The following is a 57,129-nucleotide window of genomic DNA, read 5'->3' as shown; positions in this document are numbered from 1 at the left end:
GGCTCGGTTCTGGGCGGCGCACCGGGCGGGCGCGATACGGCCCTTCTCGATCCGTCGATGACCGTTCAGGCCGTCGATGCCTTCGTGCTGTCAGGCGGCTCGGCTTTCGGCCTGGATGCGGCAGGCGGCGTGCAGGCGGGATTGCGCCAGATCGGCCGTGGTTTCGAGGTCGGCACGATTAGAGTACCGATCGTGCCTCAGGCGATCCTGATGGACCTGCTGAATGGCGGCAACAAGGACTGGGGCCTGCATTCACCCTATCGCGACATGGGCCATGATGCCTTTCAGGCGGCACAAAAGGGCGCCTTTGCGCTTGGCACCGCGGGTGCCGGAACGGGCGCCACGACCGCAACGTTTAAGGGCGGTATCGGCTCGGCAAGCGGTGTTACGCCATCGGGACACAGGGTAGCGGCGTTGCTTGCCGTCAATGCCCTGGGCTCGACCACGATCGGCACCGGGCCGCATTTCTGGGCTTCTGCCTTCGAGAAGAATGGCGAATTCGGCGGCCTCGGCTTTCCGCAGCAGTTTACCGATGACGATACGGCTATGCGTATTAAGGGCGTAAAACTGAAGGCGACGACGATCGGGGTGGTCGTCACCGATGCGATGCTGACAAAAGCGCAGGCGCACCGACTGTCGATCATGGCTCATGACGGGCTGGCGCGCGCCGTTCTGCCGGCACATCTGCCCGGCGATGGCGACACGATCTTTTCCGCCGCAACCGGCAGAAAACCTTTGGGTGATATGTCTGACTTCGCAGAACTCTGCCATCTGGCGACGGTGGTGACGGCACGCGCGGTGGCACGCGGTGTCTACGAGGCGACTTCTTTACCAGTACCAAATGCGCAGGCCGCATGGCGGGATACATACAAATAACCAAAGGTTGCAATTTATTTTAATTGCAACCAGGTGAAAATTACTTCACTCTCCTCTCACTGGAGATATCGCCGGGAGACGCTGTCACGATGCGCCCGGTCTGCCAGATGGGGGACTTATGGATATCGCGGAAATCGGGAGCATCGACCTCGGTCAATTCGGCACCGCCCTCTCGGCGGTTGCCGCTCTGGGAACGGCAGCATTCGGACTTGTGGATGTAACCAAGCCGTTTAACGGCGGCATTTCCAATGTCGGTTATCATTTTATCGAATCGGCATTTCAGCCGTTTGAAGCCGCTCTCAAGACGACTAATGCGGAAGAGCCTTATGCGGTCGTAAAGGCAAACTGGTTAAACGGAATGGACAAGGCCGAGCAGAAGGCCGCCGCCAGAAATCTGATAAGGCTGGGCTTCAATTCACAGACCGCCGCACCGATTGCCGGCTATGTGTTGCCGGGTGACGGCGATCTTCTTGCCGCGATCGCCCGGAAGATAGAGATCGGCGAAACGCCGAACGAAGCGGAACTGGCCATTCTGGCCCGCTTCGACGCGATCATAGACGCAAGACTGGACGCCGCATTCGAGCGCGCCGAACAGCAGTTCCGCAATACGTCACGCTTCGTCGCCGCGGCAATCGCGATCGTGCTGGCCGAGGTAGGCACGGCCGTAGTCACTGAGGATTTCGGGTCTTCGCATTTCATTCTGGCCTTCCTGATCGGGCTCGTCGCCGTTCCCGTCGCTCCTATAGCCAAGGATCTATCCTCGGCCATTTCCAAAGCCGCATGGGCTTTCAAGGCGGTAAGACGATAGGGGGCATTGTGACACTATTCCTCAATTTCAGGGTTTCACCAATTGGCGGCGCCATAGCAATGACGCCGGCAATGCAAAAGATTGATACGGACTTTGCCTTGTCTCCGGTAAGACCGGATATATTCAGGCAGCAGACAGCCGACCGTGATGTCCTTTTCGCCGTTCACGGCTACAATAACAGACAGAGCGATGGCGTGCATGCGCTCTCCCGGCTCGAGACACTTCTCAACCTGCCGCCCTCTGCTGTTTTCATCGGCATCTTATGGCCGGGTGATTCCCATGCGAGCTTCATCAGCTACCCGGTGGAGAAGCCGACGGCGAACCTTACCGGCCAGAAACTGGCGGCCTTCTGCAACCTTGAACTGCGGCAGGCGGCAAGCTTTTCCTTCGCTAGCCACAGCCTTGGTGCTCGGGTCGTTCTGGAGACGATCAGGCGGCTGAACCGCAAAACGCGATCCGCCTGCCTGATGGCAGCAGCCATAGAGCGGACCTGCCTGGAAAAGGAGTATGTCGATGCCTTCGAGAAGACCGGACATATCTATGTTCTGGCGTCGGAGAAGGATCTTGTGCTTCGCTTGGCTTTTCCATTCGGCAACTTCTTTGGGCATGTTCTCGACCCGACCAGCAATCCGCTTTCCGCTGCGCTCGGTTTCAGCGGGCCGCCTAGGGCGATCGGCAATACCGTAAAACCCTGGCAGATCGACAATAGGCTGGACTACGAGCACGGCGAGTACCTACCGCCTTCAGGCGCCGAACCACCATTTCCGGATCAGAAGGGCACATGGATGGAACCCGCTAACTTCGTCCGTCGTGCCTTCAACCTCGAGCGACAGACATGGCCGGCATAGGATCCGCCTAAACGAAGGATGCCAGCGCCTCTTCCAGTCGATGCCAGCCTTCTTCGCCCGGCAGGCCGATCCTGAGATCGTCCGGACGCTCATCGAAGCGACGGGTGATGATGCCGTGGGTGGCAAGATGCCGGTAAAGTGCCTGGGCGCGTGGATCCCGGATCAACCGGAACAGCGATGTGCCTCCATGCATGGAAATGCCGGCAGTCGTGAGCAGCGTCTCTAGGCGAGCCGTTTCGTCTTCCAGCCGTCGGCGCATCATCACCTGCCACCAGCCATCGGCCAGTGCCTCGCTTGCCACATGGAGTGCCGGACCGGATATCGCCCAGGGACCGAGCCTGTATTCAATCCGTCGCACCACATCGGGATGCGAGATCGCAAAACCGAGCCTGAGGCCGGCCATGCCGTAGAATTTTCCGAATGAACGCAAGACCAGAAGGCCACCGCTTTCGACCATTTCCGCAACGCTTTTGGCCTCCGACACGTCCGAAAAGGCTTCATCGACGACAAGCATTCCGCCTTTGGCCCTCATGGTGTCGGCAAGCGACAGGAGATCCGCCCTCGGCACGACGCGACCGGTCGGATTGTTGGGGTTGACGATGACCGCAAGATCGGCCGCTGCGAGCTGATTGATGTCATCGGTTTCGGTGACCTCGAATCCGGCCAGTTTTGCTGCGCGGGCATGTTCGGCATAGGTGGGAGACAGAATTGCTGCCTTGCGCCCATCGATCAGCGAGGCGACGATCGGCAGCAGGATCTGCGTGCCTGGCCCTGCCGCGACATGGGCCGCGGACAGCGCGCCATAGGTTTTAGCTGCGATCGCTTTCAACTCAACGAGCAATGCCGGTTCCGGCAGCCGTGCAAAAACATTGCTAGGAATTGCTGAATGCGGATAGGAATGCGGATTGATACCAGTCGAAAGATCGATCCATGGTTCCGGCGCCTGAGGAAACAGCGCACGTGCCCTGGCCAGATTGCCGCCGTGCTGGATCGGATCGCCAACGACATCTTTATCCTTTGGGTTTGCCACAGCAATGTTCCTTCTCGCATTCCTCGCGCTGATCGTGGAGCGCTTTACCGGCTACCCGGATTGGCTGTTCAGGCTGATCGGCCATCCCGTCACGTGGATCGGCCGGCTGATATCGCAACTCGACACCCGATGGAACCGCGAGGCGGATGACTTCGCCACGCGAAAACGCATGGGGATCCGGGCACTCGCCGTTCTGATGGCGATTGTCATTCTTGTCTCTGCGGTCCTGCAGGATGTGCTGCTTGTTATCCCGTTGGGTCCGATCCTGCTCATTCTTGTCGCTGCGAGCCTCCCGGCCCAGAAGAGCCTCGAGCGGCATGTGCGCGATGTCGCTTCCTCGCTTAAGCACCATGGCTTGCCGGCGGGACGGGCGGCCGTCTCCAGAATTGTCGGCCGCGATGTCGAACAATTGGACGAAGCGGCAGTTTGCCGGGCGGCGATCGAAAGCCTCGCCGAGAATTTTTCCGACGGCGTGGTCGCGCCGGCCTTCTGGATGGGGATCGGCGGCCTGCCTGCCGGTGCGGCATACAAGGCAGCCAATACCGCCGACAGCATGATCGGCCACCGCTCGCCGCGCCACGAAGCTTTCGGCTGGGCGGCCGCCCGTTTCGACGACCTCGTCAACCTGCCTGCCTCGCGCCTCACGGCAGCGCTTTTCGTGGTTGCCGCGCTTTTTGTTCGCGATGCCTCGCCAAGCAATGCCATCAGGGCGATCCGCCGGGATGCCAAAAATCATCGTTCGCCGAATGCCGGTTGGCCTGAAGCCGCGATGGCGGGAGCGCTCGGCATAGCACTTGCTGGACCCCGCAGTTATGGCGGCGAGATGATCGAGGCGAGTTATATGGGCGAAGGCGGCCGCAGCGAACTGGTCTATGAGGATATCTACGACGCGCTGAAGATCGCCCGCATCGCCGACATGCTGCTGATCGGCCTTTTCGGCGTCCTGGCGGTCCTCATGTGGCAAGTCTGAGCAACCCGCTGAGATCGAGATGCCGTTCCATATGAGCGGCGAGACGATCGAGAATGGCATCGACATTCGCCTCGTAATCGAGGCCTGAAGACGAACCGCCAAGACGGGTGAGCCAGGCTGACCGCTGCCTGTCGTCGGAAAACAACCCGTGGACGTAAGTGCCGACGACCCGGCCATCCGCGGAGGATGCCCCTTCCGCTTGACCACCGATCGTCGAGAACGGGCGGGCACAATCCGCGCCGGCTGTGCGGCCGATATGCATTTCGTAGCCGGCAAAGGAAATACCATCGAAACTAGAACCCGAAACTGCTTCAAGCCGCTTGGCGCCGGAAAGAACGGTTTCGACATTGAGCAGACCGAGTCCATCGACGGAGCCGGGCGGACCTTCTGTGCCTTCCGGGTCTGACACGCTGCGTCCAAGCATCTGGTAGCCACCGCAGAGACCGAGTACCCGCCCGCCGCGGCGATGATGGGCAGCGATATCCACATCGAATCCGGCTTGGCGCAACGCCGCAAGATCCGAAATCGTAGCCTTGGAGCCGACCAGCAGCACGAGATCGCAATCACCGGGAATGGCTTCGCCGCGACGGACGCGGATCAGTTCCACATCCGGCTCGGCTTCCAGCGGATCGAGATCGTCGAAATTGGAAATATGCGGCAGGATCGGCACCGCGATGCGGATTTTCGCGCCCGGCTTGCGGGCAAAGGACTGGGAAAGACCCAGCGCATCTTCTGCCGGCAAAAGCGCCGCATCGGCAAAATGCGGCAGAAGCCCGATCGACTGCCAGCCGGTGAACCGGGTAATCAGATTCATGCCTTCGGCAAACAGCGCCGGATCACCGCGAAACCGGTTGACGATGAAACCGCGGATCATCGCCGCATCATCGGCATCGATGACCAGCTTGGTGCCGGCAATACTGGCGATGACGCCGCCGCGATCGATATCGCCGATCAGCACGACCGGCACATCGGCCGCGCGGGCAAAACCCATATTGGCGATATCGTTCTGGCGCAGGTTGATTTCCGAAGCGCTGCCCGCACCCTCGACCAGAACCAGATCAGCCTTGGCGCGCAGGATCTCGAAGCTTTCGAGCACGCGCGAAAGCAGTCGGGGCTTCAGATGCTGATATTCGGATGCCTTGGCATTGCCTTCGACGCACCCCTGCACCACGACCTGGGAGCCGATCTCGCTCTGCGGTTTCAGAAGCACCGGGTTCATATGCACGCTGAGCGGCATGCCGGCCGCGCGCGCCTGCAGCGCCTGCGCCCGGCCGATCTCGCCGCCATCGGCGGTGACGGCCGCATTGTTCGACATGTTCTGCGGCTTGAACGGCGCGACGCTCAGGCCACGCAGCGTAAAGGCGCGGGCAAGGCCGGCCACGACCAGCGATTTGCCCACGTCGGAGCCCGTTCCCTGGAACATCAGCGAGCGAGCGACCATGATCTAGAACTCGATGCCGGCCTGGGCTTTGACACCCGCCTTGAAGTGATGCTTGACCAGAGACATCTCTGTCACCAGATCGGCCGCCTCTATCAAGGCCGGTTTCGCGTTGCGGCCGGTGACGACAACATGCAGGTCAGGGCGTCTGGCCTGGAAGGCGGCGACGACCTTTTCCAGATCAAGATAGTCGTAGCGAAGTGCGATATTGAGTTCATCGAGGATGACCAGCCCGATCGTCTCGTCCGCCATCAGCTCGAGTGCCTTCTCCCAGGCCTTGTTCGCGGCCGCGATATCGCGTTTGAGGTCCTGGGTTTCCCAGGTGAACCCCTCGCCCATCGTATGCCAGACGACGCGATCGCCGAACACGGCAAGCGCCGGCTGTTCGCCGGTCGACCATGCGCCCTTGATGAACTGCACGATACCGACACGACGGTTGTTGCCGAGCATGCGTAGCGCAAGCCCGAAGGCCGCCGTCGACTTGCCCTTGCCGGGACCGGTATGGACGATGAGAAGACCCTTTTCCAGGGTCTTCTCGGCGACTTCGGCATCCTGAACCGCCTTGCGGTTCGCCATCTTGGCGCGATGACGCTCCTCGGCGGTTTCATCGATATTTTTCAACGCGCTGCAAGCTCCCTTTCGGTTTTGAGAGACACATGTTCTCCGCTACGAAACGTCTGCCTTAGCACAGCAGCGGCAACACCGAGAACCGCCCAGAAAATCAGATTGGTGGCATAAACGGCATTGACGAAACGGGCGTGCAGTTCGATCGGCACAGCAGTTTCATGGCTTGGCGGGAGCGGCGCACCTGCCAGATGCGGAGCAACCAGAAGTACGATCGCCAGAGCCGACAGCAAGGCGGAACGGGTATAGGCAAGAAGACCGAGGCCGGCAGCGGTGCAGATAGCGGTCGAGACCCACCAGAGCTGACGCGGACCGAGTTCGGCGGCAGGCATGCCCGGAAGTTCCGGTGGCAGGCCGAGACCCGGCGCAAGGCTGACGGTGAGGAAGCCGGCAATGCCGAACATCAAACCACCTCGCCAGCCGCCAAAGCCGCCGAGCGCTTCGGCAAGTGCGATCGCGACGAGCGCAAAACCGATGGCGGCGAGCACATCGGCCGAAGCGGTATAGATGAAACGCTCGAAACCATCGGCAGGCGCCCAGGCTTCTTCGTCATGATGGTGATCTGCGGCAGCTGGTTGGGCCGCACCGATGGCAGGCGCTGCGTCATGCGAATGGCTGTGTCCGGCCTCTTCGCCGCCGGCATTTTCAAAAGTTTCCGCCTGCAGGATCAGCGGCACGGTGGAAAAACTCTGCATCACGGTCATCAGCAGGCCGGACAATAACCCGGCGACCACCGCCGCGAGGACGATGTTACGAAACAACGACATTTTGAAATTCCTCTTAGTGGCAGGGGAAGGCCAGCGAATGGCGCGTATCGTGAGCGGCGTTATGTACGACTTCCAGATGCGAGAAGCCGACGAAACCGACCATGAACAGGCCAAGAAGGGCCGACATGCTAAGAGGAATGATTTTTGATGCGGAAACGCTGGCTGCGGCTGCAGCAGAATTCGTAACCATGGACTTCGTCTTTCTGCCCTCCACCCGAGGGCTGTTACCATTGCCGAATGTCTCTGGCAGGTCTCCTGGCTCGCGGATCGGGCGCCTTCACCCGCCTTCCCAGTTCAATCCGTAAAGGGATTGCTCCAGTGGCTTGACGACCGGATGGCCGTTTTGGGCAAAGGCTTTCCGCTTACAGTTGCGGGGGCAGCCGCGGGTTTGACGAAAGATCGTCGCACCGCATTCCCTTGAGTAACCCTTCCGGGCACCAAAGACAGATCCACTATAGTCAATTCGGTTCTATCGGCAATCGCCTTTGCGACATTGACAGTTTGACCGCGGAACGCTTACTTGAGCGCCACGACGGTCCCTTGCCGGCAACGGCAGGGGCTAAGAGAGAATGCGGTGCGGACCGATAAAACGGTCCAATGCCGCGGCTGCCCCCGCAACTGTGTGCGGCGAGCCATCACGCCAGAGACGCCACTGGAGAGGTCCGGCCATGGACCCTTCTGGGAAGGCAGGCGGATGGTGACGACCCGCGAGCCAGGAGACCTGCCGTTTGAAAATCGTGCTTTTCCGGGCGGGGTGCTCCGGCAAAGGCTTCAATCATCGCTGCAGGATGGCTTGGCTTTCCTGTTCCGCACCCCGACTTGAGTAACCCGGCGGTAGTGCGGCCTGATGACAGATGATGCGCGAAAAGACGAAACCGGAACGACCGTCGGCGGCAATGCCGGCAACGTCGACGTGACGATCTTCGTCTGCACCAATTGCCGCGAGGCGACGGACAGCGAGGCCCGCCCCGGTATCGACCTGATCGAAGCGCTGAAACTGGCAGCTAAGGGCAAGCCGCTTACCGTCAAGCCGGTCACCTGCCTTGCCAATTGCGATAAGAGCCCGAGTGCGGCCTTCAACCACCGTTCCGGCTGGTCCTATGTCTTTGGCCACCTCTCCACCGAAGATGCCGACGACATCGTCACCGGCGCGATGATGCTGGCCGAAGACGAGCGCGGTTTCCTGCCCCTTCGCGGCCGCCCGATGTGCCTTCGTGGAAAAGGCATGACGGCCCGTATCCCACCCTTTCATCACCACGAGGACATGCCTTCATGAGCGAAAACTTCGCCCCTAAGTTCGATAAGGTTCCCTGCACCGTCGTTACCGGCTTTCTCGGCGCCGGCAAGACCACGCTGATCCGCAACCTGATCGAAAAGCTGGACGGCAAGCGGCTGGCGATCATCGTCAACGAATTCGGCGATGTCGGCATCGATGGCGAGGTGCTGAAAGGCTGCGGCATCGAGAGCTGCCCGGACGACAACATCATCGAACTGGCCAATGGCTGCATCTGCTGCACGGTGGCAGACGATTTCGTGCCGGCGATCGACCAGATTCTCGCCCGCGAGCCGCGCGTTGACCATATCCTGATCGAGACTTCCGGTCTTGCCCTGCCGAAGCCGCTCGTACAGGCGTTTCAGTGGCCGGCCGTGAAGGCGCGTGTGACAGTAGATGCCGTGATTGCGGTCGTTGATGGTGTAGCACTGGCCGAAGGCCGTGTTGCCGATGACCACGATGCGCTCGAAGCCCAGCGCCAGACCGATAGCTCGATCGATCATGACGATCCGGTCGAAGAAGTGTTCGAGGACCAGGTCGCCTGTGCCGACATGATCGTGCTGACCAAGACCGACCTTCTCGATCAGGCTTCGCTTGCAGCCGCCAAAGGCCGAGTTCAGGCGCATCTGCCGCGTGCCGTGAGAATCGTACCGGCTGCAAATGGTGCGGTTGATCCCAGCGTTCTGATCGGCCTTGGCCTTGCCGTCGAGGACGATATCGAGAACCGCAAGACCCATCATGACGACGAACTCGACCACGACCACGACGATTTCGACAGTTTCGTTATCGATCTGGCCTCGGTAACCGACCCCGAAGCGCTGGCTGCCCGTATTTCGGCGACCGCGGAAGCGGAAAACGTGCTGCGCATAAAGGGCTTTGTCGACGTCGCGAACAAGCCGATGCGCCTGCAGGTTCAGGCGGTAGGATCGCGCGTGAACCACTATTTCGACCGCGCCTGGGCACCTGGCGAAAACCGCCAGAGCCGCCTCGTCGTGATCGGCGAAAAAGGCATCGACCGCGCCGCGATCGAAAAAATGCTGGCGGCATAAGAGCCACCGGCCGAGGAAAAGGATGCACATACTCGCCACCACATCGTCGTCGCTCGACGACCTTATCGAACCGGTAGACCTCAACCAGTCACCGGCCGATGTGGTGGTGCTGTCCTTTTCCGGCAGCGATCTGAACGGCATTGCGGCGGCTTGGGAGGCAGTTGACCGTGGCGCGTGGAATACGGCCGAGGCTCGTGGCCTTGATACCCTCCTCTGGCCTGCCAGCCATCTCCCCCAGAAGGGGGGAGATCAGCAAGATGTAGCAACACCGCTAAATCCTCAACAATTGAATAGGGCGGAACCTCGCCGCGAGTCGATCTCCCCCCCTGTGGGGGAGATGCCCGGCAGGGCAGAGGGGGGTAAAGCCTCGGGCAACACCAACAGCCCGTCGCTCGCCCTCACCAACCTCTCCGACCTGCGCCACCCGATGTCCGCCGATCTGTGGCTGGAAAAGACGGCGGCCCATGCAAAGGTCATCCTCGTGCGCATTCTCGGCGGTTACGACCGCTGGCCATATGGCGTCGAGGAATTGTCGCGGCTGGCGAAACGCCGAAAGATCGCGCTCGCCATGCTGCCCGGCGAATGCAGCATGCGCGACGAGCGGCTAGCCGCCGCCTCGACGGTTTCCGAGGCAAACCTTGCAGAAATCCTGGCCTGTTTTCGTGAGGGCGGACCGGACAATATGCGGCTTCTGGTCCAGCGACTGGGAGCATTGGCAAGCGGCGGGGCGAATGAGATTCCGCCTGCAATTGCGATGCCGAAGGCCGGTTTTTATCGCCCTGGGAAAGGGATCGTTGACCGACGAGACCTTATGGCCGGATTTTCACCGGATGCGCCGCGCCTGCCGATCCTGTTCTACCGGTCCATGCTGCTCGCCAATGACGCTGCACCGATCGATGCACTCTTTGAAGCGCTCGCCGCGCGCGGCTTCGCCCCCGTGCCGCTCTTTGTCAGCGGCCTGAAGGATGCCGAGGCGATAACCTTTATCGAACAGGCGATAACCGAGCTTCAGCCCGCGGCGATCCTGACGACCACCGCCTTTGCCAGCGGCACGGACGACAGGAACGAGACGATTTTCGATAGGTCGGGCATTCCGGTCTTCCAGATCGTTGTCGCGACCACCCGCCGCGAAGGCTGGATCGAGGGCAGGCGCGGCTTGAATCCCGCCGACCTTGCTATGCATGTCGTCCTGCCGGAACTCGATGGCCGCATTCTGGCCGGTGTGATCTCCTTCAAGCAGGGCAGTGGATCAGCGGAACTCGTCAACGGCCCCGAGCCGGATCGCGTCGACCAGGTGACCGAGCGGATCGCAGCCTTCCTGCGGATGAAGATGACGATTCGCTCTGAGCGAAAAGTCGTCATCCTGATGCCGGATTATCCGAGCGCGCCGGGCCGCACCGGTTACGCCGTCGGGCTGGATGTGCCGCAAAGCGTGCTTGCCATGCTGCGCGAACTCTCGCTAGCCGGCTATTCGGTTGCCGATATTCCCGACACGCCCCGCGACCTCCTTGATCGTCTTAATCGGAAAACTGGCTCCTTGCCGCTTCGCGACTACGTCGCAGCACCAAGTGCCAGCGAAGCATGGGGCGATGCGAAAGACGACGCGGATCTGGAAAATGGCGCATACCGCTTCCGCGCCACACAGTTTGGCAATGTCACCGTGGCGCTGGCGCCGGATCGCGGCCGCAACGCCGATCGCCGGGCCGATTATCACAGCCCTGACCTCCCACCCCGCAATGCGCTGATCGCCTTCGGCCAATGGATGCGCCACGCCCTTGGCGCTCATGCGATCGTGCATGTCGGCGCACATGGCACGCTCGAATGGCTCCCTGGCAAGACGGTGGCGCTATCGAAAGATTGTTTTCCGGAACTGGTGACTGGCGGCCTGCCGGTGATCTATCCCTTTATCGTCTCCAATCCCGGCGAGGCAGCCGTTGCCAAAAGGCGGATTTCCGCTGTCACCATCGGCCACCTGCCCCCGGTTCTGACCGGCGCCGGTCTTTCGGACGATGAGAAGAAGCTTGAACTGCTGGTCGACGAATATGCCCAGGCCGATGGCCTCGACCGCCGCCGCCGTGACCGGCTGGCAAAACTGATCGTCGATGCGGCTCGCGACACGACGATTGCCACCGATGCCGGAGTTTCCCGCGACGACGACCCGGATACCGCGCTTGGCCGGATCGATGCCTTTCTTTGCGATCTCAAGGACTTTGCGATCAAGGACGGCCAGCATATTTTCGGCGAAGTGGCCAAGGGCGACGATGATCCGCTGCGGATTGCCAGTGCCGGGACGGAAAAGCAGGCTCTGCTGGATGCGCTGGATGGCAGGCATATCCGCCCCGGCCCTTCCGGTGCGCCGGCCCGCGGCCGCCGGGATGTGATGCCGACCGGGCGCAATCTTTTTGCCAGCGACCCGCGCACCCTGCCGACCCCGACCGCATTCGAACTGGGCAAACGCGCCGCCGACGAAATCCTGCGGCGTTATCTTCAGGACCATGGCGACTGGCCGAAAAACCTCGTTTTCGATCTCTGGGGCAGTGCTTCGCTTAGAAGCGGCGGCGAGGAAGTGGCGCAGGTTCTGGCGTTGATGGGCGCAAGGCCGGTTCAGGATATAGTGACCGGCCGCGTGACCGGCATCGAGGTATTGCCTCCGGCGCAGCTTGGCCGTCCGCGCGTGGACGTGACGCTCCGGATTTCCGGCCTGTTCCGTGACATGTTCCCGGCGCTGATCGCCCTGCTCAATGCCGCCATGCGGGCGATTGCCGCGCGCGAAGAAGCACCGGGAGACAACCCGCTGGCCGAAGAAGCCCAGAAAACAGGCGCGGTTCCGCCGCGCATTTTCGGCTCGGCGCCCGGCACCTACGGCTCCGGCATCGAGGAAAAACTTGCCGATGGATCGTGGGGCGAGCGGGAAGAGCTGGGGCGCATCTATCTCGACGCCACCAGCCATGCTTTCGGCGGTGCCGACGGTATGGCGAGTCATGTGCCCGGCGAATTTGCCGGACGGATCGGCAATGCCGACCTACTCGTCCATACCGGCGACGATCCAGGCCGCGATCTTCTGGACGGTTCGGCCGACGTTGCCTTTATCGGCGGTTTTTCCGCAGCGGTGGCAGCGCTTGGCGGCAAGGCGGACGTAATTGCGCTCGATACGACCGATCCCGCAAAACCGAAAGCACGCTCGATTTCCGAAGCCGTCACACGGGTTGTCCGTGCGCGGGCCATCAATCCGCGCTTCATCGCCGGCCAGATGCGCCACGGCCCACGCGGCGCGGCAGAACTGGTGGAAACGGTCGACCGACTGATCGGCTTTGCCGAAACGACCCACGCCATTCCGCAATCCCTGATCGAAGCCACTTATGACGCCTATCTGGGTGATGAGATCGTGCGAGAATTTCTGCTGACGCAGAACCCGGAAGGTGCGCGCTATATGGGCGAGCGTTTCCGCTCGGCGCTGAACCGCGGGCTATGGCATCCGCGCCGAAATGCGGTCGATGCCGAGCTTGAGATGCTGACGGGAGAGGTCGCATGACGACGCTCCCGCTCACTCTGCAACGCGGTGCCTGCCCTGCCCTTTCGGCCCCGATGATGACCGGCGACGGCCTGTTGGCGCGTATCTCGCTGATCGAAGCGATTTCGCCCGAACAACTGGCGGATATTTGCCTGCTGGCGCTGAGGCATGGCAACGGCATGGTCGACATTTCCGCCCGCGGCAATCTTCAGGTCCGTGGCTTGAGCGAGATGTCCGCGCCGCGTCTGGATGCCGATGCGCGCGCGATGAACCTGCCGCTTCGCGAAGGTCTTACCGTCGAAGTTCCACCGCTTGCCGGTATGGATGACAGCGAAATTGCCGATCCCCGACCGCTGGCAGAGGCCATACGTGACGCCTCGCGCGGCATTACCGGACTGGCACCCAAAATGGCCGTTGTGGTCGATGGTGGAGGACTTCTGCGGCTCTCGGACCTGCTTGCCGATATCCGTCTTATCGCGGTCGGAAAACACGACTGGAAGTTGCTTTTAGGCGGCACCGAACAATCCACTCACGTTTTCAATGTTTTACGTGAAACACTTGTTGTCGACACGGTCATCGACCTGTTGAAGCGGCTGGCAAGCCTGGGAAACAAGGCTCGCGGACGAGATCTGGCTCATCGCTTGGCCGTGAACGAGGCAGCACCCCACACTCCGCCGTCATCCTCGGGCTTGTCCCGAGGATCTGCCAGCGTCGCGACAGTTGATCCGTCGCAGATGCTCGGGACAAGCCCGAGCATGACGGCTGGAAAAGTGGCTGCATCTCCTTTTGACTTGTTCAGCCTTTCAAATCACCTCCACGCCATCGGCATCGGCCCCGCCTTTGGACAGGCAAAGGCGGAACATCTGATCGCGCTTTGTAACGAAGCCGTCCGCCTGGGAATAAAATCTCTCAAACCAGCGCTTGATCACTCCCTTCTCTTCTTTGGCACCGAGATCGCCTGCCGGGAATTGCGGGACTTCGCCGACAGCAACGGGTTCATCATCTCTGCCACCGATCCGCGTGGCCATATCGCCGCCTGCTCGGGCAGCCCCGCCTGCAATTCGGCGACGATCGCCACTCACGAGATTGCCGCAGCAGCGGCCGCCGAATGCGCCGGTCTGCTCGACGGGTCGTTCAAGCTGCATGTCACCGGTTGCCCGAAAGGCTGCGCCCATCCGCAACCGGCAGCGCTTACCCTTTGCGGCACCGCTGATCGCGTTTCTCTGATTGCGCAGGGAAAAGCTGCAGACCAACCCTTTGCTTTCTCGAGCTTTGCCGATACCAACGCCACGCTTCGCCGCCTTGCCGATCTCGTCAGATCGGAAAGACGACCAAGCGAAAACTCAGCCGCGTGCCTTGCCCGGATCGGTTCAGACCGGCTGGAAGCGGCAGCCACAGGACGACCATGACAAGTTACGACTATATCCGCGAAGGCGATGCGATCTACGAAAAGTCATTCGCGATCATTCGCGCGGAAGCCGATCTTTCCGCCTTCACCGAGGAACAGGCCGATATCGCCGTGCGCATGATCCATGCCTGCGGGCTGGTCGAGGCGGCAGAGCATTTTCGATTCTCGAGCGATTTCGTCGAGGCGGCACGCGCTGCCCTTCGAGCTGGAAAGCCGATCTATTGCGACGCCGAAATGGTGGCGCATGGCGTGACCCGCGCAAGACTGCCGGCGGAGAACCAGGTGATCTGCACCCTGCGCGACAGCCGCACCGTAGAACTGGCAAAAACTATCGGAAATACCCGCTCGGCAGCTGCTCTCGACCTGTGGGACGAGCTGGAAGGCGCAGTCGTTGCCATCGGCAATGCGCCGACGGCACTGTTCCGATTGCTGGAAATGCTGGATGCCGGTGCACCGCGCCCGGCCGCGATCATCGGCATGCCGGTCGGTTTTGTCGGCGCGATGGAAAGCAAGGAAGCGCTGATGGAATCAACCCACGACATTCCTTATGCCGTGGTGCGCGGCCGCATGGGCGGCTCGGCTATGACCGCCGCCGCAGTTAACGCGCTTGCGAGGTCAGGACTGTGAACGCCGCCATCATCAAGGGCAAACTCACCGGCGTCGGCACGGGTCCGGGCGATCCGGAACTGATGACGCTGAAAGCGGTTCGCGCCATCAACGAAGCCGATGTCGTCGCCTTCTTCTGCAAGAAGGGCTCGACCGGCAATGGCCGCACCATTGTCGAGGCGCATATCCGCCCCGGCACGATCGAATTGCCACTGGTCTATCCGGTGACGATCGAGACCCACAAGGACGAAGACGACTATAAGAACCCGATCAACGATTTCTTCGATCGCTCGGCCGAAGAGATCGCCTCCTATCTCGATGCCGGCAAGAATGTTGCCGTGCTGAGCGAGGGCGATCCGCTTTTCTACGGTTCCTACATGCACCTGCATCTGCGGCTGAAGGATCTTTATCAGGCGGACGTGATCGCAGGCGTTACCGCCATGTCCGGCTGCTGGTCGATGACCGGCCTGCCGCTGGTGCAGGGCGACGACATTTTAAGCGTGCTGCCCGGCACGCTGCCGGAAGAAAAGCTCGCGGAGCGGCTCGCAGTTACGGATGGCGCCGTGATTATGAAGGTTGGCCGTAACTTGCCGAAAATCCGCCGCGCCCTGGCATCGGTCGGAAAGCTTTCCGGCGCACTTTATGTCGAGCGCGGCACGATGGCGAACGGAGCGGCCGAGCGACTGGAAACGCGCGACGAAAGCCCGGCGCCGTATTTCTCCATCGTACTCGTTCCCGGCTGGACCACGAGACCGCAAGGGGAAAAGAAATGACCGGGTCGCTGACCGTTGTCGGCCTCGGCCCCGGCAATCCCGACCAGATCACCCCGGAGGCTCTCGCAGCAGTTACGGCATCCACCGACTTTTTTGGCTATTTCCCGTATATCGACCGGCTGAACCTTAGACCAGATCAGCGCTGCCACGCCTCGGACAACCGCGAAGAACTGACGCGCGCCAAGGCAGCGCTGGAAATGGCGGCCAAGGGCGGTAAGGTCTGCGTTGTTTCCGGCGGTGATCCGGGCGTGTTTGCCATGGCGGCCGCAGTTTGCGAAGCGATCGACGACGGCCCGGCCGAATGGCGTGATATCGAGCTGTTCGTCGTGCCGGGTGTTACTGCGATGCTTGCGGTTGCCGCCAAGGCCGGTGCACCGCTGGGCCATGATTTCTGCGCCATATCACTGTCGAATAACCTGAAACCCTGGGCAATCATCGAGAAACGTCTCGTGGCGGCTGCAACGGCGGGCTTCGTCATGGCCTTCTACAATCCGATCAGCAAGGCGCGTCCGCACCAGCTGGGCAAGGCTTTCGACATTCTGCGCGCCCATCTGCCCGGCTCGGTGCCGGTGATCTTCGGCCGTGCAGCAGGCCGCCCCGACGAGGCGATCCGCATCGTGCCACTCGAAGAAGCTGAAGGCGATATGGCCGATATGGCGACCTGCGTGATCGTCGGCACGGCCGAGACGAGGCTTATCGAGCGGACTAGTCAAAGGCCGATCGTCTATTCGCCCCGTTTTCTGCGGGAGAGCTTCCAGTGACGCACCATGCCGGCAAGCTCTTCGACGCTTCTGGCCGATGGCACATCCGCCAGACGGGGGCGTTCGATCAGCACGACCTCGATGCCGAGCCGTCGGGCAGCGCTGATCTTGCCGACGCTGGAGGCACCGCCGCTATTCTTCGAGACGATAAGATCGATTGCATGCTGTTCAAGCAGCAGGGTCTCGTCCCATTCGGAGAACGGACCGCGCGCAGTGATGTAGGACACGTGCGGCAGCTTCAGCGGCGGATCGACCGGATCGACGCTGCGCACCAGATAGGAATGCTGCGGCATCACTTCGAAAGGCAGCAGTTCCTGCCGGCCGAGCGTCAAGAAAACCCGGCGCGGAGCAATGTCGAGGGCTTGGACGGCGGCCGCAATATCGGTGACCTCCTGCCAGTGATCGCCCTTCTGTCGCGACCATGCCGGACGGCGCAAAGCGAGAATATCGACACCCGCCAGCGCCGCCGCCTCGGCAGCGTTGCGGGAAATGTTTGCCGCAAACGGATGCGTCGCGTCGATCAGCAGGTCCACGTTCTTTTCGCGAAGAAATGCGGCAAGCCCTCCGGCACCGCCGAAGCCGCCGATACGAACCGGCACGGGCTGTTCGGCCGGGGCCTTGGTGCGGCCGGCAAGCGAGAGCAAAATATCGTAATCGGGGCTCGTCGAAAGCTGGGCGGCGAGCGCCTTGGCTTCCGCCGTACCTCCCAGAATGAGGATGGAGTAGGTCAAATTGCCTCCTGAATCAGAGAAACAAGCTTTAAACCAAAGCCGCTGGCTGTCCATTGTCGGAATCGGCGAGGATGGCGTGAAAGGGCTGGGCGAAAACGCCAGGGATGCGATCGCCTGCGCTTCGGTCGTCTTCGGCGGCAAACGGCATCTGGAGCTTGCAGCGCCGCTGATAACCGCCGAGGCGCGGCCATGGCCGGTGCCGTTCGATGCAGCGATGCGCGATGTCGTGGCGCTGAGAGGGCAAAAGGTTTGCGTGCTCGCCTCCGGCGATCCGTTCTTTTACGGCGCCGGCGTCACCCTGTCGCGTCACATCGGCTCCGATGAGTTTACCACATACCCATCGCCTTCGGCATTCTCGCTGGCGGCTTCGCGGCTCGGCTGGCCGCTACAGGATATCGAAACCGTTTCCCTGCACGGCCGCCCGATCGATCTGATCCGCCCGCTATTGCATCCCGGCCGGCGGATCATTGCGCTGACCTCTGACGAAAAAGGCCCTCGGGAGCTGGCGAAACTGCTGACGGAAAGCGGGTTTGGTCGATCCGGAATGACAGTGCTTGAAGCGATGGGCGGTGAGGCCGAGACGATGCGCGCCGGCAAGGCCGCAGAATTCGCATTACAGGATATCAATGTCCTCAATGTCGTGGCCATCGAGGTGGTTGCAAGTGCTGATGCGCGCATCCTGCCGCGTGGTTTCGGACTGGACGACGCGCTGTTTGAACATGACAGTCAGATCACCAAGCGCGAAATTCGGGCGCTGACGATGTCGGCGCTCAGCCCTCGGCAAGGTGAACTGCTCTGGGACATCGGCGCCGGTTCCGGTTCGATCGGCATAGAATGGATGCTGGCTGACCCGTCGATGCGAGCGATTGCCATCGAAGCTCATCCGGAACGCGCCGCGCGGATCAGGCGCAATGCATCCCGTTTCGGCGTTCCGGGATTGGTTCTGGTCGAAGGAGAGGCGCCGTCCGCGCTGAACGATCTCCCGCAACCCGATACGATCTTCATCGGCGGCGGAGGCAGCGAACCAGGCGTCTTCGACGCAGCCTTAGAGGCACTGAAGCCCGGCGGCAGGCTGGTTGCCAATGCCGTGACGCTGGAAATGGAAACCGTACTGCTGGCGGCACAAGCGAAACTCGGCGGCAACCTGATCCGAATTGAAGTTTCACGCGCAGCACCGGTCGGCGCGATGCAGGGCTGGAAGCCGGCAATGCCGGTGACCCAATGGACATGGACAAAAGGAATGCAATCATGATCGTTGCCGGTCTCGGCTGCCGCAAGGGCAGCACGCGCGATGAGCTTCTATCGGCGCTCGATGCCGCCTGTATGGAAGCGAAAATTTCACGTGAATCCATCTCGGCGCTCGCAACCGGCGAGATCAAGCGGGAGGAAGCCGGCATTCTGCAATTGGCCGAGATGCTGGGCCTGCCGCTCCATATCGTGGCGGACAATGCCCTGATGGACGCAGAACCGCGAACGAAAACCGTGTCACGGCACAGCCTTGCGAAAACACTGTCCTCCAGCCTTTCGGAGGGTGCCGCGCTGGCAGCTGCGGGCGAAAAATCAGAGATCATCGTGCCTAGGCTGATATCGCAGGGCGCCACCTGCGCGCTTGCAGAAATGAAAGAACAAGCATGACCGTCCATTTCATCGGTGCAGGTCCGGGTGCAGCAGACCTGATCACCGTGCGCGGTCGTGATATTCTCGCCCGCGCGCCGGTCTGCCTTTATGCCGGCTCGATCATGCCCAAGGAACTGCTCGACTGGTGCCCGAAAGATGCGCGCATCGTCGATACCGGTTCCTTGTCGTTGGACGAGATCGAAGCCGAATATGTTGCCGCCCACAAGGCGGGCAAGGACGTCGCGCGGCTGCATTCCGGCGATCTCTCCGTCTGGAGCGCGGTCGCCGAACAAATCCGTCGGCTGGAAAAACACGGTATCGATTATACGCTGACGCCGGGCGTGCCCTCCTTCGCCGCAGCAGCGGCAGCACTGAAGCGTGAACTCACCATCCCGGAAGTGGCCCAGAGCCTCGTACTCACCCGCGTTTCCGGCCGCGCGTCGAAAATGCCGGAAGGCGAAACACTGAAGGCCTTTGGAGCGACAGGCGCAACGCTGGCGATCCATCTCGCCATCCATGCACTGGAAAAAATCGTCGAGGAACTGACGCCGCTTTATGGCGCAGATTGCCCGGTGGCAATTGTCGTACGCGCCTCCTGGCCGGAAGAGCGGATCATCCGCGGAACGCTCGCCGATATCGAGGCGAAACTGGCGGAAGAGCCGGCCGAACGCACGGCACTGATCTTTATCGGCAAAGGCCTGGGCGCGTCCGATTTTGTCGAGAGCCAGCTATACAATGCCGACTATGTAAGGCGTTTTCGCCCCGGCTGGGAACAGTTCAGCAAGGATCACGCCGATAAGGGTTCGGAATGATCGGAAGGAGTGAACTCCGTCTTGCCGACAAGCTGGCCTTGTCGATCGAAGACCAGGATTTCCAGAGCGATATCTGGCGTATGCAGTGCCTTTGCCGCCGTTTTCCAGGCGAGTGCAGCGATGCGGTTGCCAAGCGGAAGCCCTATGTCATCGGCGAGCTGGAAGGCGTGCGACACGGTGTTTGCCGCGGTAATTCGCGCCACGAGATCGGCCTCCGCGCCGGCTTCGGCCGCAACCTTGGCCAGAGCCTCGAGATCGGCAAGCCCGCGTTTGGAATGCACATCGAGCATGCCTTGAGAAAGCTTGGTCATCTTGGCGACGCCGCCGGCAATCGTCACCTTCGGCACCGGATGGCTGCGAAGATATTTCAGCATGCCGCCGACGAAATCACCCATGTCGATCAGCGCGATCTCCGACAGGCCATGATGGGCCTGCGCCGCCTTTTCGGACACATTGCCGGTGGCGCCGGAAATGTGATCAAGCCCTGCGGCGCGCGCCACATCGATGCCACGCCAGATGGAATGAATCCAGGAAGCGCAGGAAAAGGGGATGACGATGCCGGTTGTACCGAGGATCGATATGCCGCCAAGGATTCCAAGTCTACCGTTGAGGGTGCGCTCGGCGATCTTCTCGCCATCGGCAACGGAAATCTCGACCTCGAAATCCCGCTCGCCATGGCAGACCTCGGAAATCGCCTGAGCAATCATCTTGCGCGGAACCGGGTTGATAGATGGCTCACCGGGCGGCAGCGGCAGGCCAAGCCGTGTCACGGTGCCGACGCCCGGTCCCGCCTTGAAGGTAATGCCGGAGCCGGGCAATCCACGGCGCACGGTGCTCATGATCAGCGCGCCATGGGTGACATCGGGATCGTCGCCGGCATCCTTGACGATGCCAGCCTTGGCAAATCCGCTGCCCTTCTCTTCCATCGCAAGAGCGAAGGCCGGGCGTTGGCCGCCGGGCAGTGTCACTTCGACCAAGGCCGGAAATTCGCCAGTCATCAACGCAAGACAGGCGGCCTTACTGGCTGCCGCCGCACAGGTGCCCGTCGTCCATCCACGACGCAGGTTCTTGCTTTCTGTTTCAATGGCCGCTTCCATGGCCGTTTCTATAGCCCGGCCGCCACCGGCCGGCAAAAGGTTTGAATATGTCCGTGAATGAGTTGTTGGAAACGATCGTCGATGCCCCCGAATTTGCCCCGGGCCACGTATGGCTGGCGGGTGCCGGACCGGGTCATCCTCGTTATCTGACGCTGGAAGTGGCGGATGCGCTGAAAAAGGCGGATGTGATCGTGCATGATGCGCTGGTTTCTGACGGCGTGCTGGCGCTGGCGACGACAAAAGACCTGATCTTCGTCGGCAAGCGTGGCGGCAAGCCTTCCGTCGCGCAGGACGATATCACGGCCAAACTGATCGAACTGGCAAAGGCGGGAAAGCGCGTCTTGCGGCTGAAGGGCGGCGATCCCTTCATCTTCGGTCGTGGTGGCGAGGAAGCTGAAGCGCTGGTGAAGGAAAACATTCCCTTTCGCGTGCTGCCCGGCATGACATCCGCATTGGCGGCGCTCGCCTCCGCCAACATTCCCGCTACCATGCGCGGCATCAGCCGCTCGATCACGCTAGCAACCGGCCATGCCGCCGGAACACCCGGGGATCTCGACTGGAAGGCGCTTGCAAAAACCGGCGAGCCCATCGTCGTTTATATGGGCGTCAGCACGATCGGCACGATTGCCCGACTGCTGATGGAAGGCGGCCTTGCCGCCGACACGCCCGTTGCCGTGCTGATGGCCGCAACGACGCCGGACGAACGCTCGATGACAGCAACACTTGCCACTGTCGAGGAAGAAGTCCAGCGCCAGAATTTTGCCGCTCCAGCACTGATCGTCATCGGCAGGATCGTTTCCATGCAGGCTGTGCTATCCGGGCAGGCCGTTCTTTCGGGCAAGAATCCATGACCGCCCGCGCGCTCATCATCGGCGCACCGCGCTCCGGCTCCGGCAAGACAAGCGTCACGATCGGCCTGCTAAGGGCTTTTCAGCGGCGCGGCGTGAAGGTTCGCGGCATCAAGACCGGGCCGGATTATATCGACCCCGGTTTTCACGAGGCGGCGACCCGCCTGCCCGGCCTCAATCTCGACAGCTGGGCGATGGCGCCCGATCTTCTGCGCCATCTGGCGCGTGAACAGGCGGATGATGCCGAGCTGATACTGATCGAAAGTGCCATGGGCCTGTTCGACGGCATCGTGACCGAACCCAATCGTTCCGGCGCCGCATCCGATCTGGCCCGGCTTTTCGGCCTGCCTGTGCTTCTGGTACTCGACGTTTCCGGCCAGAGCCAGACAGCGGCGGCAATCGCCTGCGGTTTCATGCATTACGACCCAAACGTGAAGATGGCCGCCTGCGTGCTGAACAGGGCCGGCAGCGAGCGACACAAGAAGCTTTCCGGCGACGCGATCGAGGCACTTGGCCTGCCGGTTGTCGGCACGGTGCTGCGTGATCCGACGCTGACACTGCCGGAACGCCATCTCGGTCTCGTCCAGGCAAGCGAACACCCGGAAATGGATGCCCATATCGATCGTCTGGCCGATGCGATGGAGCGCTCGCTCGATCTCGATGCGATTTTTGCCGCCGCAAAACCATTCGACATACCGTCAGGTTCGACCGAAAAGGCGCTTCTACCACCGGGCCAGCGGATTGCGCTTGCCGAGGACGCGGCCTTCACCTTCCTCTACCCGCATATCAAGCGGCAATGGCGCGCCATGGGGGCGGAGATCATCACCTTTTCGCCGCTTGCCGACGAAGCGCCACTGGCCGATTGCGACATCTGCTGGTTACCCGGTGGGTATCCCGAGCTGTATCCCGCCAAGCTCGCCGCTGCCGACAATTTCAAGGCAGGCCTGAAGACCTTCGCGGAAACAAAACCCATTCACGGCGAATGTGGTGGCTACATGGTTCTCGGCGAGGCGCTGGAGGATGCCGACGGGGTGACTCACGCCATGACCGGGCTTCTCTCCCATGCCACGAGCTTTGCGAAGCGCAAGATGAATCTCGGCTACCGCCAGGCACGCCTGCTGGGCCACTCTGCGATCGGTTCGACCAACGACCTGATCCGTGGCCATGAATTCCATTACGCACGCGTGATCGATGCTGGAAACGACCAACCTCTCGCCATGATTGCAGACGGCCGCGGCGTCGAAATAGGCCCATCGGGTGGAAAACGAGGTCGTGTGACCGGCGCATTTTTCCATGCAATAGCGCGCGATTGAGACTATTGGGCACCTGCCTGACAGGTGTCGAATTTTCGCAACCCATGGGAGGTTGCCAAATGTGTCGCATCAAAGGCACTTAATGTCGTAGCGAAGGCTCACCCGCGCGACACCGCGCCCTTACCATTCATCAAGCCTCAACGGGCCTTCGATCACAGAGCAGATTTTCCCGAGGCAGATAAGCTCACGCAGATGAGCGGGAGACTGCAGAAGAAAGGAAGTTATGTCGGCGGCAACCGAACCATTTCCCACGATCGACAGCATGAAACACGCCCCTCCACGGAAGAGGAAACCGGACGAGCGGGTGTCGATGACAAGAACAGAAATCTGCATCGGATAAAGGGGAACAAGGGAAATGAACGACTTCACAAAGTATCTGGCCGGACGCGTCACGGCAGGCGGCATGAACCGCCGCGAATTCATTGGTCGCGCCATGGCCGCCGGCCTGACGCTGACCGCAGCTGGCAATCTTTTCGCCACCAGCGCCGCAGCCCAGACGCCCAAGAAGGGCGGCACATTGAAGCTCGGCCTCGAAGGCGGCGCAGCCACAGACTCGATCGACCCCGCCAAGGCAACCTCACAAGTCATGTTCGCTGCCGTACGCAGCTGGGGTGACACGCTGGTAGAGACACATCCGCAGACCCGGGCCCCGATGCCGTCGCTGGCCGAATCCTGGGCGCCTTCCGCCGACGCCAAGACCTGGACCTTCAAGATCCGCAAGGGCGTGCAGTTCCACGACGGCAAGGAAATGACCACCGACGACGTTGTGGCCACCCTGAAACGCCACAGCGACTCGAAGACCGAATCCGGTGCAGCTGGCGTGATGAAGTCGATCACCTCGATCGAAAACAAGGGCGGTGATCTGGTTGTCACACTCGACAGCGGCAATGCCGACCTGCCGGCAATCTTCACCGATTATCACCTCGTCATCCAGCCGAATGGCGGCATCGACAAGCCGACGGCAGGCGTCGGGACCGGCCCCTACAAGGTGAAGAGCTTCGAACCCGGCGTTCGCATGACCTTCGAGAAAAACCCGAATGACTGGCGCTCCGACCGTGGTTATGTAGATTCAGTCGAAATTATCACGATGAACGACGCGACGGCCCGCATTGCGGCACTTTCGTCCGGTCAGGTCCAGTTCATCAACCGCGTCGATCCGAAGACCGTACCGCTTCTGACTCGCGCCCCGACGGTGCAGCTGATGACGACATCAGGCGGCGGTCACTATGTCTTCATCATGCACTGTGACAAGGCGCCCTTCGACAACAACGACCTCAGGATGGCGCTGAAATACGCGATCGACCGCGAGGAAATGGTCAAGCGCATTCTCGGCGGTTACGGCAAGGTGGGCAACGACTTCCCGATCAACGACACCTACGCGCTCTTCCCCGAAGGCATCGAGCAGCGATCTTACGATCCCGACAAGGCGGCCTTCCATTACAAGAAGTCCGGCCATAGTGGATCCGTGCTTCTGCGCACCTCGGAAGTCGCCTTCCCGGGCGCCGTCGACGCGTCTGTGCTTTTCCAGCAGAGCGCCAAGAAGGCCGGCATCGAGATCGAGATCAAGCGCGAGCCGGGCGACGGTTACTGGTCGAACGTCTGGAACGTGCAGCCCTTCTCCGCCTCCTATTGGGGCAGCCGCGCCACGCAGGACCAGTTCTATTCCGGCGCCTATCTGTCGACCGCCGACTGGAACGACACCCGCTTCAAGAACGAGAAGTTCGACAAGCTGCTGATCTCTGCCCGTGGCGAACTGGACGAGGCCAAGCGCAAGGCGATGTACCGCGAAATGGCGATGCTGGTGCGCGACGAAGGCGGCACGATCCTGCCGATGTTCAACGACTTCGTGAACGCCGGTTCCAAGAAGCTGAAGGGTTATGTCAGCGATATCGGCAACGACATGTCCAACGGTTATGTCGCAAGCCGCGTCTGGTTCGACGCCTGATCCGAAAAAGTGGGCTTTTGCCCGCTGGTGAACAGGGATCGCGGGTCAACGCCTGCGATCCCATTCCTTCATGTCGGAAACGGGATCGCGCCAGATGTCAAATCCAGCAGAGGCCGGCCAATCGCCTGCCCGCAGCCTGAGGGAGCGGTTTCCGCTGCTTGCCCTCATCCTTGAACGTTTCGCTCTGTCGCTCGTTCTGCTTTTCGCCGTTTCCGTGCTGATCTTTGCCGGCGTCGAAGCGCTGCCCGGCGATTTCGCCACCACCTATCTCGGCCAGTCGGCCACGCCTGAGACGATCGCCAATATCCGCTCGGAACTCGGCCTCGACCGGCCGGTCATCACCCGCTACTTCGACTGGCTGGGTGGTGTCGTGCAGGGCGATTTTGGCACCTCATGGGCAAGCCGAAACTCGGTCTCCGAACAGGTCGGCAAAAGGCTCGGCAATTCGCTGTTTCTTGCCGGTTTCGCCGCCATCATTGCCGTGCCTCTGGCAATCTGTCTCGGCATGTTGTCAGTCCATTTCCGCGACCGGATGCCCGACAAGATCATCAACGTGATTTCGCTGGCGGCGATCTCGCTGCCGGAATTTTTCATCGGCTATCTGCTGATCCTCTATTTCGCCGTCGATTTCGGCATCGCCACCTTCCCGGCCACTGTTTACGAAGGCATGGGCTTTTTCGAGCGTATCCAGACGATCGCGCTGCCGACGGCAACCCTGGTTCTCGTCGTCCTCGCCCACATGATGCGCATGACCCGCGCCGCCATCCTCTCCGTCATGTCATCCGCCTATATGGAAACGGCCGAACTGAAGGGGCTTTCCAGCTGGCGGGCGATCGTCAAGCACGCAGCCCCCAACGCGCTCGCCCCGATCATCAATGTCGTGGCGCTCAATCTCGCCTATCTGGTGGTCGGTGTCGTGGTCGTCGAGGTCGTCTTCGTTTATCCCGGCATGGGCCAGTACATGGTCGATGCGGTGACGGTGCGCGACATGCCGGTGGTGCAGGCCTGCGGCCTGATCTTTGCCGCGGTCTATATCTTCCTCAACATGGTGGCCGACATACTTGCGATCGTCGCCAACCCCCGCCTGAGGCATCCGCGATGAGACTGAGAGAAATCCCCATCACCGCCTGGATAGGCCTTTTAGGCATCGCGCTTGCCGTCTTCTGCGCGCTTTTCGCCCCTTTCATCGCCCCTTACGGCGAGACGGAGGTCGTGGGCGGCGTCTGGCAGATGGCAGACGGCCAGTTCTTCTTCGGTCTCGACAATCTCGGCCGCGACATCCTCTCGCGGCTGATCTACGGCACCCGCACGACTTTGTTCGTGGCACTGGCGGCAACTGTGATCTCGTTTTCGCTCGGCATCATCCTGAGCTTCATCGCAGCAGTCTCCGGTGGTCTGATTGACACGGTTTTTTCCCGTTTCAACGATCTGATGATGTCGATCCCAACGCTGATCTTCGCGCTCGTGGTGCTGGCCGTGCTGCCACAATATCTGTTCGTCCTGATCCTCGTCATGGCGGTGCTCGATTCTACCCGCGTCTATCGCCTCGGCCGCGCCGTCGCACTCGATGTCGCGGTAATGGAATTCGTCGAGGCGGCGAAACTGCGTGGCGAAGGCAAGACCTGGATCATTTTTCGCGAGATCCTGCCCAATACGTTGTCGCCGCTTCTGGCCGAATTCGGCCTGCGCTTCGCCTTCGCCATCCTGTTTCTTTCCACCCTCTCCTTCCTTGGCCTCGGAATCCAGCCGCCGACGGCCGACTGGGGCGGCATGGTGAAGGACAACAAGGACGGCATCATCTTCGGCATTCCCGCAGCGCTGGTGCCCGGCTCGGCGATCGCGGCACTTTGCATCTGCGTCAACCTTGTGGTCGACTGGCTCTTGAAACGAACCTCCAGCCTGAAGGGAGGCCGTGGCGATGCCTGACACCCATCTTCTTTCCGTCCGCGACCTGAAGATCGAAGCAACCAGCTATCCGCCCGGCGAACAGCCGAAACGGATCACCATCGTCGACGGCGTTTCCTTCGATCTGCAAAAGGGTAAGGTTTTGGGCCTGATCGGCGAATCGGGAGCCGGCAAGTCGACGATCGGCCTCTCCGCCCTCGCCTATGGCCGCGGCGGCGCCGAAATCACAGGCGGCGAGGTGAAACTCGATGGCACGGACATCCTCAAACTCGGCAAGGGCGGCATCAGAAAACTGCGCGGCGCCCGTATCTGCTACGTGGCGCAGTCTGCAGCTGCCGCCTTCAACCCGGCCCACCGGCTCGGCGACCAGGTAATCGAGGCGACAGTCAAGCACGGCCTGATGACCAAGCAGGAGGCGCGCCAGCGGGCGCTCTATCTCTTCCAGGTACTGGGCCTCCCAAGTCCCGAGACTTTCGGCGATCGTTTCCCGCATCAGGTTTCGGGCGGGCAGTTGCAACGCGCCATGACCGCCATGGCGCTCTGCTCCAACCCTGACCTGATCGTCTTCGACGAACCGACAACGGCGCTCGACGTGACGACGCAGATCGATGTTCTGGCCGCGATCAAACATGCGATTGAGGAAACCGATACGGCTGCGCTCTACATCACCCACGATCTCGCGGTGGTCGCTCAGATTTCGGACGACATCATGGTTCTCCGCCATGGCAAGACGGTGGAATACGGCTCGGTACAGCAGATCATCGAGGCACCGACGCAGGACTATACAAGAGCGCTGGTCAACGTGCGCCAGACAGCACGCGAGGAGGCTGCGGACCAGTCCAACCCGCTGCTGAAAGTGGATAAAGTCAGCGCGGAATATTCGAACGGCTTCAAGGTTCTGCACGGCGTCTCGCTGCATCTGTGCAAGGGACAGACACTGGCGATCGTTGGCGAATCAGGGTCGGGAAAGTCGACGCTGGCACGTGTCATCACCGGCCTTCTGAGGCCGAGCGAAGGTAAGATCACTTTCGACGGCAGGCCGCTGACACTGGCGCTGAGGAACCGCCCGAAAGACGATCTTCGCCGTATCCAGCTGATCTACCAGATGGCCGATACGGCAATGAACCCACGCCAGACGGTGCGCGACATCATCGGCCGGCCGCTGACCTTCTATTACGGCCTCAGAGGTGCTGCAAAGACCGCCCGCGTCAGGGAACTGCTCGAGCAGATCGAGATGGGCAACGGTTTCATCGATCGTTATCCGGCAGAGCTTTCCGGCGGGCAGAAGCAGCGTGTGGCGATTGCCCGTGCGCTTGCGGCGAAACCGGAGCTGATCCTTTGCGACGAGCCGACATCGGCGCTCGACCCGCTGGTCGCCGAAGGCATTTTGAAGCTGCTGATGAAACTGCAGGAAGACCAGCAGCTCTCCTATGTTTTCATCACCCATGACATCGCCATCGTGAAGGCAATAGCCGATTCGGTCGCCGTCATGCATCGCGGCAGGCTGGTCCGCTTCGGCCCGAAATCCCAGGCACTTTCGCCGCCCTTCGACGACTACACAGACCTTCTCCTCAAATCCGTGCCCGAAATGGAACTCCGCTGGCTGGAAAAGGTGCTTGCCACGCGGCGCATGGAAAGCGCCGGAAACTGAGAGCTGCCCCTCATCCGCCTGCCGGCACCTTCTCCCCGTAAACGGGGCGAGGACGCAGGTACCAACGTCTAGTTTCCCTTTCCACCATCGAGAGGGGGGAAGGGGAGGGGTAAAATCCCGCAAAGAGTTTGCTTTTAGGATCTTAACAGATGAACGACCGCCCCTTCACCGTTATCGAAAACCAGTGGATCAGGCTGAAGGACGGGACCCGGCTTGCCGCCCGGATCTGGATGCCGGATGGAACAGAAGCCGATCCGGTGCCGGCGGTCTTCGAATTCCTGCCCTATCGAAAACGCGACGGAACCAGCCCGCGCGACGAATCCACTTATCCGGTCTTTGCCGCGTCAGGTATTGCCGGAGTGCGTGTCGATATCCGCGGCTCGGGCGAATCCGACGGGGTGATCGACGGCGAGTATACCGAGCTGGAACTGGCGAATGCCTGCGAGCTAATCGCCTGGATTGCCGAACAACCCTGGTCGAACGGTTCGGTCGGCATGATGGGTATCTCCTGGGGCGGCTTCAACAGCCTGCAAGTCGCAGCGCTTCGCCCGCCAGCCTTAAAGGCGGTGATCTCGATCGCCTCCACTACCGATCGCTACAATGACGATATCCACTACAAGAATGGCTGTCATCTCTCGGCCCAACTCTCCTGGGCGGCAACTATGCTTGCCTACCAATCCCGCTCGCCCGATCCGGAAATCGTCGGCGACCGCTGGCTCGACATGTGGGTGGAGCGGCTGGAAAACGAACCCTTCTTCATGGAGGAATGGCTCTCTCACCAGCGCCGCGATGCGTTCTGGAAACAAGGTTCGATCTGCGAGGACTATTCCGCTTTCGAAATCCCGGCTCTGGTAATTGCCGGTTGGGCCGATGGTTATCGCAACACCCCGTTTCTGGCGGTCGAGGGACTGGGCGAAAAGGCCAAGGCGCTTGTCGGCCCATGGGTCCACAAATACCCGCATTTTGCCTGGCCAAAACCACGCGCCGATTTCCTTGGCGAGGCCATCGCCTTCTGGAACCGCTGGCTGCGCGGCGAGAACAACGGCATCGACCAGCTGCCGCAGATGCGTGCCTATATTCTCGACGGTCCGAAGCCGGCTGTCAGACGTGATGCCGATCCGGGTTTCTGGATCTCGAAAGACCGCTGGAGCGCACCGGAAGCCGAGTGTTTCTATATCGATCAGTTCGGGACACTGCTTGAAGGCATGCCTATCCCCCATGCGCCGAAGCATAACGTCTATCTGAAATCCCCACTCGACACCGGAACAGCCGCCGGTGAATGGTTCACACTGAAACCGGATGCGGAAATGGCCGGCGACCAGCGCGGCGATGACGCCGGATCGCTGACCTTCCAGACAGCTCCGCTCACGGAAGCGAAAAACTATCTCGGTCGCCCGGTTATCACGCTGACGCTGCACGCCGATGCCGAGCTTGCCAATCTCTGCGCCCGCATCGTCGACATCCATCCCGACGGCACCGCAACACGCGTTTCGTTCGGCGTCATCAACCTTGCCCATCGTGACGGCAACGAGAACCCGAAGCCGCTCACGCCCGGCGAGCCGGTAACGATCCGGCTTGAACTCGATGCATGCGGTTATCGTTTTGGCGAAGGACACAGAATCCGGCTATCGATTTCAACCTCTTACTGGCCGATGGTTCTACCGCCGCCGGTCGATCCCGGCGTGACGATCGATATCGCTTCGCTTGGTCTCGCCATGCCGCTTCTTGGGCGCCATGAGACTTTCGAGATGAAGCAGCCGGACAATCCGGATCCGCTGCCGAAATATATCGAACATGCACCGGCTGAAACGCGTCGCAGCGTAACCCGCGACCTTGCTGCCAACGAGACGCGCTATCAGGTGACCGAGGATACCGGACTTTTCGAACATCCCGGCACCGGCCTTGCCACCCGCCAGCGCCGCGAGGAAACCTGGTCGATCAGCCCGGACGATCCACTGTCTATGACAGGAGCCTGCGTCTGGACCTGCGACATGAGCCGCTCCAACTGGTCGATACGTACTGTGTCGACCGCCAATATAGCCTGCACGGACAAGGATTGGCTGATAAGCGCCAAGGTTCTGGCCTATCACGGGGAAAAGCAGATCTTCGAAAAGACATTCGAGAAAGCGATACCGCGTGACCTCATCTAGACGGTCACGTTCGCCACATCGATGTGAGTTGACCGAAAGCTTTACGAGGAACACAGTCATGGCAACTGGAGAAGCTGCCATGACAATATTTGCGCGCAAAAACCTTGGAATGACATTCGCCTTGTTGCTACTTGCCGCTCCGGCAACATCCGCGTTTGCTGCAGAAGCGGCAGTGGTTATCCCGGCCCCCATAGTTGATGAGGCAGCCAAGGGGAGCAGCGAGACCGCAGTTTTTGCCGGCGGCTGTTTCTGGGGCGTTCAGGCCGTGTTCCAGCATGTCAAGGGCGTGAAGAACGCGGTCTCGGGATATTCCGGCGGCGCGAAGGAAACGGCCAGTTATGAGACCGTCAGTCTGGGCGAGACGGGCCATGCGGAGGCGGTGGAAGTGACCTTCGATCCGCACGAGGTGAGCTACGGCACACTGCTGCAGGTGTTTTTCTCCGTCGCCCATAACCCGACCCAGCTGAATTATCAGGGGCCAGATCAGGGCACGCAGTATCGATCAGCGATTTTCACCGCCAGCGCTGAACAGCAGAAAGTTGCCGCAGCCTACATCGCCCAGCTGGACAGAACCGGGCTGTTTCATGCGCCGATCGTGACCAAGCTTTCGAAGCTGGAAGGCTTTTATCCGGCAGAAAAATACCATCAGGATTTCCTGACGCTCAATCCGAACCACCCCTATATCGTCTATAACGACATGCCGAAGATCGATAATCTGAAGACTATCTTCCCGGCAGCCTTCAGGGCCAATCCGGTACTTGTCTCCAAGGCGAAGACCTAGGCGGCAAACGCTCGGATCGCTTCGCACAGCGTCTTGAAACCGTCTCGTGCGCCCTCGCTCATATGCCGGGCGCGAAGCCATCCATGGACCATTTGCGGCTCGTCGCGAAAGCTTGCGGAGACACCCCATTGGTTCAGCCGCTCTGCATAAAGCCGGCCATCATCACGCAGCGGATCGAAATGCGCCACCGTGATATAGGCAGGTGGAAGCCCGGAAAGATCGCTTGATAGAAGCGGATGCGCCACCGGCTCAATTTCCGGCGCTTTCAGCACTGCGCGATAATAGGCGACATCGGCGGTCGTCAACCCCGGCGCATTCGCCATTTCTCGATACGAGCCTGAAATAAGATCGCCGCCAAGCGCGGGGTAAATGAGCACCTGACCGATAATGCCGGGGAGGTTTTCGTCACGCGCCCGAATTGAGAGGCCGGCAGCAAGATTGCCGCCAGCACTGTCGCCGATCACCACGATCTTGCTACCCTGCCCGATAAGCTGCTTCAGCACGCCGTAACAATCATCCGTCTGAACAGGCCAGACGTGTTCCGGCGCGAGACGATAATCGACAGAAATGAGCTCCGCTTGGGCAAACTCGGCAATCTCGGCACAGATTGCATGATGGCTCTCCAGAGAGCCGACGACAAAGCCGCCGCCATGCAGATAGAGCAAAATGGTTTTCGTAGTGAGACGCGCAGGTCGGTAGCGCCGGATCGGCGCGAACAAAACCTCATCCTGAAAGATCATCCCCTTGGGCAGCGGCCGGTCGAAACGGGCACAGAGCGCATCATACCAGACGCGCTGCTGCGCAATCGGCGCATTCACGGCGTCGGGGGGATAAAAGCTGTTGCAGACATCGAGAAACTCAAGAATGCCCGGCTCGCTCGGCATCGGCGAATGTGTCTCGCTGGTCTCCATGGCCTCATTCATCCTGTTTCTCCGAGGACCAAAGGCTAGGCAAGATGACGGTATGCTGCAAGAGTAAGAACGGCTCTCACTCTCCGTTGAAATCCTTGAGCAGCACCGACTGATCCGTCAGGTACCGGGCGAAGATGGGCAGGCTGGCGCCACCGATCGCGCGCGCCTGCGATCCGACCTTGCCCTGGATGATATCGGGAATGACGACACCGCGAAGGTCGAGCCGGGCAACCGCCTCGATCGTCGCATCGACGATGCGTTTCCTCACCCAGCCCGGAAAGCCACCATCGATGACCGCCGCACCGAAATCGATGATCGAAGCGGCCGCGACGATGGCCTGCGCCAATGCGGCAGCTGTCGCCTGGACCCAGAGCTCTAGCGGCTGGCCGAAATCGACCCAGTCATCGGCCGAATACCAGAGCGGCTGCGGATCGATGCCGCGATCTCTCAGCATGTTCTCCAGTACGAAGATCGAGGCGATATCGAGAAGCTGGCGATTTTCGCCATTCCTGCCCCGCACCGGCAGCGGCCCGACGGCCCCGGCAGTGCCCGTACGGCCCGAAAAAATGCTCGAATTCAATACGATGCCGCCACCGATGAACGAACCGATGAACAGATAGATGAAATCCGGATAGGTGGGGCCGACGCCAAATACCAGTTCCGCTCCGCAGGCGCTTGTCGCGTCATTCTGCAGATAGACGGAGTGAGTAACGCGCGATGCGACTTCCGCTTGGAGATCGAAGCCGCGCCAAACCTCCATGGCGCCTGATGGCGCGCCGATCTCGTCAGCCCAGTTCCACAACTCGAACGGAGCCGCAATGCCGATGCCGGCGATCCGCGCCTGCTCCTCGCCGCTCATCTGCGCTTCGATATCGGCAATGCCCGAGGTGATGATCCGCAGAATCTCCTGCGGCAGCGGATAAGCATAGGTCTCGTGATAGCGCTTGCGGATATTACCGACGAAATCCATCAGCACCAGATCGGCGCTGCGGCGGCCTATCTTCACGCCGAAGGACAGGACGGCATCCGGGTTGAGACGCATGGGTATGGAAGGTTGGCCGACACGCCCCCGCACCGGCTCGCCGCGAAGCAACAGACCATCTTTCTCCAGCGCCCGCATGATGACCGACGCCGTCTGTGCCGACAGGCCGCTGAGCCGGGTAATATCTGCCTTCGACAGCGCACCGTGCAGCCGCACCAGCGACAGGACCAGCCGCTCGTTATAGGCGCGCACCCGCGTCTGGTTGGAACCGCCGGAAAAACCGGCAGAAGAAACAGGCCCGGAAAGCGGGCCATCGGTGATCGACATCCAGCACCTCCCTTGCCTTCGCTCTCTCACGTTGGACATAGCATGACAAGGCAGAATAAATAATTCAATCGGAATTAATTATTGACAGGAGATTTTCTTTCGCGATTATTGACGATTGTAAGGATGCAGGAACGCCCGGAGGAGGCACTGGGGCACGATCCGGCCTGCATCCTGAATGAACCCGTCCGCAGCGAGCGGACTTCGTCTCTGGGAGGAGATCATGAGAAAATCCGTACTTTCCCTGTCATTCGGGGCGTTGGCACTTGGCGTCGTCTTTTCCGCACCCGCTTACGCCGCGGACGTTTCGGCCTGCCTGATTACCAAGACCGATACCAATCCCTTCTTCGTCAAGATGAAGGAAGGCGCGACCGCCAAGGCCAAAGAACTCGGCGTCTCGCTGAAATCCTATGCCGGCAAGATCGACGGCGACAGCGAAAGCCAGGTAGCGGCGATCGAGACCTGCATCGCCGATGGCGCCAAGGGCATCCTGATCACCGCCTCCGACACCAAGGGCATCGTGCCGAACCTCAAGAAGGCGCGCGATGCCGGCCTGCTGGTGATCGCGCTCGACACGCCGCTGGAGCCGATCGACGCCGCCGACATGACCTTTGCCACCGACAATCTGCTCGCCGGCAAACTGATTGGCCAATGGGCCAAGGACACGCTCGGTGACGCCGCAAAGGACGCAAAGGTGGCCTTCCTCGATCTTACCCCGTCGCAGCCTTCCGTCGACATTCTGCGCGACCAGGGCTTCATGATCGGTTTCGGCATCGACCCGAAGGATCCGAACAAGATCGGTGACGAGGACGATCCGCGCATCGTCGGACACGATATCACCAACGGCAATGAAGAAGGTGGCCGCACCGCGATGGAGAACCTTCTGCAGAAGGACCCGACCATCAACGTCGTCCATACGATCAACGAACCGGCTGCCGCCGGCGCCTATGAGGCACTGAAATCAGTTGGCCGCGAGAAAGACGTGCTGATCGTCTCGGTCGACGGCGGTTGCCCGGGCGTCAAGAACGTCGCCGATGGCGCGATCGGCGCCACCTCGCAGCAATATCCGCTGCAGATGGCGGCACTCGGCATTGAGGCGATCAAGAAGTTTGCCGATAGCGGCGAAAAGCCGAAGCCGACCGAAGGCAAGAACTTCTTCGATACGGGCGTAACGCTGGTCACCGACAAGCCGGTGCCGTCGATCAAGTCGATCGACACCAAGGAAGGCCTGAACAAGTGCTGGGGCTAAGCCTTTAGCAAATCCTTGCAGGCCGGTGGACCTGTTCCACCGGCCTGCCACGGCAACCCGGCCTGAACCGGGCATCGACAAAAGCGGGAGGATTTCATGAGCGAGCCAGTGGCAAGCGCACCGCATCACGACTATGAAAAAGTGCTCAAGGACAGTTCGAAGGATGTAGCATCCTTCGAACAGGACAAACCGTCCTTCCTTCACAAGTTCCGTCACTTTCTGCATTCCAACCCGTCCGCCGTATCGCTGATCGTGCTGGTCGTGTCGTTGATCGTGTTCGGCCTGACGCTTGGCGGCAAGTTTTTCTCCGCCTTCTCGCTGACGCTGATCCTGCAGCAGGTGGCGATCACCGGCATCGTCGGGGCAGCCCAGTCGCTGGTCATCATGACCGCCGGTATCGATCTTTCGGTCGGCGCCATCATGGTTCTGTCGTCGGTCGTCATGGGGCAATTCACCTTCCGCTACGGCCTGCCGCCGGAAATCGCGATCCTCTGTGGTTTTGCAACCGGTGCGCTTTGCGGTTTCATCAACGGCGTTTTGATCGCGAGGGTGAAACTGCCCCCCTTCATCGTGACGCTTGGCATGTGGCAGATCGTGCTTGCCAGCAACTTTCTCTATTCCGCCAACGAGACCATTCGCTCGCAGGAAATCGAAAGTACCGCCCCAATTCTCCAATTCTTTGGAGAAACCTTCAAGTTCGGCGGCGCGGTGTTCACCTATGGCGTGATCGCCATGATCCTTCTCGTCGCAGTGCTCTGGTACGTGCTCAACCACACCGCTTGGGGACGGCATCTCTACGCAGTCGGCGACGATCCGGAAGCAGCCGATCTTTCCGGCGTCAACGTGCAGCGCATGCTGATTTCCGTCTATGTGCTGTCGGGCGTCATCTGCGCGCTGGCAGGCTGGGCACTGATCGGCCGTATCGGCTCCGTGTCGCCAACCGCCGGCCAGTTTGCCAATATCGAATCGATCACCGCCGTGGTGATCGGGGGCATCTCGCTCTTCGGCGGCCGCGGCTCCATTCTCGGCATGATGTTCGGCGCGCTGATCGTTGGCGTCTTTTCGCTCGGCCTGCGCCTGCTCGGCACCGATGTGCAATGGACCTATCTCCTGATCGGCGTCCTCATCATCGTCGCCGTTGCAGCCGACCAATGGATCAGAAAGGCTTCACGCTGATGACCGACACACGCAAACCCATCCTCACTGGTCGCAATCTCGTCAAGCGTTACGGCCGTGTCACCGCTATCGATAATGCCGATTTCGATCTCTATCCCGGCGAAATCCTCGCCGTGATCGGCGACAACGGCGCCGGAAAATCCTCGCTGATTAAGGCGATTTCCGGCGCGATCCGTCCCGATGAGGGCGAGATCCGCATGGACGGAGAACTCGTGCATTTCGCCTCGCCGATCGAGGCCCGAAAGGCCGGTATCGAAACCGTCTACCAGAACCTCGCGCTGTCACCGGCGCTGTCGATCGCCGACAACATGTTTCTCGGTCGCGAAATCCGCAAGCCCGGCTTCATGGGTAAGGTTCTGCGCAAACTAGACCACGGCGCCATGGAAAAGATGGCGCGTGAAAAGCTCTCCGAGCTTGGGTTGATGACCATCCAGAACATCAACCAGGCCGTGGAAACGCTGTCTGGCGGTCAGCGCCAGGGCGTGGCGGTGGCGCGGGCAGCAGCCTTCGGTTCCAAGGTCATCATCCTTGACGAGCCGACGGCAGCGCTCGGCGTCAAGGAAAGCCGGCGTGTGCTGGAGCTGATCCTCGACGTGCGCTCGCGTGGCATTCCGATCGTGCTGATTTCCCACAACATGCCGCATGTCTTCGAGATCGCCGACCGCATCCACATCCATAGGCTGGGAAAACGTCTTACCGTCATCAATCCCAAGGATTATACGATGTCGGACGCCGTCGCCTTCATGACCGGCGCAAAGGCGCCGGAGCCGCTTGCCGCATGACAATGACCACCGAAGAGATCGCCCGCACACTCATCAACCGCGCGGGCGACAAGCGACGTTTTATCGTCGCGATTGCCGGCCCGCCGGGTGCCGGAAAATCCACGCTCGCCGACGCACTTGTAGTGGCGTTGCAGGCGCTTGGCGAAAGCGCCGAAGTCCTGCCGATGGATGGCTTTCACATGGACAATGGTGTCCTGCAGGAAAAGGGCCTGCTCTCCCGTAAAGGCGCGCCTGAAACGTTCGACGTACGCGGATTTCTCGACATCATTCGCGCGGTCAGGGTGGCGGAAGGAGAAGTGCTGGTGCCGGTATTCGATCGATCCCGGGAACTCGCCATCGCCGCATCGCGCGTCATCGAAGTTTTGACGCGGTTCGTTCTTGTCGAGGGAAACTACCTGCTTCTCGATTGCGCTCCCTGGTCGGCACTGGACGGCGAATTCGACTACGAGATCCTCATCTCTCCCCCCGTCGCGACACTCGAGGAACGGCTTATGGATCGCTGGCGCGGTTACGGATTGAGCGAAGAGGCGGCCAGGGAAAAAACACAAGGAAATGACCTGAAAAACGGTGCCTTGGTCAGAGACCATTGCCGTGGAGCCGATATCATTCTGGCCGATTAAACGAAAAAGCCTGCCGCGGGAGGAGGTGCGGCAGGCTTTTCTAAAAGATTTGAACAGCGACTGGGAGGAGGAGTGTCGCTGCTCGATCAGGCGCCCTTGGGAGGAGGAGTAGGTCGCCTGAAAATCAGAGGTCTGCGGGAGGAGGAGCATCGCTCTGATGTGGTCATCATACAGGTGGATTGATTCTTTAGAAGCGATATTGCTGCAGCGGAGCTATGCGCCAAACGCTTGACTGAAGACGCCACAACGCCTCAATGCTCACAAATGTGGCAATAGCCCGAGCCGCCGCATGATCGTCTCGCTTCCGGCACGACAAGACAAGAAAATTGCGGCGGATCTGCAGGATCGATAGGCGTGACCGGCTACCCACTCACGTCTCCAACAGCAGCAGAACCAACTGCCTCGACAACCGGCATACCGATATCCAGACATGGAAAAGGGCGCGACGATGCGCGCCCTTTTTTTAAGAATGTCCCGATCGACCCGTACTATACGCTGAAAGCCGCGCCGATCAGCGCCTTGGTATAATCGGCCTTCGGGGCCTCGAAGATTGCATCCGTTTCGCCTTGTTCGACAATCTCGCCGTTTTTCATCACGATCACATAGTCCGAAATGGCTTTGACCACCGACAGGTCGTGACTGATGAAGACGTAGGAAAGATTGTGATCGGCCTGCAGCTTGCGCAGCAAATCGATCACCTGCCCCTGAACCGACCGGTCGAGAGCCGATGTCGGCTCATCGAGGATGACGACACGCGGCTTGAGGATCATCGCGCGGGCAATCGCAATACGCTGCCGCTGGCCGCCGGAGAATTCGTGCGGATAGCGGTTGCGTGCTGCCGGATCGAGGCCGACCTCCTGAAGCGCCGCGATGGCGCGCCGGTCGCGATCGGCCTTGCTCAAGCCAGGCTCGTGGACAAGCAGGCCTTCGGTGATAACCTCACCGACAGTCTGGCGCGGCGAAAGCGAACCGTAGGGATCCTGGAAGACGAGCTGCATCTCCTTGCGCAGCGAACGCATCTGGCGACGGTCGTGCCGCGAGATATCCTGTTTCCCAAAGCGGTATGCGCCATCACTCGGCAGGAGCCTAAGAAGCGCGCGCCCGAGCGTGGACTTGCCGGAACCCGACTCGCCGACGACACCGATCGTCTGACCTTCCTGCAGCCTCACGGTCACGCCATTGACGGCGCGGAATGTACGCGGACCCTTGGACAGAAAACCCTTGCCGATATCGAAATCGACGACCACGTCCCGGCCCTCGAGAATTATCGGGGCATTGTCTGCCGGCGGCGCCTTGCGGCCATGCGGCTCGGCATCGATCAGCATGCGGGTATAGGACGAGGTCGGGTTCTCGAAGATCTGCTCCGTCGTTCCCTGCTCCACCACCTCGCCGCGGCGCATGACGACGACGCGTTCGGCAAAATGGCGCACGATACCGAGATCGTGGGTGATCAGCACGATCGCCATGCCGAACCGCTCCTGCAGCGAGCGCAGGAGTTTCAGGATCTGTGCCTGGATCGTCACGTCGAGCGCCGTGGTCGGCTCGTCGGCGATCAGCACGTCCGGTTCGTTTGCAAGCGCCATGGCTATCATCACGCGCTGGCGCTGGCCGCCGGAAAGCTCATGCGGATAGCTGTCGATCCGACGCGCCGGATCGGGGATGCCGACGAGTTCCAACAGTTCCAGCACGCGGGCGCGGGCCTGTGCCCTTGAGCCGCCGCGGTGATAGAGGATCGGCTCGGCGATCTGCCGGCCGATCGTATAGAGCGGATCGAGCGAGGTCATCGGCTCCTGAAAGATCATGGTGATCTTGGCGCCGCGCACCTTGTTCAGCTCGCTCTTCGGCAGGCCGACAAGTTCCTTGCCGCGATATCGGGCAGAGCCGATGACCGTGCCGTTCTTGGCGAGCAGGCCCATGATACCCATCATGGTCTGGCTCTTGCCGGAGCCACTTTCGCCGACGACGGCGAGTGTTTCACCGGCCTTGATGTCGAAACCGATGCCCTTGACCGCATTCACCGTACCGTCAGGCGTCGAGAAATTGACCTTGAGATCGCGGATGGAGAGAATGTTTTCTGATGTCCCGGTCATATCAGCGGTCCTTCGGATCGAGTGCGTCGCGCAGGCCATCGCCGATGAAGTTCAGCGAGAAGAGCGTTGCCACGAAGAAGATGGACGGGAAGATCAACAGCCACGGGGCTGACTGAATATTGCTTGCGCCTTCGGAGATCAGCGCACCCCAGCTCGTCAGCGGCGCCTGAACGCCGAGGCCAAGGAAGGAGAGGAAGCTTTCCAGAAGAATGACCTTGGGCACCACGACGGTAACGAAGACGATGACCGGGCCGATCGTATTCGGGATGATATGCCGGCGGATGATCTGCCAGTCGCTCAAACCCAGAGCCTGCGCGGCGCCGACGAATTCCCGGCGCTTCAACGCCAGCGTCTGCCCACGCACGATACGGGCCATGTCCAGCCATTCGACCGCGCCGATGACGAGGAAGATCAGGATGAAGGAACGGCCGAAAAAGACGACGAGCACGACGACCAGAAAGACGAAAGGCAGCGAATAGAGGATTTCGACGAAACGCATCATCACATTGTCGACGCGACCGCCGAGATAACCCGATGTCGCGCCATAGAGTACGCCGATGCCGAGCGAGACGAGGCTGGCGAGAAGTCCGACAGCAATCGAGATCTGGCCGCCGAGCATGACGCGAGCGAGCATGTCACGACCGTTCGGATCGGTGCCGAAGACGAAATACTCGCGGCTGACATTGCCCTCCACCTTGAGCACACGCCCGTCGTTTTCGGTTGCCACGACCTTGGTGTTTTTGAACTCGTTGGCACGGTCGAAATAGCGGGTTGCGCGCGGATCGATCGGGCTCTCGGCGCTCAGGGTCGCGGTAAAGCTCTGCCCTTCGACATTGAACTCATCGAGGTTGACGCGGGCGCGGGTGGCGACACCGCGCATGGCATCTTCGAGCGACGCCTCATCGGGACGTGGCTCCAGGCTCGGGCCGACAGAGACATAGGAGGAATAGACCTGGTCATAGCTGTGCGGCACGAAGAACGGGCCGATATAGGAAAACAGCGCGATCAGCACCATCATCACGCAACCGGCCATAGCAGCCTTGTTGCGACGGAAGCGAAGGGCTGCCAGCTGAAACAGGCTGCGGCTTTTGTTGTCCGGGCTTTCCGGCTGCGCGGGCGCAGGATTAGTGACGATATCAGTCATGGCGAACCCTCGGATCGAGCAGGCCGTAAATGAGATCGACCACGAGATTGAAAACGATGACGAAGATGGCGATCAGCACGACCGTGCCCATGACCAGCGTATAATCGCGGTTGAGCGCGCCGAGCACGAAATAGCGGCCGATGCCGGGAATGGTGAAGATCGTCTCGACCACCGCCGAGCCGGTCATCAGCGCTGCAGCACATGGGGCAAGATAGGATACGACCGGCAGAAGTGCGCCGCGCATTGCATGGGTGATGACGACGATCCGCGGCGGCAAACCGTAGGCCCGAGCCGTGCGGATATGGTCGGCATGCAGCGCCTCGATCATCGATCCGCGGGTAAGACGAGCAAAAACGGCAAGCTGCGGCAGCGCTAAGGCGATCATCGGCAGGAGCAGATAACGGAACGAACCGTCACCCCAGCCGCCGGCCGGCAGCAGCGAGAAGACGATAGCGAAGATCAGCGTGACAACCGGGCCAACGACGAAATTCGGAATGGTGGTGCCGACGGTCGCGAGAGACATGATGGAGAAATCGAGCACGCTGTTCTGACGAAGGGCCGCAATCGTGCCGAGCGTGACGCCGCCGACCAGAGCCAGGAGAAGCGCGAAGAAGCCGAGTTCCATAGAATAGGGCAGGCCCTTGCCGATCAGTTCGGCGACCGTGTTGTCCTTGTAGATATAGCTCGGGCCAAAATCACCCTGAACGGCATTGGATATGTAGGTCACATATTGCCGCCACAGGGGCTGGTCGAGCTGATAGGTCCGCATGATGTTTTCCATCGTTGCGGGCGGAAGCGGGCGCTCCAGATTGAACGGGCCACCTGGCGCAAAGCGCATCAGGAAGAAGGAAATGGTGACGACGATAAACAGCGTCGGTACGGCGCTCGCAAGGCGGCGCAGGACAAAAGCCAGCATGCGGGTGTCTCCTGCAAAACGGCGCCCGCGGTTAGGCGGGCGCCGTCTCGGATGATGGATGTTATTCGGAAACGCTGAGGAAGCGGCTCAGGTGCTCGTTGGCAGCATTGTCCTCCCAGCCGGAAACGCGGTTGGACACGAGCCAGAGATCAGCCTGGGTAAGCAGAGGCGCGACCGGCTGGTCACGCGATAGAAGCGCTTCGGCTTCGTGCAGCAGCTTGGAGCGGGCTTCCGGGTTCTCTTCCGCATAGGACTTCTGCATCAGAGCGTCGAATTCCGGGTTGTTGTACTTGCCGTAATTGAAGGTCTTGTTGGTCGACAGGTTCAGCGCCAGGAAGTTTTCGGCATCCGCATAGTCGGCAACCCAGCCGGCGCGGGCAACGTTGAACTTGCCGCCTTCCTGCAGGTAAGCGTAGTGCGACGAGACGTCGAGATTGGTCATCGTCACCTTGGCTTTGAAAGTGTTCTTCCACATGTCGGCGACGGCGGTGGCGACACGCTCGTGGTTCGGGTTGGTATTGTAGCGGATCTCGATTTCGAGCGGCTTGCCGCCTTCACCGTAACCAGCTTCCTTCATCAGTTCGAGCGCCTTGTCCTCGCGATCAAGCTGCGAAAGTGTGGCGAAATCGGCCTTGGACGGCTCACCGTAGCTTGCCATGCCCGGGGGGACCAGCGAATAGGCCGGGATCTGCGAGCCGCTGTAGATTTCCTTGGCGAGAAAGTCACGATCGACAGCCATCGAAAGTGCCTGACGAACGCGCACGTCGTCATAGGGTGCCTGACTGCCGTCGAAGGCGTAGTAGTAGGTGGCCAGCGTCGGGGAAACGTGGACTTGATCCTTGTAGGTGCCGCGCAGGCGCTCGATCTGGTCGGCCGAGAAATTGAAGACGAGATCCATTTCCTTCGCTTCGAAGCGACGGACGGACGCAGCCTGGTCGTCGATCGGATAGAAGATCACCTTGTCGAGCTTGGTGTTGGCAGCGTCCCAATGGTTCTCGTTCTTCTCGACCACGAGGCTATCATTTGGCACATGGCTGACCAGCTTGAAGGCGCCGTTAGACACCATCACACCCGGCTTGACGAAGTCGGCACCGTTTTTCTCGACACTTGCTTTGGAAACGGGCAGCGCGGTCTGGTGGGCCAGCAGCTCAAGGAAGAACGGGGTCGGGCGCTCGAGCGTGATCTGGAAAGTCTTGTCGTCGACGGCCTTGACGCCGAGGGTAGCGACCTCAGCCTTGCCGTTGTTGATCGCTTCGGCATTCTTGATCGGGTAGAGAATATTGGCGTATTTCGCTGCCGTCTTCGGATCTTCTACACGCTTGAAGGAAAACTCAAAGTCCTGCGCAGTAACGGGTGTACCATCCGACCACTTTGCATTTTCGCGCAGCTTAAACGTGTAGGTTACACCGTCATCAGACAGTGTCCAGCTCTCGGCAGCGCCCGGGATAATCTTGCCAGCAGCATCGTAAATCGTCAGACCTTCGTAAAGATCCTTGAGGATGAAGGCTTCGATATTGATCGAGGTCTGCGCCTGATCGAGCGTCTGGGGCTCGCCGGCATTGCCGCGATGAAGCACTGCCTCGGCGAAGGCCGGAGCGCTGGCGAAGAGCACTGACCCCAGCAGCGCGGCCGCAGAAAGTTTGAGAAGACGAGAAGACATGATCGGTATCCTTTCCCAGTTTATTCCGGATCAGTTGCGGGAATGAATGACAGAAAGGCATGGACTGCAAGGCTTTTCTCATCGCGTCACAGTCGAAGGAGACAACTGTGGCACGCAAGAAAAACGTCAAGGTTGCATAAGAGAAATGTGAACTTGATGAAAGCCATCCGCCATATTCATCTCGTCCGATGAGCCGCCAGGACCATTAGAGACATCTTACGTACAGGGAAGATATGCCGAAGATAGCGTTTCTCTCGCATTGGGTGAGTTGGCGAAATTTTATTGCTCATGGGTGTATGCAGCGATCTTCGGCGGCGGCATTTGCAGTCAGCCAAAGGACACTTTTTGCGTGTGTACCGTACCTACATTGGCAACACAAAAAGAACCGTTACTCCACAATGTTATGATCTGGCGGAATGGCTTGATAGGTGTTCGCTATCGCGTAACCGATCTCGTTTATTGACGGGCAGGCTTCGTGTTGCGACATTTTCTCGCATCCCCCAATGATCTTACCATCGGGGAATGGATGCCGGAGACCGTCGAGGAGGACAGGTTTGCGGCATATGCCGGGAGGCCACGTCCATGACCATGCGAAATTCCGCTGGTGAGATCGCCCAGCGGTCACGCGACATCATCCGTGACCGGAAGCATCTGGAAGGGCCGATGCTGCCCATTCTGCACGCGCTTCAGGCGGAGTTCGGTTACATACCGGATATCGTCAAGCCAGTCATCGCCGATGAACTCAACCTCTCCCGTGCGGAAGTCCATGGCGTCGTCACCTTCTATCCCGAATTTCGTGAACATCCGGGTGGACGGCATGTTCTGAAAATCTGCCGAGCCGAAGCCTGTCAATCGGTGGGCTGTGATAATCTCGCGGATCGCGTTCGCCAGTTACTGGGAATTGATTTTCACCAGACGACGCCTGACGGAGCGGTGATGCTCGAACCGGTCTATTGCTTGGGTCTGTGCGCCTGCGGTCCTGCCGCCATGCTGGATGGCGAGGTTTATGGCCGGGTCGACGAGCACTGTCTTTCCGAAATTGTTGGGAGGCTGGGCCGATGACGGTAACGATCTTCGTCCCTCGCGATGCCGCATCCCTGGCGCTCGGAGCCGAGAAGGTTGCAGCGGCAATCACAAGCGAAATCGCTGCCCGCAGTATTGACGCCAGGATCGTGCGCAACGGCTCTCGCGGCATGTTCTGGCTCGAACCGCTGGTGGAGGTGCGCACCGATCACGGTCGCGTCGCTTACGGGCCGGTGAAAGCCTCGGATATAAAAGACCTTTTCGACGCCGGTATTCTCTCCGGCAAGGCCCATCCTCTCTGTCTTGGGCTGACGAAGGAAATCCCCTTCCTGCGTCAGCAGACCCGCCTGACCTTCTCCCGCTGCGGCGTGACCGATCCGCTGTCACTCGATGATTATCGCCATTATCAGGGGCTGAAAGGACTGGAACAGGCTATCGCGATGCCGCGGGCCGAGATTGTGGCTCAGGTCACCGAAAGCGGGCTGCGAGGGCGCGGCGGTGCCGGTTTCCCTACCGGCATCAAGTGGAAGACTGTGATGGAGGCGGTGGCGCCTCAAAAATATATCGTCTGCAATGCCGACGAGGGCGACAGCGCCACCTTTGCCGACCGGATGATCATGGAAGGCGATCCCTTTGTGCTGATCGAGGGCATGGTGATCGCCGGCATCGCGACCGGTGCGACAAGGGGATACATCTATACCCGCTCCGAATATCCGCATGCGATCGCCACAATGAGCGAGGCGATCAGCATCGCCAGAAAGTGCGGCATTCTCGGTTCCTCGGTGCTTGGGTCTGATCATTCCTTCGATATCGAGATACGCGCAGGCGCAGGCGCCTATGTCTGTGGCGAGGAAACTGCACTCCTCAACTCGCTGGAGGGAAAACGCGGCATCGTTCGCGCCAAGCCGCCTTTGCCGGCCCTGCAAGGTTTTCTCGGTCGCCCGACGGTGGTCAATAACGTTATCTCGCTTGCCTCCATCCCGGTCATCATGCATCGCGGCGCTGCCTTCTATCGGGATTTCGGCATGGGGCGCTCCCGCGGCACGATCCCGATCCAGATCGCCGGCAATGTTAAATATGGGGGCCTGTTCGAGACAGCTTTCGGCCTGTCGCTCGGCGAGATCATCGATCATATAGGCGGCGGCACTGCGACGGGGCGACCGGTGAAAGCCGTGCAGGTGGGCGGCCCGCTCGGCGCCTATTTTCCGCGCGCACTATTCGACACACCGTTCGATTACGAAGCCTTTGCCGCGAAGGACGGGCTGATCGGCCATGCCGGCATCACCGTGTTCGACGATACCGTCGACATGCTGAAACAGGCGCGCTTCGCCATGGAATTCTGCGCCATCGAAAGCTGCGGCAAGTGTACGCCCTGCCGTATCGGCTCGACCCGCGGCGCGGAAACCATCGACAAGATAGGTCGGGGCATCGAGCCAGAGAAGAACAAGGCACTGCTCGCCGATCTCTGCAACACGATGAAGTTCGGTTCGCTGTGCGCACTCGGCGGTTTCACGCCCTACCCGGTGATGAGCGCGATGACGCATTTCCCGAAGGATTTTGTTCCCACACCTATGATCGAAGCGGCGGAGTGATATCATGTCTCTCATCCATGAAATCGACTACGGCACGCCTGCATCCCTCTCTGAAAGACAGGTAACACTCACAATCGACGGCCGCGCCATAACCGTGCCGGAAGGCACGTCGATCATGCGGGCCTCGATGGAGGCGGGCATCCAGATCCCGAAACTCTGCGCTACCGACATGGTCGACGCCTTCGGTTCCTGCCGCCTCTGCCTGGTGGAGGTCGAGGGGCGCAACGGCACGCCGTCCTCCTGCACCACGCCTGTCGCACCGAACATGGTCGTCCATACCCAGTCCAACCGCCTGAAGGATATCCGCCGCGGCGTGATGGAGCTTTATATCTCCGATCATCCGCTCGACTGCCTAACCTGTGCTGCCAATGGCGACTGCGAACTGCAGGACATGGCGGGTGCGGTCGGCCTACGCGACGTTCGTTACGGCTACGAGGGCGACAATCATATACGCGCGCGCAACGACGGTTCCATCAACGCGAAATGGATGCCGAAGGACGAATCCAACCCCTATTTCACCTATGACCCGTCGAAATGCATCGTCTGTTCACGCTGCGTGCGTGCCTGCGAGGAAGTGCAGGGCACTTTCGCACTGACGATCGAGGGGCGCGGTTTCGAAAGCCGTGTCTCGCCCGGTGCACACGAGCATTTTCTCGAATCCGAATGCGTCTCCTGCGGCGCCTGCGTGCAGGCCTGTCCCACCGCGACGCTGACGGAAAAGTCGGTGATCGCAATCGGTCAGCCGGAGCATTCAGCCGTGACCACATGCGCCTATTGCGGAGTTGGCTGCTCCTTCAAGGCGGAAATGCGCGGCGAGGAACTGGTGCGCATGGTGCCATGGAAGGAGGGTCAGGCCAATCGTGGCCACTCCTGCGTCAAGGGCCGGTTTGCCTATGGTTATGCCAGCCACAAAGACCGCATCCTCAACCCGATGATCCGCGAGAGGATTTCCGATCCATGGCGGGAGGTGACCTGGGAAGAGGCGTTTTCCCATATCGCCACCGAGTTCCGGCGTATCCAGTACCAGTATGGCCGTGACGCTATCGGCGGCATTACCTCGTCGCGTTGCACCAACGAGGAAACCTTTCTTGTCCAGAAACTGGTGCGCGCCGGTTTTGGCAACAACAATGTCGATACCTGCGCCCGCGTCTGCCATTCGCCGACGGGCTACGGTCTCGGACAGGCTTTCGGCACGTCCGCCGGCACGCAGAATTTCGATTCGATCGAGCAGTCCAATGTGGTGATCGTTATCGGCGCCAACCCCACCGACGGTCATCCGGTCTTCGGCTCGCGGCTGAAAAAGCGACTGCGGCAGGGTGCAAAGCTGATCGTCATCGATCCGCGCCGCATCGATCTGGTGAGGACGCCGCATGTGGAAGCGGCCTACCACCTGCCTCTCAAACCCGGCACCAATGTCGCAGTCATGACGGCACTGGCGCATGTCATCGTCACCGAGGGCCTGGCTGCGGAGGCGTTTATTCGTGAGCGCTGTGATTGGTCGGAATTCGAAGACTGGGCGGCCTTCGTTTCCGAAGAAAACCATAGCCCGGAAGCAACCGAAAGCTTTACCGGCGTTCCGGCCGATCTTCTGCGCGGTGCCGCCCGGCTGTTTGCCACCGGCGGCAATGGCGCGATCTATTACGGCCTAGGCGTTACCGAACACAGCCAGGGTTCGACGACCGTAATGGCGATCGCCAACCTTGCCATGGCAACGGGCAATATCGGCCGGCCGGGCGTCGGCGTGAACCCGCTGCGCGGCCAGAACAATGTTCAGGGTTCCTGCGACATGGGCTCGTTTCCGCATGAACTTCCGGGCTATCGCCATATCTCGGACGATGCCACGCGCGACACATTCGAAAAACTCTGGGGTGTGACGCTAAACAACGAGCCCGGCCTGCGCATTCCCAACATGCTGGATGCAGCCGTCGAAGGCACATTCAAGGGCATCTATATCCAGGGCGAGGATATTCTGCAGTCCGACCCAGATACCAGACATGTCTCGGCCGGGCTCGAAGCCATGGAATGCGTTGTTGTGCACGACCTTTTCCTCAACGAGACGGCCAATTATGCCCATGTCTTCCTGCCGGGTTCGACATTCCTCGAGAAGGACGGAACCTTCACCAATGCCGAACGCCGCATCAACCGTGTACGCAGGGTGATGACCCCGAAGAACGGTCTTGCCGATTGGCAGGTGACGCAAAAGCTTGCGCAGGCAATGGGGCTGAATTGGAATTATGCCCATCCATCCGAAATCATGGATGAGATCGCCGCAACGACGCCGAGCTTTGCGTTGGTTTCCTACGATTACCTCGATAAAATGGGTTCGGTTCAGTGGCCGTGCAACGAGGCGCATCCTAAAGGTTCGCCGATCATGCATGTCGATGGATTTGTCCGAGGCAAAGGAAAATTCATCCGCACCGAATATGTGGCGACCGACGAGCGCACCGGACCACGCTTCCCGCTGCTGCTCACCACCGGGCGTATCCTGTCCCAATACAATGTCGGGGCTCAGACACGACGCACCAAAAACGTCATCTGGCACGCTGAAGACCGGCTGGAAATCCATCCGCATGACGCAGAGCAACGCGGCATCAAGGATAGCGACTGGATCAAACTTGCAAGCCGCTCGGGCGATACCACCCTTCGGGCACAGATTACCGACCGGGTCTCGCCGGGTGTCGTCTATACGACCTTCCACCACCCGGATACGCAGGCCAATGTCATCACGACCGATTTCTCCGATTGGGCAACCAACTGTCCGGAATATAAGGTGACGGCAGTACAGGTTTCCCCGTCCAACGGCCCGACGCAATGGCAGGAGGACTACAATGATATGTCCAACCGCTCACGTCGCATCGCAGGCAAAATACAGGCAGCGGAGTAGAGCCGGTCAGGATCGCACGAATCCCTGTTAACCTCGGAAATCCTCCGCCTTGCGGATAAAAAGGAGCTCATCGATGTCGCATGATCAGGGGCGGGAAAAGCTGATCAGAATGGCAAATCAGATCGCCACTTTCTTCATGTCACAGCCGGAAACCGACAGAGCAAAAGGCGTTGCCACCCACATTAACAAGTTCTGGGAGCCACGGATGCGCAGGCATCTGTTCGAATGCCTGGATGAAGGTGCGGACGGACTGATGCCGCTGGTGATCGAAGCGTCAACCTTGATCCACCGACCATCTTCGCAGGCAAAACCCGGGACAAGCAGCGGCATTGCAAAGCCACTATAAGGCTGGATTGCGAGGTTGAAACGCTTTGCGCCATATCCATGGTGGCGAGGCTTGGCAATTTAGCAGCTCGTGATTAAGCAGAACAGGATTTTTCTTGACATCCCCGGTCTTCTTTCTCAAAAGAAGATAGCGTTGGTCATGTTTGACAGGTCTACCGGAAATGCTCGTGTGCAGCTGCAATTACATCACGGACAAGGAAATCAAGGACGTCATCGTCCAGCTTCTTGACGAAGACTGTTGGCAGCTCATCGTACCGGCGAAAGTCTATCATGCCATGAGCAAACGCGGCCGCTGTTGTGGCTGTTTCCCCAACGTCGTGGATCTGATTATTCGCACGACGGAGGAATATCATGCCCTGCGTCACTCGACGGAAGACGAAGTCGTTATATATTTGTCTCGCTTGAAGCAATTCCATGAGGAAAACAGGAGAGCGGACATTGAAAGGCGACAAAAGGGTCATCGAGCGGCTTAACGAGGCTTTGTTCCTCGAACTTGGGGCCGTTAATCAATACTGGCTGCACTATCGTCTTCTGAGCGACTGGGGTTTCACCAAGCTCGCAAAGAAGGAACGCGCCGAATCCATCGAAGAAATGCAGCATGCCGATCGTCTGATCGATCGCATCATCTTCCTTGAGGGCCATCCCAATCTCCAGACACTCGCGCCGCTGCGGATCGGCCAGAACGTCAAGGAAGTATTGGAAGCCGATCTTGCCGGCGAATACGACGCCCGCACTGCCTACAAAGCCTCCCGTGATCTCTGTCATGAGGCAGGTGACTACGTTTCCATGAAGCTGTTCGAACAGCTGCTGATGGATGAGGAAGGCCATATCGACTTCCTCGAAACGCAGCTCGACCTGCTGACGAAGATCGGTGAGGAACGTTACGGCCAGCTCAACGCGGAATCGGCCGACGCTGCAGAGTGAATAAGCAAAGACCCGGCTTTCGGGCCGGGTCTTCTCTTCTCATTTGCTGTTCATGGAAGCGCCGGAACTCAGGCTGCTGCCAGATGCGAAAATTCCGCAACCACCTGATCGTAGACCTGCCGTTTGAACGGAACGATCAAGCCGGGAAGATCCGCCATCGGCTTCCATTCCCAGGCGTCGAATTCCGGCTCATGGCCGCCCGGCGGCGGATTGATGGCAATCTCGCTCTCGTCGCCCTCGAAGCGAAAGGCGAACCAGCGCTGGGTCTGCCCGCGATATTTTCCCTTGAGCCCAATACCGATGAGATGTGCCGGCAGATCGTAATTGATCCAGTCCTTCGATTGGGCAAGCAGGGTCACCGTCTTCATGCCGGTTTCTTCGTAAAGCTCGCGATAGGCGGCGGGAAGCGCGTCCTCTCCCTTGTCGATGCCGCCTTGCGGCATCTGCCAGAGTTGCGGCGAGCCGTCATATTCGCTGTTGCCTTCGGAGATCCTTCGGCCGGCCCAGACCAATCCGTCACGGTTGAGCACCATGATGCCCACACAAGGTCGATACGGCAGGTCTTCCGCCTTCACCGTTCCACTCTTCTTGGCCTCGTCTTTTTTGGCCATGCTTCATTCTCCGTCAGGGTTCACTTTTATCGCGCACGATCGACGAAACGCCGACGATCTCGATGCCGCGCTGCGCCGCTTCTTCGCTCCACTGCCTTACAGCATCGATGCTCTCGTCGTAAGCGGCGGCAATGCCGATTGCCGTTCCCTGCCGGTCCGCGATGCGGCCGAGTTCATCGAGCTTGCGAAGAATGGCCTGAGTCTGCACCTGTCCGTCGAGCACGACATCGGCAAAGGCATGAGGCAGCTTGACGGCATCGGATACGGAATTCGTCTTTGAAAGAGAAGACGTCCCGTCATCAAGGAAAAGGAGCCCACGCTTCGCCACGTCCTGCAGCACCGGCCGCAGCGCCTTTTCATCCGAAAGGTAACGTGCGCCCTGATAATTGACGATGCCGGTATAATTGGTGACCCGCGCCATGGCCTGGTGGAGGCGCGCGAGATTGTCCTTGGCGGAGTTCGCTGTCAGCAGAGTACCTGGCCCCGGATCGTTCGCCGGATAATCGAAAGGTTCGAACGGAACCTGCAGCAATATCTCATGACCCTTGCGCCGCGCTTCCTGCATCCAGCGCTGCAGGCTGTTGCCGCTCGCCGCGAATGCTAGCGTCACCCCCGCCGGCAGTTGCTGGACAGCCTTCTGGCTGCCAGTCTGGCTGAGGCCGAGGCCACTGATGACAATGGCGACCCGCGCCCCCCTCTCGCCTGACCACGGCCTTGCATATTGGTCCATGGGACGCAGACCGTCGGCGCCGATGATCGGCAGCTTTCCGTCTTCGGTTTCTTCGACAAGATCCGGGTTCGGCTGGCCGGCTATCCGCGGATCCTGGCCCATCCGCTGCGCATCGATGACCAGTGGCCCGGTCCGGTCACGCGGCGTATATTTGGTAACGTAGTTTCCGTCGCCGGTGGGAATGCGCTCGATATTGGCACCGGACGCCGTACGTTCGGACGATGTGCCCGATTGCGCGGAACGAGCCACGGCCTCCGCCTCTTTCGAAGGGTCGGATTTATCTCCGGAAGGCGCTTGCTCGACATTGGCGGCAACCTGCCTGAGCCCGTCATTTTCCCGAATGACATAGATGGAGAGAGCTATAACGCCGACAAGGACTACACTGCCGCACAGAGCGGCCTTGTAACCACGCCACGAACGTTTCGTCTTCGGTGGCCGCCCTTGTCCCAAGGGTGCATGGAGATCAGTACCCAAGCTAATATCCGTGCTATCCCGCGGTCATGAAAAAATCCGGGGGATCTATTTTCAGGCTCCCCCGGTACTGTTCTTACTTCTTGACCGCAGCTGCAGCCTTGTCCGGGCTGGCCGGGAAGCTTGGATCGGTCTTGGTGCCGTGAAGAAGATCCAGTGCATAGTTCAGCTGAATGTCATCCTTGGCTTCCGGCGGCACATAGGCTGCGGAACCGGAGCCTTCTTCCGTCTCGGCATTGCCCTGGATATGACCCTTGAGGCTGGATTCACCCTCTGCCTTCAGCTTGCCCTGCAGTTCCGGCGGCAGCGGCTGCTCGACCTTGATGTCCGGGTTGATACCCGTACCCTGGATCGACTTGCCGGACGGCGTGTAATAGAGCGCCGTCGTCAGGCGCAATGCACCGGCATCGCCCAGCGGAATGATCGTCTGGACGGAACCCTTGCCGAAGGAACGGGTACCGACAACGGTTGCACGCTTGAGGTCCTGAAGCGCTCCGGCAACGATTTCGGAAGCCGAAGCCGAACCGCCGTTGATCAGAACGATGACCGGCTTGCCATCGGTCAGGTCGCCCGGACCGGCGTTGAAGCGGCGGGTTTCGTCGGCATTGCGGCCGCGGGTGGAAACAACTTCGCCACGCTCCAGGAAGGCGTCCGATACATTGATCGCCTGATCCAGAAGACCGCCCGGGTTGAGACGCAGGTCGAGAACGTAACCCTTCAGCTTGTCGGCCGGAACATCGGCCTTGATCTTCAGGATTGCCTTTTCGAGATCATCATATGTCTTTTCGGTGAAGGAAATGACGCGAACATAACCGACATCCCCGCCTTCCACGCGGGACTTGACCGCACGCACGGCGATAACGTCACGAACCACGGTGATTTCGAGCGGCTTGTCGGCGCCCTGGCGGATGACAGTGAGTTTGATCGGCGTATTGACCGCGCCGCGCATCTTCTCGACGGCATCCTCAAGCTTCAAGCCACGGATGGACTGGCCATCGATTTCGGAGATGAAGTCACCGGCAAGAATGCCGGCCTTGGAAGCGGGCGTGTCGTCGATCGGCGCAATGACCTTGACCAGCTCGTTTTCCATCGTCACTTCGATGCCGAGACCGCCGAATTCGCCACGGGTCTGGGTCCGCATGTCTTCGGCATCCTTGGCATTCATGAAGCTCGAATGCGGATCGAGCGAGGTCAGCATGCCGTTGATCGCGTTTTCGACCAGCTTTTCCTCATCCGGCGCCGTCACATATTGAGCGCGAACGCGTTCGAAGACGTCACCAAAAATCGAAAGTTCCTTATAGGTCGACGCTCCGGCTGCCTGGGCCGGCACGCCGGCCGAATAGATGACACTCATCGCTGTCGCACCCATGAGTGCACCGACGATGACAAGCGAAGCCCTACGAATCATTTCGCGCCCTTCCAGTTTCCTTGGCTAACCACCATGGCTTGGAATCAACCGTGGTGTTGCCGTTTCTAAATTCAATGTAAAGCGTTGGGCGATCCGTTTCCAGCGCCAACGCAGTTGCACTCGCCACTCTTTTCTCACCCATCACGGCGATCGGCTCACCGCTGAACACAAAGCTTCCCTGACGAACGTTCACATCCTTCATGCCAGTGAAGACCACGTAATACCCGTCACCGACATTAAGAATGATCGTTTGGCCGTAACTTCTGAAGGCTCCGGCAAATACGATCGAACCATCCGCGGGCGCAGTCACGATGGCCCCGGCATTGGATGCGATGGTGATGCCGCGCGCCGTGTGACCTGTCCCGTCGGGATCGCCGAACCAGCGTACGACATCGCCTGCCACCGGAAAGGCCAGCTTCTGCCTCAGGCTTGAAAACGCATATGCTGGCGCAATGCGGTTTTTGTCGGGCACACCGTTTTCGGCAAGCTCCCTCGCCTTTTCGCGCTCGACCTGCGTGAGACGCTTCTGGCGCTCCTCTTCCGCCCTGGCGGCTTCCATCGCCTCCCGCACCGAGGATATTTCACTTTCCAGCGAAGAGATAAGCCCTTCGAGCGATGTCGCCCGGCCTGCAAGTTCCTCCGAGCGCCGCCGCTCTGCCTCGAGTTCCGCCGTATTCCGGCCGTTCAATTTTTCGTTTTCAGCCAGAAGAAGATCCATCCGCTTGTCTTCTTCAAGGCTCGCGGCAATCGTGTCCGACACGGCCTGCTTTTCACTCGCTGCGGCATTACGCGTCTCGCTCAGGGCCTTCAGATCGGCAACGAGGCGTTCGGCCTCCGCACGCATGCCCGGCACGACGGCACCGAGAAGAATGGCGCTGCGCACGGAAGCAAGCGCATCCTCCGGCTTCACCAGCAATGCCGGCGGCGGGTTGCGTCCCATGCGCTCGAGCGCGCCGAGCACTTCCGCAAGAACACCCCGGCGACTGCGAAGCGATGCGCGAATTCCGTCTTCCTGGACGCCGAGGGCAGCGATCTTCTTTTCGCTTTCCTGGATCTTACGCTCCAGATCCTGCCGCTTCTTCGCAGAATCGATCAGGGCCTGGCGGATATCGGCGCTATCCTTGTTGGTCTGCGCAATGCTTTTCTCGATATCGGCGATCTTGTCTCCCGACAGCTGCATCGTCTGGCCGAGCGCCTCGAGCTCCCTGCGCGTCTCTTCCTGCTTCTGCCTCAATTCAGCTGTCGGACCGGCAGCCTCGACCGGGGCTGCGTTTACCGCGCCATCGCCCGGCGGCGCGGCATCCTGCGCATATAGCGGCTGCGGAACGGCCAGCAGAAGACCGGCAATGGCCAGCGTGCTGGCCAAGCCTGATCCATATCTGGCAGGTCTTTTCCGACTGGCGTCCATATCCGCTCCGAGTGATAGAATGCGAAGGCTAGGCTGATTTGCTTAGGCCCGCCACAAACAACATCGTGTTTGCGCCTGAACGAAAGGTTAAACGCGGTGATAGGGATGGCCGGAAAGAATGGTCACGGCCCTGTATAGCTGTTCTGCAATGAGAATGCGGACCAGCTGATGCGGCCAGGTCATCGTTCCCAGATTGAGTACGAGATCAGCCTTGGCGCGAAGCTCCGGATCGAGACCGTCTGCACCGCCGATAGCCAGCATCATGTCGCGCTTTCCATTGTCGCGATAACGACCGATCGCATCCGAAAAAGCCTGGCTGTCGAGCGTCTTGCCGCGTTCGTCCAACAGAACGAGGATGCCGCCCTCGGGCAAGGCCTTTTCCAGGACGCCGGCTTCCTCGCGCTTGCGGGTATCGGCATTGGACGCGCGACTTTCCTGTACCTCCACCAGTTTCGCCAGTTCCAGGCCGACGGCGGGGCCGGCCTTGGCGAAACGGTCGAGATAGCGGGACGCAAGGTCCTTCTCCGGGCCGGCCTTGAGCCGTCCCACGGCAAAAAGGGTAATACGCATGTCCTGATCCGTCTAAATTCGAACAGCCGAAGAGTGCTGCACCGGCGCGTGACGCCAGTCTTGGCTTTAACGGCTTTCGACGGTTCAGGCCAAGCCCAAACCGCTCAATGCAGCAGCGGTCCCTCTTCGATCTCCGGAGCTGCCCACATCTTTTCGATGTTGTAGAACTCGCGGATTTCGGGACGGAACACGTGAACGATCACATCACCCGTGTCGATCAGCACCCAGTCACCGCTTTCCTGACCTTCCACACGCGGGGATCCAAGCCCCTCATCCTTCAGGTCGGTGACAAGATGGTCGCAGATCGCCATGACATGGCGGCTCGATCGCCCGGTGACCACAACCATGTAGTCGCCCAGCGCCGATTTTCCGGCAATATTGATGGTGACGATATCTTCTGCTTTGGAATCCTCAAGGCTATTGAGGATCAGTTCGAGAGCGCGAGCTGCGGCATCGGCGCCACGTTCGGAACTCTGCGGGAGGATGGAAACCATCTTTCCCTTGGCGTGTACTGTTGTCAGGGTTTGTCCTTTCTTACCAAGTAACAGCAACAAGCACTTCCAGCGAATCCGATCAAGGTCGGCCGCTTTGATGAAGTTGGCACCGAATGGTTAATCTTTCAAGGGAGGACCATCAGAAGTGAACGCATGACGCGAAACCGTCATGTGTAGACGCTCCTTCAGGTTCATGGTGAGTTCTTGCGGCCATTCGCCCTGAGCGCGGTCGAACTCAGCGTCGATCTGGGGCCATGAATGAAGGTCCAGGCAGGCGCCTGCCGCTTCCAGAGCGTACCGATATCATCCTCATCCACGCGCGCGTAGTCGAATGTGCGGGCCATTTTCGACGACAGGAATGACAGGGTCGCACCCGGCCGATCAACGACCGCGATCGGAAACATCGAGACGATCTCGCGCCATTTCTGCCACAGATGGAAGGACTGCAGGCTGTCGGCCCCCATGATCCATACGAAATGGGCCTGGGGGTTTTTGGCTTTCACATGGGCAAGCGTATCGGCCGTGTAGGAGCCGCCGAGTGTCTTTTCGAACGCGGTGACCTTGATGCGCGGATCACGGGCAAGATGCTCGCTGAGCGAAATTCGCTCGCTGAGAGGCGCAAGCTCGCTGCGACTTTTCAGCGGATTTCCCGGCGTCACCATCCACCAGAGCTGATCGAGACCGAGACGGCGCAGCGCAATTTCGGCGACCAGCAGATGGCCTTCATGCGGCGGATTGAACGAACCGCCGAAAAGCCCGACGGCCATGCCGCGCTCGATATGCGGCATGGTAAGATATTGGCGATCGATCTTCTCTTCTTCCACGTCGGGCCGAAGCTCTATGGACGGATCTGGCCGGTGCCATGCACACGGTATTTGAACGAGGTCAGCTGCTCGACGCCGACCGGGCCGCGCGCATGCATCTTGCCGGTCGAAATGCCGATCTCGCCACCCATGCCGAATTCGCCGCCATCGGCAAACTGCGTGGACGCATTGTGCAACAGGATGGCGGAATCGATCTCGTTGAAGAAACGCGCCACAACGGCCGGGTCTTCGGCAATCACCGCTTCCGTGTGGCTGGAAGAGTAGGTGTTTATGTGTCGGATCGCGCCATCGATACCGTCAACGACCGCGACCGAAATCACCGCATCCAGATATTCCGTGCGCCAGTCTTCTTCCGTCGCCGCTGCCGCCGTCGGGCAGGCAAGCAGGACTTCGGCCGAT

The 57,129-nt window shown here is 60.2% G+C and carries 53 protein-coding genes and 2 riboswitches (2 of these 55 running past the window's edge); of the genes, 32 read left to right on the top strand and 21 right to left on the bottom strand.

All coding sequences use genetic code 11. From position 1 onward, the window contains the following. The 3 genes from ACI3K0_RS19780 to ACI3K0_RS19770 all read left to right on the top strand — a co-directional run. A protein-coding gene (locus ACI3K0_RS19780; RefSeq protein WP_404946062.1) for a P1 family peptidase crosses the window boundary here: on the top strand, window positions 1–876 show its 3' portion. It extends 111 nt beyond the left edge of the window; only the last 876 of its 987 coding nucleotides appear in the window; its start codon lies beyond the left edge, outside the window; its stop codon occupies window positions 874–876. Between the two features lie 118 nt (window positions 877–994). Beyond that, complete coding sequence (locus ACI3K0_RS19775; RefSeq protein ID WP_404946039.1) at window positions 995–1,684, top strand: hypothetical protein; 690 nt, start codon at window positions 995–997, stop codon at window positions 1,682–1,684. A gap of 71 nt (window positions 1,685–1,755) precedes the next feature. Further along, the gene (locus ACI3K0_RS19770; RefSeq protein ID WP_404946038.1) at window positions 1,756–2,532 is read left to right on the top strand and encodes an alpha/beta hydrolase; all 777 of its coding nucleotides are present in this window, start codon (window positions 1,756–1,758) and stop codon (window positions 2,530–2,532) included. Between the two features lie 7 nt (window positions 2,533–2,539). On the opposite strand, the gene cobD is transcribed toward ACI3K0_RS19770, so the two are convergent. Next, window positions 2,540–3,562, bottom strand: coding sequence for a threonine-phosphate decarboxylase CobD (gene cobD, locus ACI3K0_RS19765; protein ID WP_343062668.1), 1,023 nt, complete (start codon window positions 3,560–3,562; stop codon window positions 2,540–2,542). 4 nt (window positions 3,563–3,566) lie between these two features. Here cobD and cbiB point away from each other — a divergent pair, with 4 nt between their 5' ends. Next, complete coding sequence (gene cbiB, locus ACI3K0_RS19760; protein ID WP_404946037.1) at window positions 3,567–4,532, top strand: adenosylcobinamide-phosphate synthase CbiB; 966 nt, start codon at window positions 3,567–3,569, stop codon at window positions 4,530–4,532. On the opposite strand, the gene ACI3K0_RS19755 is transcribed toward cbiB, so the two are convergent. From ACI3K0_RS19755 to ACI3K0_RS19740, 4 genes are read right to left on the bottom strand one after another with little or no spacing between them, the layout of a single operon-like run. Continuing rightward, window positions 4,516–5,973 carry a cobyric acid synthase gene (locus tag ACI3K0_RS19755; RefSeq protein WP_404946036.1) on the bottom strand — a complete coding sequence of 486 codons (1,458 nt, stop codon included), beginning with the start codon at window positions 5,971–5,973 and terminating at the stop codon, window positions 4,516–4,518. The genes cbiB and ACI3K0_RS19755 overlap by 17 nt on opposite strands. A gap of 3 nt (window positions 5,974–5,976) precedes the next feature. Then, window positions 5,977–6,591: a cob(I)yrinic acid a,c-diamide adenosyltransferase gene (cobO, locus tag ACI3K0_RS19750; protein WP_183829440.1), complete on the bottom strand. Its 615-nt coding sequence runs from the start codon at window positions 6,589–6,591 to the stop codon at window positions 5,977–5,979. Continuing rightward, window positions 6,588–7,361 (bottom strand): CbtA family protein, encoded by a 774-nt coding sequence (locus ACI3K0_RS19745; protein ID WP_404946035.1) that lies wholly within the window; start codon window positions 7,359–7,361, stop codon window positions 6,588–6,590. Before ACI3K0_RS19745 ends, cobO begins: the two co-directional genes overlap by 4 nt. A 13-nt stretch (window positions 7,362–7,374) precedes the next feature. Continuing rightward, window positions 7,375–7,551, bottom strand: a complete 177-nt coding sequence (locus ACI3K0_RS19740; protein ID WP_183829446.1) for a CbtB-domain containing protein — start codon at window positions 7,549–7,551, stop codon at window positions 7,375–7,377. Window positions 7,552–7,588: 37 nt separating this feature from the next. After that, a riboswitch (cobalamin riboswitch) is annotated at window positions 7,589–7,818 on the bottom strand. A gap of 59 nt (window positions 7,819–7,877) precedes the next feature. Beyond that, a riboswitch (cobalamin riboswitch) is annotated at window positions 7,878–8,105 on the top strand. A 103-nt stretch (window positions 8,106–8,208) separates the two neighbouring features. On the opposite strand from ACI3K0_RS19740, the gene ACI3K0_RS19735 reads away from it, so the two are divergent. Genes ACI3K0_RS19735 through ACI3K0_RS19705 form a run of 7 tightly spaced genes read left to right on the top strand, consistent with a single transcriptional unit; the run spans window position 8,209 to window position 16,742 of the window. Then, on the top strand, window positions 8,209–8,637 hold the full coding sequence (locus ACI3K0_RS19735) for a DUF1636 domain-containing protein (RefSeq protein ID WP_183829451.1): 429 nt from the start codon (window positions 8,209–8,211) through the stop codon (window positions 8,635–8,637). Then, complete coding sequence (gene cobW, locus ACI3K0_RS19730; protein WP_183829454.1) at window positions 8,634–9,683, top strand: cobalamin biosynthesis protein CobW; 1,050 nt, start codon at window positions 8,634–8,636, stop codon at window positions 9,681–9,683. The genes ACI3K0_RS19735 and cobW overlap by 4 nt, the downstream gene beginning before the upstream one ends. Before the next feature lie 22 nt (window positions 9,684–9,705). After that, window positions 9,706–13,215, top strand: coding sequence for a cobaltochelatase subunit CobN (cobN, locus tag ACI3K0_RS19725; RefSeq protein WP_404946034.1), 3,510 nt, complete (start codon window positions 9,706–9,708; stop codon window positions 13,213–13,215). Then, entirely contained in the window at window positions 13,212–14,603 is a 1,392-nt protein-coding gene (gene cobG / locus ACI3K0_RS19720) for a precorrin-3B synthase (RefSeq protein WP_404946033.1), read from the top strand. Before cobN ends, cobG begins: the two co-directional genes overlap by 4 nt. Continuing rightward, a complete protein-coding gene (locus ACI3K0_RS19715; protein WP_404946032.1) occupies window positions 14,600–15,229 on the top strand; it encodes a precorrin-8X methylmutase in 630 nt (209 codons plus the stop codon). Before cobG ends, ACI3K0_RS19715 begins: the two co-directional genes overlap by 4 nt. Continuing rightward, window positions 15,226–15,981 (top strand): precorrin-2 C(20)-methyltransferase, encoded by a 756-nt coding sequence (locus ACI3K0_RS19710; RefSeq protein ID WP_404946031.1) that lies wholly within the window; start codon window positions 15,226–15,228, stop codon window positions 15,979–15,981. The genes ACI3K0_RS19715 and ACI3K0_RS19710 overlap by 4 nt, the downstream gene beginning before the upstream one ends. After that, window positions 15,978–16,742, top strand: a complete 765-nt coding sequence (locus tag ACI3K0_RS19705) for a precorrin-3B C(17)-methyltransferase (protein WP_404946030.1) — start codon at window positions 15,978–15,980, stop codon at window positions 16,740–16,742. Before ACI3K0_RS19710 ends, ACI3K0_RS19705 begins: the two co-directional genes overlap by 4 nt. On the opposite strand, the gene ACI3K0_RS19700 is transcribed toward ACI3K0_RS19705, so the two are convergent. Next, entirely contained in the window at window positions 16,706–17,473 is a 768-nt protein-coding gene (locus tag ACI3K0_RS19700) for a cobalt-precorrin-6A reductase (RefSeq protein WP_404946029.1), read from the bottom strand. The genes ACI3K0_RS19705 and ACI3K0_RS19700 overlap by 37 nt on opposite strands. A 1-nt stretch (window position 17,474) precedes the next feature. Here ACI3K0_RS19700 and cbiE point away from each other — a divergent pair, with 1 nt between their 5' ends. The 3 genes from cbiE to cobM are packed head-to-tail and all read left to right on the top strand — an operon-like array spanning window position 17,475 to window position 19,902. Then, a complete protein-coding gene (cbiE, locus tag ACI3K0_RS19695; protein WP_404946028.1) occupies window positions 17,475–18,725 on the top strand; it encodes a precorrin-6y C5,15-methyltransferase (decarboxylating) subunit CbiE in 1,251 nt (416 codons plus the stop codon). After that, window positions 18,722–19,108 (top strand): cobalamin biosynthesis protein, encoded by a 387-nt coding sequence (locus ACI3K0_RS19690; RefSeq protein ID WP_404946027.1) that lies wholly within the window; start codon window positions 18,722–18,724, stop codon window positions 19,106–19,108. Before cbiE ends, ACI3K0_RS19690 begins: the two co-directional genes overlap by 4 nt. After that, window positions 19,105–19,902, top strand: a complete 798-nt coding sequence (gene cobM / locus ACI3K0_RS19685; RefSeq protein ID WP_404946026.1) for a precorrin-4 C(11)-methyltransferase — start codon at window positions 19,105–19,107, stop codon at window positions 19,900–19,902. Before ACI3K0_RS19690 ends, cobM begins: the two co-directional genes overlap by 4 nt. Here cobM and ACI3K0_RS19680 read toward each other — a convergent pair. Further along, entirely contained in the window at window positions 19,878–20,987 is a 1,110-nt protein-coding gene (locus ACI3K0_RS19680) for a cobalt-precorrin-5B (C(1))-methyltransferase (protein ID WP_404946061.1), read from the bottom strand. The genes cobM and ACI3K0_RS19680 overlap by 25 nt on opposite strands. A gap of 59 nt (window positions 20,988–21,046) precedes the next feature. Between ACI3K0_RS19680 and cobA the strand changes: the two genes are divergently transcribed. The 8 genes from cobA to msrA all read left to right on the top strand — a co-directional run bounded on the left by cobA (window position 21,047) and on the right by msrA (window position 31,592). After that, window positions 21,047–21,850, top strand: coding sequence for a uroporphyrinogen-III C-methyltransferase (cobA, locus tag ACI3K0_RS19675; RefSeq protein WP_206828492.1), 804 nt, complete (start codon window positions 21,047–21,049; stop codon window positions 21,848–21,850). Then, the gene (locus ACI3K0_RS19670; RefSeq protein ID WP_404946025.1) at window positions 21,847–23,160 is read left to right on the top strand and encodes a cobyrinate a,c-diamide synthase; all 1,314 of its coding nucleotides are present in this window, start codon (window positions 21,847–21,849) and stop codon (window positions 23,158–23,160) included. Before cobA ends, ACI3K0_RS19670 begins: the two co-directional genes overlap by 4 nt. 355 nt (window positions 23,161–23,515) lie before the next feature. Next, window positions 23,516–25,105 carry an ABC transporter substrate-binding protein gene (locus ACI3K0_RS19665; RefSeq protein WP_404946024.1) on the top strand — a complete coding sequence of 530 codons (1,590 nt, stop codon included), beginning with the start codon at window positions 23,516–23,518 and terminating at the stop codon, window positions 25,103–25,105. A 94-nt stretch (window positions 25,106–25,199) separates the two neighbouring features. Beyond that, window positions 25,200–26,207 (top strand): ABC transporter permease, encoded by a 1,008-nt coding sequence (locus tag ACI3K0_RS19660; RefSeq protein WP_404946023.1) that lies wholly within the window; start codon window positions 25,200–25,202, stop codon window positions 26,205–26,207. Next, a complete protein-coding gene (locus ACI3K0_RS19655) occupies window positions 26,204–27,031 on the top strand; it encodes an ABC transporter permease (RefSeq protein ID WP_404946022.1) in 828 nt (275 codons plus the stop codon). The genes ACI3K0_RS19660 and ACI3K0_RS19655 overlap by 4 nt, the downstream gene beginning before the upstream one ends. After that, window positions 27,024–28,661, top strand: coding sequence for an ABC transporter ATP-binding protein (locus ACI3K0_RS19650; protein WP_404946021.1), 1,638 nt, complete (start codon window positions 27,024–27,026; stop codon window positions 28,659–28,661). The genes ACI3K0_RS19655 and ACI3K0_RS19650 overlap by 8 nt, the downstream gene beginning before the upstream one ends. 149 nt (window positions 28,662–28,810) lie before the next feature. Then, the gene (locus tag ACI3K0_RS19645; protein ID WP_404946020.1) at window positions 28,811–30,811 is read left to right on the top strand and encodes a CocE/NonD family hydrolase; all 2,001 of its coding nucleotides are present in this window, start codon (window positions 28,811–28,813) and stop codon (window positions 30,809–30,811) included. Between the two features lie 109 nt (window positions 30,812–30,920). After that, window positions 30,921–31,592: a peptide-methionine (S)-S-oxide reductase MsrA gene (msrA, locus tag ACI3K0_RS19640; RefSeq protein ID WP_404946060.1), complete on the top strand. Its 672-nt coding sequence runs from the start codon at window positions 30,921–30,923 to the stop codon at window positions 31,590–31,592. On the opposite strand, the gene ACI3K0_RS19635 is transcribed toward msrA, so the two are convergent. Further along, entirely contained in the window at window positions 31,589–32,515 is a 927-nt protein-coding gene (locus tag ACI3K0_RS19635) for an alpha/beta hydrolase (protein ID WP_404946019.1), read from the bottom strand. The genes msrA and ACI3K0_RS19635 overlap by 4 nt on opposite strands. Before the next feature lie 64 nt (window positions 32,516–32,579). After that, a complete protein-coding gene (locus tag ACI3K0_RS19630; protein WP_404946018.1) occupies window positions 32,580–33,812 on the bottom strand; it encodes an ROK family transcriptional regulator in 1,233 nt (410 codons plus the stop codon). Window positions 33,813–34,032: 220 nt separating this feature from the next. On the opposite strand from ACI3K0_RS19630, the gene ACI3K0_RS19625 reads away from it, so the two are divergent. From ACI3K0_RS19625 to ACI3K0_RS19610, 4 genes are all read left to right on the top strand, one after another. Beyond that, window positions 34,033–35,058 carry a sugar ABC transporter substrate-binding protein gene (locus ACI3K0_RS19625; protein WP_404946017.1) on the top strand — a complete coding sequence of 342 codons (1,026 nt, stop codon included), beginning with the start codon at window positions 34,033–34,035 and terminating at the stop codon, window positions 35,056–35,058. A gap of 96 nt (window positions 35,059–35,154) precedes the next feature. Beyond that, the gene (locus ACI3K0_RS19620; protein WP_206828476.1) at window positions 35,155–36,234 is read left to right on the top strand and encodes an ABC transporter permease; all 1,080 of its coding nucleotides are present in this window, start codon (window positions 35,155–35,157) and stop codon (window positions 36,232–36,234) included. Beyond that, window positions 36,210–37,016 (top strand): ATP-binding cassette domain-containing protein, encoded by an 807-nt coding sequence (locus tag ACI3K0_RS19615; RefSeq protein WP_148143757.1) that lies wholly within the window; start codon window positions 36,210–36,212, stop codon window positions 37,014–37,016. The genes ACI3K0_RS19620 and ACI3K0_RS19615 overlap by 25 nt, the downstream gene beginning before the upstream one ends. Next, a complete protein-coding gene (locus tag ACI3K0_RS19610) occupies window positions 37,013–37,636 on the top strand; it encodes a nucleoside triphosphate hydrolase (protein ID WP_404946016.1) in 624 nt (207 codons plus the stop codon). Before ACI3K0_RS19615 ends, ACI3K0_RS19610 begins: the two co-directional genes overlap by 4 nt. A 488-nt stretch (window positions 37,637–38,124) precedes the next feature. Here the strand turns inward: ACI3K0_RS19610 and ACI3K0_RS19605 are convergent, their stop codons facing one another. From ACI3K0_RS19605 to ACI3K0_RS19590, 4 genes are all read right to left on the bottom strand, one after another. Then, window positions 38,125–39,726 carry an ABC transporter ATP-binding protein gene (locus tag ACI3K0_RS19605; protein ID WP_404946015.1) on the bottom strand — a complete coding sequence of 534 codons (1,602 nt, stop codon included), beginning with the start codon at window positions 39,724–39,726 and terminating at the stop codon, window positions 38,125–38,127. A gap of 1 nt (window position 39,727) precedes the next feature. Beyond that, window positions 39,728–40,870, bottom strand: coding sequence for an ABC transporter permease (locus tag ACI3K0_RS19600; protein ID WP_404946014.1), 1,143 nt, complete (start codon window positions 40,868–40,870; stop codon window positions 39,728–39,730). Continuing rightward, complete coding sequence (gene oppB / locus ACI3K0_RS19595; protein ID WP_404946013.1) at window positions 40,863–41,786, bottom strand: oligopeptide ABC transporter permease OppB; 924 nt, start codon at window positions 41,784–41,786, stop codon at window positions 40,863–40,865. The genes ACI3K0_RS19600 and oppB overlap by 8 nt, the downstream gene beginning before the upstream one ends. Before the next feature lie 61 nt (window positions 41,787–41,847). Then, complete coding sequence (locus ACI3K0_RS19590) at window positions 41,848–43,446, bottom strand: peptide ABC transporter substrate-binding protein (protein WP_148143762.1); 1,599 nt, start codon at window positions 43,444–43,446, stop codon at window positions 41,848–41,850. Window positions 43,447–44,028: 582 nt separating this feature from the next. On the opposite strand from ACI3K0_RS19590, the gene ACI3K0_RS19585 reads away from it, so the two are divergent. The 6 genes from ACI3K0_RS19585 (at window position 44,029) to bfr (ending at window position 50,214) form a co-directional block, all read left to right on the top strand. Beyond that, the gene (locus tag ACI3K0_RS19585; RefSeq protein ID WP_148143763.1) at window positions 44,029–44,508 is read left to right on the top strand and encodes a formate dehydrogenase subunit gamma; all 480 of its coding nucleotides are present in this window, start codon (window positions 44,029–44,031) and stop codon (window positions 44,506–44,508) included. Further along, window positions 44,505–46,061 (top strand): formate dehydrogenase beta subunit, encoded by a 1,557-nt coding sequence (locus tag ACI3K0_RS19580; RefSeq protein WP_404946012.1) that lies wholly within the window; start codon window positions 44,505–44,507, stop codon window positions 46,059–46,061. Before ACI3K0_RS19585 ends, ACI3K0_RS19580 begins: the two co-directional genes overlap by 4 nt. 4 nt (window positions 46,062–46,065) lie before the next feature. Beyond that, window positions 46,066–48,945 carry a formate dehydrogenase subunit alpha gene (fdhF, locus tag ACI3K0_RS19575; RefSeq protein ID WP_404946011.1) on the top strand — a complete coding sequence of 960 codons (2,880 nt, stop codon included), beginning with the start codon at window positions 46,066–46,068 and terminating at the stop codon, window positions 48,943–48,945. Between the two features lie 73 nt (window positions 48,946–49,018). Continuing rightward, window positions 49,019–49,291 (top strand): formate dehydrogenase subunit delta, encoded by a 273-nt coding sequence (locus tag ACI3K0_RS19570; RefSeq protein ID WP_206828464.1) that lies wholly within the window; start codon window positions 49,019–49,021, stop codon window positions 49,289–49,291. Between the two features lie 142 nt (window positions 49,292–49,433). Then, window positions 49,434–49,763: a (2Fe-2S)-binding protein gene (locus tag ACI3K0_RS19565; protein ID WP_246436459.1), complete on the top strand. Its 330-nt coding sequence runs from the start codon at window positions 49,434–49,436 to the stop codon at window positions 49,761–49,763. Then, on the top strand, window positions 49,729–50,214 hold the full coding sequence (bfr, locus tag ACI3K0_RS19560) for a bacterioferritin (protein ID WP_404946010.1): 486 nt from the start codon (window positions 49,729–49,731) through the stop codon (window positions 50,212–50,214). Before ACI3K0_RS19565 ends, bfr begins: the two co-directional genes overlap by 35 nt. 68 nt (window positions 50,215–50,282) lie before the next feature. On the opposite strand, the gene ACI3K0_RS19555 is transcribed toward bfr, so the two are convergent. The 8 genes from ACI3K0_RS19555 to ACI3K0_RS19520 all read right to left on the bottom strand — a co-directional run. Continuing rightward, a complete protein-coding gene (locus tag ACI3K0_RS19555) occupies window positions 50,283–50,825 on the bottom strand; it encodes an RNA pyrophosphohydrolase (protein ID WP_404946009.1) in 543 nt (180 codons plus the stop codon). Window positions 50,826–50,838: 13 nt separating this feature from the next. Continuing rightward, window positions 50,839–52,029, bottom strand: coding sequence for a divergent polysaccharide deacetylase family protein (locus ACI3K0_RS19550; protein ID WP_404946008.1), 1,191 nt, complete (start codon window positions 52,027–52,029; stop codon window positions 50,839–50,841). Between the two features lie 73 nt (window positions 52,030–52,102). Continuing rightward, the gene (locus tag ACI3K0_RS19545; protein WP_183829528.1) at window positions 52,103–53,434 is read right to left on the bottom strand and encodes a S41 family peptidase; all 1,332 of its coding nucleotides are present in this window, start codon (window positions 53,432–53,434) and stop codon (window positions 52,103–52,105) included. Beyond that, complete coding sequence (locus tag ACI3K0_RS19540; protein ID WP_404946007.1) at window positions 53,424–54,842, bottom strand: murein hydrolase activator EnvC family protein; 1,419 nt, start codon at window positions 54,840–54,842, stop codon at window positions 53,424–53,426. The genes ACI3K0_RS19545 and ACI3K0_RS19540 overlap by 11 nt, the downstream gene beginning before the upstream one ends. An 87-nt stretch (window positions 54,843–54,929) precedes the next feature. After that, entirely contained in the window at window positions 54,930–55,412 is a 483-nt protein-coding gene (rlmH, locus tag ACI3K0_RS19535; protein ID WP_404946006.1) for a 23S rRNA (pseudouridine(1915)-N(3))-methyltransferase RlmH, read from the bottom strand. Window positions 55,413–55,516: 104 nt separating this feature from the next. Further along, complete coding sequence (rsfS, locus tag ACI3K0_RS19530) at window positions 55,517–55,906, bottom strand: ribosome silencing factor (RefSeq protein ID WP_148143774.1); 390 nt, start codon at window positions 55,904–55,906, stop codon at window positions 55,517–55,519. A 191-nt stretch (window positions 55,907–56,097) separates the two neighbouring features. Beyond that, a complete protein-coding gene (locus tag ACI3K0_RS19525) occupies window positions 56,098–56,694 on the bottom strand; it encodes a nicotinate-nucleotide adenylyltransferase (protein WP_404946059.1) in 597 nt (198 codons plus the stop codon). Window positions 56,695–56,744: 50 nt separating this feature from the next. Further along, a protein-coding gene (locus tag ACI3K0_RS19520; protein WP_404946005.1) for a glutamate-5-semialdehyde dehydrogenase crosses the window boundary here: on the bottom strand, window positions 56,745–57,129 show its end. The gene runs 896 nt beyond the window's last position; 385 of the gene's 1,281 nt are visible here — the last part of the coding sequence; its start codon lies beyond the right edge, outside the window; it ends in the stop codon at window positions 56,745–56,747.

This window comes from Rhizobium sp. ZW T2_16, assembly GCF_044987325.1.
GTDB classification, from domain to species: domain Bacteria; phylum Pseudomonadota; class Alphaproteobacteria; order Rhizobiales; family Rhizobiaceae; genus Neorhizobium; species Neorhizobium cellulosilyticum.
Note: the sequence above shows the minus strand (reverse complement) of the source record. Positions and strands in the feature narration are given on the sequence as shown.

Coding starts and splice junctions, on each gene's coding strand:
- ACI3K0_RS19775 (WP_404946039.1), top strand. CDS start 995: ATGGATATCGCGGAAATCGGGAGCATCGACCTCGGTCAATTCGGCACC.
- ACI3K0_RS19770 (WP_404946038.1), top strand. CDS start 1,756: ATGCAAAAGATTGATACGGACTTTGCCTTGTCTCCGGTAAGACCGGAT.
- cbiB (WP_404946037.1), top strand. CDS start 3,567: ATGTTCCTTCTCGCATTCCTCGCGCTGATCGTGGAGCGCTTTACCGGC.
- ACI3K0_RS19755 (WP_404946036.1), bottom strand. CDS start 5,973: ATGGTCGCTCGCTCGCTGATGTTCCAGGGAACGGGCTCCGACGTGGGC.
- ACI3K0_RS19745 (WP_404946035.1), bottom strand. CDS start 7,361: ATGTCGTTGTTTCGTAACATCGTCCTCGCGGCGGTGGTCGCCGGGTTA.
- ACI3K0_RS19740 (WP_183829446.1), bottom strand. CDS start 7,551: ATGGTTACGAATTCTGCTGCAGCCGCAGCCAGCGTTTCCGCATCAAAA.
- ACI3K0_RS19735 (WP_183829451.1), top strand. CDS start 8,209: ATGACAGATGATGCGCGAAAAGACGAAACCGGAACGACCGTCGGCGGC.
- cobW (WP_183829454.1), top strand. CDS start 8,634: ATGAGCGAAAACTTCGCCCCTAAGTTCGATAAGGTTCCCTGCACCGTC.
- cobN (WP_404946034.1), top strand. CDS start 9,706: ATGCACATACTCGCCACCACATCGTCGTCGCTCGACGACCTTATCGAA.
- cobG (WP_404946033.1), top strand. CDS start 13,212: ATGACGACGCTCCCGCTCACTCTGCAACGCGGTGCCTGCCCTGCCCTT.
- ACI3K0_RS19715 (WP_404946032.1), top strand. CDS start 14,600: ATGACAAGTTACGACTATATCCGCGAAGGCGATGCGATCTACGAAAAG.
- ACI3K0_RS19705 (WP_404946030.1), top strand. CDS start 15,978: ATGACCGGGTCGCTGACCGTTGTCGGCCTCGGCCCCGGCAATCCCGAC.
- ACI3K0_RS19690 (WP_404946027.1), top strand. CDS start 18,722: ATGATCGTTGCCGGTCTCGGCTGCCGCAAGGGCAGCACGCGCGATGAG.
- cobM (WP_404946026.1), top strand. CDS start 19,105: ATGACCGTCCATTTCATCGGTGCAGGTCCGGGTGCAGCAGACCTGATC.
- cobA (WP_206828492.1), top strand. CDS start 21,047: ATGTCCGTGAATGAGTTGTTGGAAACGATCGTCGATGCCCCCGAATTT.
- ACI3K0_RS19670 (WP_404946025.1), top strand. CDS start 21,847: ATGACCGCCCGCGCGCTCATCATCGGCGCACCGCGCTCCGGCTCCGGC.
- ACI3K0_RS19665 (WP_404946024.1), top strand. CDS start 23,516: ATGAACGACTTCACAAAGTATCTGGCCGGACGCGTCACGGCAGGCGGC.
- ACI3K0_RS19660 (WP_404946023.1), top strand. CDS start 25,200: ATGTCAAATCCAGCAGAGGCCGGCCAATCGCCTGCCCGCAGCCTGAGG.
- ACI3K0_RS19655 (WP_404946022.1), top strand. CDS start 26,204: ATGAGACTGAGAGAAATCCCCATCACCGCCTGGATAGGCCTTTTAGGC.
- ACI3K0_RS19650 (WP_404946021.1), top strand. CDS start 27,024: ATGCCTGACACCCATCTTCTTTCCGTCCGCGACCTGAAGATCGAAGCA.
- ACI3K0_RS19645 (WP_404946020.1), top strand. CDS start 28,811: ATGAACGACCGCCCCTTCACCGTTATCGAAAACCAGTGGATCAGGCTG.
- msrA (WP_404946060.1), top strand. CDS start 30,921: ATGACATTCGCCTTGTTGCTACTTGCCGCTCCGGCAACATCCGCGTTT.
- ACI3K0_RS19635 (WP_404946019.1), bottom strand. CDS start 32,515: ATGAATGAGGCCATGGAGACCAGCGAGACACATTCGCCGATGCCGAGC.
- ACI3K0_RS19630 (WP_404946018.1), bottom strand. CDS start 33,812: ATGTCGATCACCGATGGCCCGCTTTCCGGGCCTGTTTCTTCTGCCGGT.
- ACI3K0_RS19625 (WP_404946017.1), top strand. CDS start 34,033: ATGAGAAAATCCGTACTTTCCCTGTCATTCGGGGCGTTGGCACTTGGC.
- ACI3K0_RS19620 (WP_206828476.1), top strand. CDS start 35,155: ATGAGCGAGCCAGTGGCAAGCGCACCGCATCACGACTATGAAAAAGTG.
- ACI3K0_RS19615 (WP_148143757.1), top strand. CDS start 36,210: ATGGATCAGAAAGGCTTCACGCTGATGACCGACACACGCAAACCCATC.
- ACI3K0_RS19610 (WP_404946016.1), top strand. CDS start 37,013: ATGACAATGACCACCGAAGAGATCGCCCGCACACTCATCAACCGCGCG.
- ACI3K0_RS19605 (WP_404946015.1), bottom strand. CDS start 39,726: ATGACCGGGACATCAGAAAACATTCTCTCCATCCGCGATCTCAAGGTC.
- ACI3K0_RS19600 (WP_404946014.1), bottom strand. CDS start 40,870: ATGACTGATATCGTCACTAATCCTGCGCCCGCGCAGCCGGAAAGCCCG.
- oppB (WP_404946013.1), bottom strand. CDS start 41,786: ATGCTGGCTTTTGTCCTGCGCCGCCTTGCGAGCGCCGTACCGACGCTG.
- ACI3K0_RS19590 (WP_148143762.1), bottom strand. CDS start 43,446: ATGTCTTCTCGTCTTCTCAAACTTTCTGCGGCCGCGCTGCTGGGGTCA.
- ACI3K0_RS19585 (WP_148143763.1), top strand. CDS start 44,029: ATGACCATGCGAAATTCCGCTGGTGAGATCGCCCAGCGGTCACGCGAC.
- ACI3K0_RS19580 (WP_404946012.1), top strand. CDS start 44,505: ATGACGGTAACGATCTTCGTCCCTCGCGATGCCGCATCCCTGGCGCTC.
- fdhF (WP_404946011.1), top strand. CDS start 46,066: ATGTCTCTCATCCATGAAATCGACTACGGCACGCCTGCATCCCTCTCT.
- ACI3K0_RS19570 (WP_206828464.1), top strand. CDS start 49,019: ATGTCGCATGATCAGGGGCGGGAAAAGCTGATCAGAATGGCAAATCAG.
- ACI3K0_RS19555 (WP_404946009.1), bottom strand. CDS start 50,825: ATGGCCAAAAAAGACGAGGCCAAGAAGAGTGGAACGGTGAAGGCGGAA.
- ACI3K0_RS19545 (WP_183829528.1), bottom strand. CDS start 53,434: ATGATTCGTAGGGCTTCGCTTGTCATCGTCGGTGCACTCATGGGTGCG.
- ACI3K0_RS19540 (WP_404946007.1), bottom strand. CDS start 54,842: ATGGACGCCAGTCGGAAAAGACCTGCCAGATATGGATCAGGCTTGGCC.
- rlmH (WP_404946006.1), bottom strand. CDS start 55,412: ATGCGTATTACCCTTTTTGCCGTGGGACGGCTCAAGGCCGGCCCGGAG.
- rsfS (WP_148143774.1), bottom strand. CDS start 55,906: ATGGTTTCCATCCTCCCGCAGAGTTCCGAACGTGGCGCCGATGCCGCA.
- ACI3K0_RS19525 (WP_404946059.1), bottom strand. CDS start 56,694: ATGCCGCATATCGAGCGCGGCATGGCCGTCGGGCTTTTCGGCGGTTCG.